This window comes from Ruegeria sp. BE9, assembly GCF_056538765.1.
The window spans coordinates 564,925-619,774 of record NZ_JBQFTS010000002.1; the positions used below are offsets into that span (position 1 = coordinate 564,925).

At 56.0% G+C, this 54,850-nt stretch carries 56 protein-coding genes and 3 tRNA genes (1 of these 59 cut by a window edge); 33 read left to right on the top strand and 26 right to left on the bottom strand.

The window, feature by feature from the left end:
- The first annotated feature begins 108 nt into the window (after positions 1-108).
- Together ACR0EO_RS09415 and ACR0EO_RS09420 are read left to right on the top strand one after the other, a co-directional pair.
- Positions 109-312 carry a hypothetical protein gene (locus tag ACR0EO_RS09415; RefSeq protein ID WP_480689214.1) on the top strand — a complete coding sequence of 68 codons (204 nt, stop codon included), beginning with the start codon at positions 109-111 and terminating at the stop codon, positions 310-312.
- A gap of 117 nt (positions 313-429) precedes the next feature.
- The gene (locus tag ACR0EO_RS09420; RefSeq protein ID WP_480689216.1) at positions 430-2,475 is read left to right on the top strand and encodes an acetyl-CoA carboxylase biotin carboxylase subunit; all 2,046 of its coding nucleotides are present in this window, start codon (positions 430-432) and stop codon (positions 2,473-2,475) included.
- A gap of 76 nt (positions 2,476-2,551) precedes the next feature.
- Here ACR0EO_RS09420 and ACR0EO_RS09425 read toward each other — a convergent pair whose 3' ends face one another.
- Positions 2,552-2,998 (bottom strand): DUF4174 domain-containing protein, encoded by a 447-nt coding sequence (locus tag ACR0EO_RS09425; RefSeq protein WP_480689217.1) that lies wholly within the window; start codon positions 2,996-2,998, stop codon positions 2,552-2,554.
- A 131-nt stretch (positions 2,999-3,129) separates the two neighbouring features.
- Here ACR0EO_RS09425 and ACR0EO_RS09430 point away from each other — a divergent pair, with 131 nt between their 5' ends.
- From ACR0EO_RS09430 to ACR0EO_RS09460, 7 genes are all read left to right on the top strand, one after another.
- Complete coding sequence (locus tag ACR0EO_RS09430; protein WP_480689218.1) at positions 3,130-3,915, top strand: hypothetical protein; 786 nt, start codon at positions 3,130-3,132, stop codon at positions 3,913-3,915.
- Positions 3,916-3,941: 26 nt separating this feature from the next.
- A complete protein-coding gene (gene scpA, locus ACR0EO_RS09435; RefSeq protein WP_480689220.1) occupies positions 3,942-6,068 on the top strand; it encodes a methylmalonyl-CoA mutase in 2,127 nt (708 codons plus the stop codon).
- Between the two features lie 100 nt (positions 6,069-6,168).
- On the top strand, positions 6,169-6,771 hold the full coding sequence (locus tag ACR0EO_RS09440; RefSeq protein WP_480689222.1) for a VOC family protein: 603 nt from the start codon (positions 6,169-6,171) through the stop codon (positions 6,769-6,771).
- Positions 6,768-7,292 (top strand): N-acetyltransferase family protein, encoded by a 525-nt coding sequence (locus tag ACR0EO_RS09445; protein WP_480689224.1) that lies wholly within the window; start codon positions 6,768-6,770, stop codon positions 7,290-7,292. The genes ACR0EO_RS09440 and ACR0EO_RS09445 overlap by 4 nt, the downstream gene beginning before the upstream one ends.
- 9 nt (positions 7,293-7,301) lie before the next feature.
- Positions 7,302-7,982 carry a TerB family tellurite resistance protein gene (locus ACR0EO_RS09450; RefSeq protein ID WP_480689226.1) on the top strand — a complete coding sequence of 227 codons (681 nt, stop codon included), beginning with the start codon at positions 7,302-7,304 and terminating at the stop codon, positions 7,980-7,982.
- Positions 7,983-7,986: 4 nt separating this feature from the next.
- The gene (locus ACR0EO_RS09455) at positions 7,987-8,979 is read left to right on the top strand and encodes an endonuclease/exonuclease/phosphatase family protein (protein ID WP_480689228.1); all 993 of its coding nucleotides are present in this window, start codon (positions 7,987-7,989) and stop codon (positions 8,977-8,979) included.
- A 37-nt stretch (positions 8,980-9,016) separates the two neighbouring features.
- On the top strand, positions 9,017-9,391 hold the full coding sequence (locus ACR0EO_RS09460; RefSeq protein WP_480689230.1) for a hypothetical protein: 375 nt from the start codon (positions 9,017-9,019) through the stop codon (positions 9,389-9,391).
- Here ACR0EO_RS09460 and ACR0EO_RS09465 read toward each other — a convergent pair.
- From ACR0EO_RS09465 to ACR0EO_RS09485, 5 genes are all read right to left on the bottom strand, one after another.
- Entirely contained in the window at positions 9,388-10,935 is a 1,548-nt protein-coding gene (locus ACR0EO_RS09465) for a Ppx/GppA family phosphatase (protein WP_480689232.1), read from the bottom strand. The two genes, ACR0EO_RS09460 and ACR0EO_RS09465, sit on opposite strands and share 4 nt — an antisense overlap.
- 49 nt (positions 10,936-10,984) lie before the next feature.
- Complete coding sequence (locus tag ACR0EO_RS09470; protein WP_480689234.1) at positions 10,985-11,674, bottom strand: P-loop NTPase family protein; 690 nt, start codon at positions 11,672-11,674, stop codon at positions 10,985-10,987.
- A complete protein-coding gene (locus ACR0EO_RS09475; RefSeq protein WP_480689236.1) occupies positions 11,675-12,748 on the bottom strand; it encodes an AI-2E family transporter in 1,074 nt (357 codons plus the stop codon).
- 90 nt (positions 12,749-12,838) lie between these two features.
- Positions 12,839-13,813 (bottom strand): isopenicillin N synthase family dioxygenase, encoded by a 975-nt coding sequence (locus ACR0EO_RS09480; RefSeq protein WP_480689238.1) that lies wholly within the window; start codon positions 13,811-13,813, stop codon positions 12,839-12,841.
- The gene (locus tag ACR0EO_RS09485) at positions 13,813-15,177 is read right to left on the bottom strand and encodes an FAD-dependent oxidoreductase (RefSeq protein WP_480689240.1); all 1,365 of its coding nucleotides are present in this window, start codon (positions 15,175-15,177) and stop codon (positions 13,813-13,815) included. The genes ACR0EO_RS09480 and ACR0EO_RS09485 overlap by 1 nt, the downstream gene beginning before the upstream one ends.
- A 169-nt stretch (positions 15,178-15,346) precedes the next feature.
- On the opposite strand from ACR0EO_RS09485, the gene proS reads away from it, so the two are divergent.
- Together proS and ACR0EO_RS09495 are read left to right on the top strand one after the other, a co-directional pair.
- Positions 15,347-16,687 carry a proline--tRNA ligase gene (gene proS, locus ACR0EO_RS09490; protein WP_480689242.1) on the top strand — a complete coding sequence of 447 codons (1,341 nt, stop codon included), beginning with the start codon at positions 15,347-15,349 and terminating at the stop codon, positions 16,685-16,687.
- Positions 16,671-17,564 (top strand): glycosyltransferase family 2 protein, encoded by an 894-nt coding sequence (locus ACR0EO_RS09495; protein ID WP_480689244.1) that lies wholly within the window; start codon positions 16,671-16,673, stop codon positions 17,562-17,564. The genes proS and ACR0EO_RS09495 overlap by 17 nt, the downstream gene beginning before the upstream one ends.
- On the opposite strand, the gene ACR0EO_RS09500 is transcribed toward ACR0EO_RS09495, so the two are convergent.
- The gene (locus ACR0EO_RS09500) at positions 17,561-17,920 is read right to left on the bottom strand and encodes a hypothetical protein (RefSeq protein ID WP_480689246.1); all 360 of its coding nucleotides are present in this window, start codon (positions 17,918-17,920) and stop codon (positions 17,561-17,563) included. The two genes, ACR0EO_RS09495 and ACR0EO_RS09500, sit on opposite strands and share 4 nt — an antisense overlap.
- Before the next feature lie 337 nt (positions 17,921-18,257).
- Here ACR0EO_RS09500 and ACR0EO_RS09505 point away from each other — a divergent pair, with 337 nt between their 5' ends.
- The 3 genes from ACR0EO_RS09505 (at position 18,258) to ACR0EO_RS09515 (ending at position 21,285) form a co-directional block, all read left to right on the top strand.
- On the top strand, positions 18,258-19,244 hold the full coding sequence (locus tag ACR0EO_RS09505) for a DUF6492 family protein (RefSeq protein WP_480689248.1): 987 nt from the start codon (positions 18,258-18,260) through the stop codon (positions 19,242-19,244).
- Positions 19,245-19,310: 66 nt separating this feature from the next.
- Positions 19,311-20,606, top strand: coding sequence for a lipoprotein-releasing ABC transporter permease subunit (locus tag ACR0EO_RS09510; RefSeq protein WP_480689250.1), 1,296 nt, complete (start codon positions 19,311-19,313; stop codon positions 20,604-20,606).
- Positions 20,599-21,285 (top strand): ABC transporter ATP-binding protein, encoded by a 687-nt coding sequence (locus ACR0EO_RS09515; protein ID WP_480689252.1) that lies wholly within the window; start codon positions 20,599-20,601, stop codon positions 21,283-21,285. Before ACR0EO_RS09510 ends, ACR0EO_RS09515 begins: the two co-directional genes overlap by 8 nt.
- On the opposite strand, the gene ACR0EO_RS09520 is transcribed toward ACR0EO_RS09515, so the two are convergent.
- Positions 21,269-21,706: a DMT family transporter gene (locus ACR0EO_RS09520; protein WP_480689254.1), complete on the bottom strand. Its 438-nt coding sequence runs from the start codon at positions 21,704-21,706 to the stop codon at positions 21,269-21,271. The two genes, ACR0EO_RS09515 and ACR0EO_RS09520, sit on opposite strands and share 17 nt — an antisense overlap.
- Before the next feature lie 92 nt (positions 21,707-21,798).
- Between ACR0EO_RS09520 and ACR0EO_RS09525 the strand changes: the two genes are divergently transcribed.
- The gene (locus ACR0EO_RS09525; RefSeq protein ID WP_480689256.1) at positions 21,799-22,203 is read left to right on the top strand and encodes a c-type cytochrome; all 405 of its coding nucleotides are present in this window, start codon (positions 21,799-21,801) and stop codon (positions 22,201-22,203) included.
- A gap of 3 nt (positions 22,204-22,206) precedes the next feature.
- On the opposite strand, the gene ACR0EO_RS09530 is transcribed toward ACR0EO_RS09525, so the two are convergent.
- Both ACR0EO_RS09530 and ACR0EO_RS09535 read right to left on the bottom strand, forming a co-directional pair.
- Positions 22,207-22,893 carry a hypothetical protein gene (locus ACR0EO_RS09530; protein ID WP_480689258.1) on the bottom strand — a complete coding sequence of 229 codons (687 nt, stop codon included), beginning with the start codon at positions 22,891-22,893 and terminating at the stop codon, positions 22,207-22,209.
- 41 nt (positions 22,894-22,934) lie between these two features.
- Positions 22,935-23,597 carry a DNA-3-methyladenine glycosylase I gene (locus tag ACR0EO_RS09535; RefSeq protein WP_480689260.1) on the bottom strand — a complete coding sequence of 221 codons (663 nt, stop codon included), beginning with the start codon at positions 23,595-23,597 and terminating at the stop codon, positions 22,935-22,937.
- 417 nt (positions 23,598-24,014) lie between these two features.
- Here ACR0EO_RS09535 and ACR0EO_RS09540 point away from each other — a divergent pair, with 417 nt between their 5' ends.
- The 7 genes from ACR0EO_RS09540 (at position 24,015) to ACR0EO_RS09570 (ending at position 31,899) form a co-directional block, all read left to right on the top strand.
- Entirely contained in the window at positions 24,015-24,965 is a 951-nt protein-coding gene (locus tag ACR0EO_RS09540) for an ABC transporter substrate-binding protein (protein ID WP_480689262.1), read from the top strand.
- Between the two features lie 10 nt (positions 24,966-24,975).
- Complete coding sequence (locus ACR0EO_RS09545) at positions 24,976-26,025, top strand: quaternary amine ABC transporter ATP-binding protein (protein ID WP_480689264.1); 1,050 nt, start codon at positions 24,976-24,978, stop codon at positions 26,023-26,025.
- A complete protein-coding gene (locus ACR0EO_RS09550; RefSeq protein ID WP_480689266.1) occupies positions 26,022-28,082 on the top strand; it encodes an ABC transporter permease in 2,061 nt (686 codons plus the stop codon). The genes ACR0EO_RS09545 and ACR0EO_RS09550 overlap by 4 nt, the downstream gene beginning before the upstream one ends.
- Positions 28,083-28,188: 106 nt before the next feature.
- Positions 28,189-28,854: an NnrU family protein gene (locus tag ACR0EO_RS09555; RefSeq protein WP_480689268.1), complete on the top strand. Its 666-nt coding sequence runs from the start codon at positions 28,189-28,191 to the stop codon at positions 28,852-28,854.
- A gap of 71 nt (positions 28,855-28,925) precedes the next feature.
- The gene (locus ACR0EO_RS09560) at positions 28,926-29,447 is read left to right on the top strand and encodes a DUF2478 domain-containing protein (protein ID WP_480689270.1); all 522 of its coding nucleotides are present in this window, start codon (positions 28,926-28,928) and stop codon (positions 29,445-29,447) included.
- A gap of 86 nt (positions 29,448-29,533) precedes the next feature.
- Positions 29,534-30,781: a D-arabinono-1,4-lactone oxidase gene (locus tag ACR0EO_RS09565; RefSeq protein WP_480689272.1), complete on the top strand. Its 1,248-nt coding sequence runs from the start codon at positions 29,534-29,536 to the stop codon at positions 30,779-30,781.
- Positions 30,778-31,899, top strand: a complete 1,122-nt coding sequence (locus ACR0EO_RS09570) for an alanine racemase (RefSeq protein WP_480689274.1) — start codon at positions 30,778-30,780, stop codon at positions 31,897-31,899. The genes ACR0EO_RS09565 and ACR0EO_RS09570 overlap by 4 nt, the downstream gene beginning before the upstream one ends.
- Positions 31,900-31,933: 34 nt before the next feature.
- Here the strand turns inward: ACR0EO_RS09570 and ACR0EO_RS09575 are convergent.
- Positions 31,934-32,017 (bottom strand) — tRNA-Tyr (locus ACR0EO_RS09575).
- Positions 32,018-32,133: 116 nt separating this feature from the next.
- On the opposite strand from ACR0EO_RS09575, the gene rlmB reads away from it, so the two are divergent.
- The 3 genes from rlmB (at position 32,134) to ACR0EO_RS09590 (ending at position 34,424) form a co-directional block, all read left to right on the top strand.
- The gene (gene rlmB, locus ACR0EO_RS09580) at positions 32,134-32,907 is read left to right on the top strand and encodes a 23S rRNA (guanosine(2251)-2'-O)-methyltransferase RlmB (protein WP_480689276.1); all 774 of its coding nucleotides are present in this window, start codon (positions 32,134-32,136) and stop codon (positions 32,905-32,907) included.
- 395 nt (positions 32,908-33,302) lie between these two features.
- Positions 33,303-33,755, top strand: a complete 453-nt coding sequence (locus ACR0EO_RS09585) for a YHS domain-containing (seleno)protein (protein WP_480689278.1) — start codon at positions 33,303-33,305, stop codon at positions 33,753-33,755.
- 198 nt (positions 33,756-33,953) lie between these two features.
- Positions 33,954-34,424: a CoA-binding protein gene (locus tag ACR0EO_RS09590; RefSeq protein ID WP_480689280.1), complete on the top strand. Its 471-nt coding sequence runs from the start codon at positions 33,954-33,956 to the stop codon at positions 34,422-34,424.
- Positions 34,425-34,428: 4 nt separating this feature from the next.
- Here ACR0EO_RS09590 and ACR0EO_RS09595 read toward each other — a convergent pair whose 3' ends face one another.
- The 4 genes from ACR0EO_RS09595 to ACR0EO_RS09610 form a co-directional block, all read right to left on the bottom strand.
- Entirely contained in the window at positions 34,429-34,995 is a 567-nt protein-coding gene (locus tag ACR0EO_RS09595; protein ID WP_480689282.1) for a hypothetical protein, read from the bottom strand.
- A gap of 72 nt (positions 34,996-35,067) precedes the next feature.
- A complete protein-coding gene (locus ACR0EO_RS09600; RefSeq protein WP_480689284.1) occupies positions 35,068-35,385 on the bottom strand; it encodes a phosphoribosyl-ATP diphosphatase in 318 nt (105 codons plus the stop codon).
- Positions 35,382-36,143 carry an imidazole glycerol phosphate synthase subunit HisF gene (gene hisF / locus ACR0EO_RS09605; protein ID WP_480689286.1) on the bottom strand — a complete coding sequence of 254 codons (762 nt, stop codon included), beginning with the start codon at positions 36,141-36,143 and terminating at the stop codon, positions 35,382-35,384. Before hisF ends, ACR0EO_RS09600 begins: the two co-directional genes overlap by 4 nt.
- A gap of 100 nt (positions 36,144-36,243) precedes the next feature.
- The gene (locus ACR0EO_RS09610) at positions 36,244-38,457 is read right to left on the bottom strand and encodes a fused MFS/spermidine synthase (RefSeq protein ID WP_480689288.1); all 2,214 of its coding nucleotides are present in this window, start codon (positions 38,455-38,457) and stop codon (positions 36,244-36,246) included.
- A 247-nt stretch (positions 38,458-38,704) separates the two neighbouring features.
- Here ACR0EO_RS09610 and ACR0EO_RS09615 point away from each other — a divergent pair, with 247 nt between their 5' ends.
- Positions 38,705-39,151, top strand: coding sequence for a DUF302 domain-containing protein (locus ACR0EO_RS09615; RefSeq protein ID WP_480689290.1), 447 nt, complete (start codon positions 38,705-38,707; stop codon positions 39,149-39,151).
- A gap of 116 nt (positions 39,152-39,267) precedes the next feature.
- A complete protein-coding gene (locus tag ACR0EO_RS09620; RefSeq protein WP_480689292.1) occupies positions 39,268-39,642 on the top strand; it encodes a hypothetical protein in 375 nt (124 codons plus the stop codon).
- Between the two features lie 7 nt (positions 39,643-39,649).
- Here ACR0EO_RS09620 and hisA read toward each other — a convergent pair whose 3' ends face one another.
- Positions 39,650-40,372 carry a 1-(5-phosphoribosyl)-5-[(5-phosphoribosylamino)methylideneamino]imidazole-4-carboxamide isomerase gene (hisA, locus tag ACR0EO_RS09625; RefSeq protein WP_480689294.1) on the bottom strand — a complete coding sequence of 241 codons (723 nt, stop codon included), beginning with the start codon at positions 40,370-40,372 and terminating at the stop codon, positions 39,650-39,652.
- A gap of 134 nt (positions 40,373-40,506) precedes the next feature.
- On the opposite strand from hisA, the gene ACR0EO_RS09630 reads away from it, so the two are divergent.
- Positions 40,507-40,905 carry a DUF2147 domain-containing protein gene (locus ACR0EO_RS09630; protein WP_475210675.1) on the top strand — a complete coding sequence of 133 codons (399 nt, stop codon included), beginning with the start codon at positions 40,507-40,509 and terminating at the stop codon, positions 40,903-40,905.
- A 3-nt stretch (positions 40,906-40,908) separates the two neighbouring features.
- Here the strand turns inward: ACR0EO_RS09630 and hisH are convergent, their stop codons facing one another.
- Both hisH and hisB read right to left on the bottom strand, forming a co-directional pair.
- Entirely contained in the window at positions 40,909-41,547 is a 639-nt protein-coding gene (hisH, locus tag ACR0EO_RS09635) for an imidazole glycerol phosphate synthase subunit HisH (protein ID WP_480689296.1), read from the bottom strand.
- Positions 41,548-42,135: an imidazoleglycerol-phosphate dehydratase HisB gene (hisB, locus tag ACR0EO_RS09640; RefSeq protein WP_480689298.1), complete on the bottom strand. Its 588-nt coding sequence runs from the start codon at positions 42,133-42,135 to the stop codon at positions 41,548-41,550. It abuts the gene before it with no gap.
- 154 nt (positions 42,136-42,289) lie between these two features.
- Here hisB and ACR0EO_RS09645 point away from each other — a divergent pair, with 154 nt between their 5' ends.
- Positions 42,290-42,529 carry an Lrp/AsnC family transcriptional regulator gene (locus ACR0EO_RS09645; protein ID WP_010442612.1) on the top strand — a complete coding sequence of 80 codons (240 nt, stop codon included), beginning with the start codon at positions 42,290-42,292 and terminating at the stop codon, positions 42,527-42,529.
- Positions 42,530-42,728: 199 nt separating this feature from the next.
- On the opposite strand, the gene ACR0EO_RS09650 is transcribed toward ACR0EO_RS09645, so the two are convergent.
- From ACR0EO_RS09650 to ACR0EO_RS09660, 3 genes are all read right to left on the bottom strand, one after another.
- Positions 42,729-43,595 carry a GNAT family N-acetyltransferase gene (locus tag ACR0EO_RS09650; RefSeq protein WP_480689300.1) on the bottom strand — a complete coding sequence of 289 codons (867 nt, stop codon included), beginning with the start codon at positions 43,593-43,595 and terminating at the stop codon, positions 42,729-42,731.
- Positions 43,596-43,680: 85 nt separating this feature from the next.
- Positions 43,681-43,755: transfer RNA gene (locus ACR0EO_RS09655), tRNA-Gly, on the bottom strand.
- Between the two features lie 34 nt (positions 43,756-43,789).
- Positions 43,790-43,864 (bottom strand) — tRNA-Gly (locus ACR0EO_RS09660).
- Between the two features lie 148 nt (positions 43,865-44,012).
- Here ACR0EO_RS09660 and ACR0EO_RS09665 point away from each other — a divergent pair.
- Positions 44,013-44,165, top strand: coding sequence for a hypothetical protein (locus ACR0EO_RS09665; protein ID WP_480689302.1), 153 nt, complete (start codon positions 44,013-44,015; stop codon positions 44,163-44,165).
- Positions 44,166-44,180: 15 nt separating this feature from the next.
- On the opposite strand, the gene ACR0EO_RS09670 is transcribed toward ACR0EO_RS09665, so the two are convergent.
- The 3 genes from ACR0EO_RS09670 to ACR0EO_RS09680 all read right to left on the bottom strand — a co-directional run bounded on the left by ACR0EO_RS09670 (position 44,181) and on the right by ACR0EO_RS09680 (position 49,370).
- Positions 44,181-44,564, bottom strand: a complete 384-nt coding sequence (locus ACR0EO_RS09670) for an MAPEG family protein (RefSeq protein ID WP_480689304.1) — start codon at positions 44,562-44,564, stop codon at positions 44,181-44,183.
- 87 nt (positions 44,565-44,651) lie between these two features.
- The gene (locus ACR0EO_RS09675; RefSeq protein WP_480689306.1) at positions 44,652-48,089 is read right to left on the bottom strand and encodes a pyruvate carboxylase; all 3,438 of its coding nucleotides are present in this window, start codon (positions 48,087-48,089) and stop codon (positions 44,652-44,654) included.
- Positions 48,090-48,212: 123 nt separating this feature from the next.
- Positions 48,213-49,370, bottom strand: a complete 1,158-nt coding sequence (locus ACR0EO_RS09680; protein WP_480689308.1) for an alpha-hydroxy acid oxidase — start codon at positions 49,368-49,370, stop codon at positions 48,213-48,215.
- 194 nt (positions 49,371-49,564) lie between these two features.
- On the opposite strand from ACR0EO_RS09680, the gene ACR0EO_RS09685 reads away from it, so the two are divergent.
- On the top strand, positions 49,565-51,961 hold the full coding sequence (locus tag ACR0EO_RS09685; RefSeq protein WP_480689310.1) for an ATP-dependent helicase: 2,397 nt from the start codon (positions 49,565-49,567) through the stop codon (positions 51,959-51,961).
- 4 nt (positions 51,962-51,965) lie between these two features.
- On the opposite strand, the gene ACR0EO_RS09690 is transcribed toward ACR0EO_RS09685, so the two are convergent.
- Both ACR0EO_RS09690 and ACR0EO_RS09695 read right to left on the bottom strand, forming a co-directional pair.
- Complete coding sequence (locus ACR0EO_RS09690; protein WP_480689312.1) at positions 51,966-52,256, bottom strand: DUF1330 domain-containing protein; 291 nt, start codon at positions 52,254-52,256, stop codon at positions 51,966-51,968.
- Between the two features lie 488 nt (positions 52,257-52,744).
- Positions 52,745-52,969: a DUF1127 domain-containing protein gene (locus ACR0EO_RS09695; protein ID WP_480689314.1), complete on the bottom strand. Its 225-nt coding sequence runs from the start codon at positions 52,967-52,969 to the stop codon at positions 52,745-52,747.
- A 910-nt stretch (positions 52,970-53,879) separates the two neighbouring features.
- Between ACR0EO_RS09695 and mraZ the strand changes: the two genes are divergently transcribed.
- Entirely contained in the window at positions 53,880-54,383 is a 504-nt protein-coding gene (gene mraZ, locus ACR0EO_RS09700) for a division/cell wall cluster transcriptional repressor MraZ (RefSeq protein ID WP_480689316.1), read from the top strand.
- A 4-nt stretch (positions 54,384-54,387) separates the two neighbouring features.
- Positions 54,388-54,850, top strand: the 5' portion of a protein-coding gene (rsmH, locus tag ACR0EO_RS09705; protein WP_480689750.1) for a 16S rRNA (cytosine(1402)-N(4))-methyltransferase RsmH. 530 nt of this gene lie beyond the right edge of the window; 463 of the gene's 993 nt are visible here — the first part of the coding sequence; it begins with the start codon at positions 54,388-54,390; its stop codon lies beyond the right edge, outside the window.

The window sequence follows — 54,850 nt, forward strand, 5'->3', positions numbered from 1 at the left end:
GCATAAACCTGCGCATTATGCCGATATTCGCAGTCTGTTATTGAATATCAGCGAGTGTTTTCGGCATCTGACCCCCAAGAGATCCATAAACTCAGAAGGGCAGAAAAAATGCAAATCTCACAACCTATACTTGCACTTGCAATGTGCGCGGGGCTTGCGGCCTGCGGTGACAGCACCGGCGAACAGGCGCTATTGGGCGGCGGAGCAGGCGCGGTGGGCGCGGCGGTCGTCAATGCGGACCCGTTGTTCGGAGCTGTGGTCGGTGCCGCGGGCAACGTGCTCTACTGCAAGACGCAGAACAACTGTAAGTAACACCGAAAATTTCGGGGTGCGTGTCGCCCCGACCGTCATCGCGCGAAACGCTGTCATGGGGGCCGTACCCTGTGGCAGCGTTTTGCGTTTCCAGAACACCAAGACAAAGGACGTTCCATGTTCAACAAGATCCTGATCGCCAACCGGGGTGAGATCGCCTGCCGGGTAATCAAGACCGCTCGCAAGATGGGCATTGGCACCGTGGCCATTTATTCGGACGCGGACCGCAACGCGTTGCATGTGTCTATGGCAGATGAGTCCGTGCACATTGGCCCACCGCCTGCGAACCAGTCGTATATCGTGATCGACAAGGTCATGGATGCTATCCGTCAAAGCGGTGCTCAGGCTGTTCACCCGGGCTATGGTTTCCTATCCGAGAACGCAAAATTCGCCGAGGCGCTGGACGCCGAAGGCGTGGCCTTTGTCGGCCCCCCGGTCGGCGCGATTGAAAGCATGGGTGACAAGATCACCTCGAAGAAAATCGCACAGGATGCGGGCGTATCGACGGTTCCCGGTTACATGGGACTGATCGAGGACGCCGATGAGGCGGTGAAAATCTCGAACGACATCGGCTATCCTGTAATGATCAAGGCCAGCGCCGGCGGCGGTGGTAAAGGCATGCGGATTGCATGGAACGACGAAGAAGCGCGTGAGGGTTTCCAGTCGTCCAAAAACGAGGCGGCGAACTCGTTCGGCGACGACCGGATCTTCATCGAGAAATTCGTCACCCAACCACGCCACATCGAAATTCAGGTTCTGTGCGACAGCCACGGCAACGGCATCTATCTGGGTGAACGTGAGTGCTCGATCCAGCGCCGAAACCAGAAAGTCGTTGAAGAGGCGCCGTCGCCGTTCCTTGACCCTGAAACCCGTAAAGCGATGGGGGAGCAGGCCGTAGCGTTGGCCAAGGCCGTGAACTATGCCAGCGCGGGTACGGTCGAGTTCATCGTTGATGGCGAGAAGAACTTCTACTTCCTCGAAATGAACACTCGCTTGCAGGTGGAGCACCCAGTGACCGAGTTGATCACTGGCGTCGACCTGGTCGAGCAGATGATCCGCGTTGCTGCTGGTGAGAAACTGTCGATCACTCAGGATGATGTGACATTGACCGGTTGGGCGATTGAAAACCGTCTGTACGCCGAAGACCCGTATCGGAACTTCCTGCCGTCGATCGGTCGTTTGACCCGCTATCGTCCGCCGCAAGAAACCGCTGCGGGCCCGATGCTGGTGAATGGTAAATGGCAGGGCGATGCGCCAGAAGGTGAAGCTGCGGTGCGTAACGATACCGGCGTCTATGAGGGCGGCGAGATCAGCATGTATTACGACCCGATGATCGCTAAGCTTTGCACCTGGGCTCCGACACGCGAAGCGGCAATTGAGGCGATGCGTGTGGCGCTGGACAGCTTTGAGGTCGAAGGTATTGGCCACAACCTGCCGTTTTTGTCCGCCGTTATGGACCACCCGAAATTTGTCAGCGGCGATATGACGACTGCGTTCATCGCCGAGGAATACCCGGAAGGGTTCGAAGGCGTGGAACTATCCGAAACGGATTTGCGTCGGATCGCGGCGTCCTGTGCTGCGATGCACCGTGTGGCTGAAATTCGCCGCACCCGTGTTTCGGGTCGCATGGACAACCACGAACGCAAGGTGGGCAAGCGTTGGAATGTAACCCTGCAAGGGCAAGAGTTCGACGTTAAGGTCAAGGCGGATAAAGAAGGTGCGACCGTCAAGTTTGCTGACGGGGAAACTTTGCGCGTTGCATCCGATTGGACCCCAGGTGATCAACTGGCCATGGTTGATGTGGATGGTAGCCCCCTTGTCATGAAGGTTGGCAAGATCTCGGGCGGTTTCCGTATCCGTAACCGGGGTGCCGATCTGAAGGTGCATGTACGTCGTCCGCATCAGGCCGCATTGGCCAAATTGATGCCCGAAAAGCTGCCGCCTGATACGTCGAAAATGCTGCTTTGCCCAATGCCCGGCCTGATCGTGAAGATCAACGTCGAAGTGGGGCAGGAGGTGCAAGAAGGTCAGGCATTGTGCACTGTAGAGGCAATGAAGATGGAGAACATCCTGCGCGCCGAGAAGAAAGGCGTGGTTGCCAAGATCAACGCAGGCCCCGGCGACAGCCTCGCCGTGGACGAAGTGATCATCGAGTTCGAGTGATCATGAATGCGCTTTTACCATATCTGCAAGTTTTCCCGGCGTTCTTCGCCGGGGCCTTGCCCAATGGTGAAAGCGTTCAGCCACCTTCGCGCCGTTCGCGGATCTCACGTTGGCGTAGGGGTGTCTTGTCGATAGAACGCCCTATTTCGCGAACGCTCCACGGGGACGGTTTGCGCAGTTTGACGACGCCGTCTTTGTCGACGAATACCATCTGGAACCCGCGTGGCCGTAATTGCGAACGGATCGGTGATCGTGCCGACGGATCGGTGTCTGTAATGACAATGACGTCCCGATCGCGCATAGCCTCTTCGCCTTCCATTAGCATGTCGATTTGCTGCTGGAACCGTGGATCAGCGGGCGTGTCGGCAAAGACGACAATGGGTCGATTGACCCAGAGGAATTCACTCAGATCGCCGTCACCGGCGGGGCGGACAAAGCTGTCATCAACGGGAGCAGCCCCATCGGCAGCAATTGCGGCCAGAGGGAATAGTGCCGAGAAAACAAGGGCAAGCGTGCGTGTCATAAGGCCTCCTGTTCCATCGAATATAGCCTCTCTGCATGGGAAAGCGACCATTGGAATGCAGGTTGGGTTCAAAAAAATGTTGAAATCGTCTGTGTGCCGCTTGGCGCAGGTCTGCACGGTGGGCTAGGCGAATGGATATCATCGTGCATTTTGGTGCGCATCGCTGTGCGACCACCAGTTTCCAGGAGTACCTGCGCCACAACGCCCGGGCGCTTGAACAGCAAGGCGTTGTTGTTTGGGGGCCGGACACCGTCCGCGAAACGAGTTTGCGCGCCCTTCGATCCATGACACCTGAATCTATTGCGGTGTTGCAAAGCGATTTGGACCAATGTCAGGAAAAGGGCATCCGACAGCTTCTGATCAGCGAAGAGAACTTTTTGGGGATGATGCCGCAGAACTTCAGCACTGGAGAGCTTTATCCGGATGTTGCACTGCGCGCGCAGCTTGTGTCAGAGGCCTTTGCCGGTCGTGTTACCAAAGTGGTGATCAATATCCGGTCGTTGCCCGCGTATTGGTCCTCTCTGGCGGGATATGCCCTCAGGAACAAAAAGAAATTCGGGTCAACTATGCGTTGGACCAAGATCGCTCAACACCCTCGCAGCTGGCAGGATGTAATCGCGGACCTTGCCCAAGCCTTTCCGCAAGTGCCGCTAATGGTTCTGCCCTTCGAGGAATTCGCCGGCCGCCCCGATCAGCAACTTGCAACTTTGATTGGTATTTCTGCACCGACTGAGGCGACGGATTTGTGGTTCAACAAAGACCAAGATGACGACCTGCAAGCACCGAGCGGAGCTCAGGAACTGAGCCTGATGACAAAGTTTGCAGGAGATTTGTCGTGGCTGGCATCAGGAGCCGACGGTTTGGCCCAGTTGTGCCTGCTACAGGAAAAAGAACGCGGCGACTTTTCGCCTGCTTAAGAACGAATGGACGAGAGGAAATCGAAATGACCGATACAAAGGATTGGAATGCGCTGGCTGAGAAAGAGCTGCGCGGTCGTCCGTTAGACGATCTGACCAAGGAAACGTTGGAAGGCATCGACGTCAAACCGCTCTACACGCAGGAAGACACGGCCGATTTGGAGCATATGGGGTCTCTGCCGGGATTTGGCCCTTTCACGCGTGGCGTTAAGGCGACCATGTATGCGGGGCGTCCGTGGACAATCCGTCAGTACGCAGGCTTTTCAACGGCCGAAGAGTCGAACGCATTCTACCGCCGCAATCTGGCCGCAGGTCAGCAAGGCGTATCCGTTGCGTTCGATTTGGCGACGCACCGCGGCTATGACAGTGACCACCCGCGCGTGGTCGGCGATGTCGGCAAGGCGGGTGTCGCCATCGACAGCGTCGAAGATATGAAGATCCTGTTCGATGGTATTCCGTTGGACAAAGTCTCTGTTTCTATGACTATGAACGGCGCGGTTATCCCGATTTTGGCGAACTTCATTGTCGCTGGCGAAGAACAGGGTCACGACAAATCGGTTCTGTCGGGCACCATTCAGAATGACATTCTGAAAGAATTCATGGTGCGCAACACCTACATCTACCCGCCTGAGCCTTCGATGAAGATTATCTCGGACATCATCGAATTCACGTCGAACGAGATGCCCAAGTTCAACTCGATCTCGATCTCGGGCTACCACATGCAAGAAGCCGGGGCGAACCTGGTACAAGAACTTGCCTACACGTTGGCCGACGGCCGCGAATACGTGCGCGCCGCGACCGAGGCGGGGATGGACGTTGACAAGTTCGCGGGCCGTCTTTCCTTCTTCTTTGCAATTGGCATGAACTTCTTCATGGAGATCGCCAAACTGCGCGCGGCCCGTACCCTGTGGCACCGGGTGATGACTGAATTTGGTGCAAAATCCGAACGTTCGAAAATGTTGCGAACTCACTGCCAGACTTCGGGCGTTTCTCTGCAAGAGCAGGACCCCTATAACAACGTAATCCGCACCGCCTATGAGGCGATGAGCGCGGTTTTGGGCGGGACACAGTCGCTGCACACTAACGCGTTGGATGAGGCGATTGCGCTGCCTACCGATTTCTCGGCCCGCATCGCAAGAAACACTCAGCTGGTGTTGCAGGAAGAGACAGGAGTCACCGATGTAGTCGATCCGCTGGCGGGTTCTTACTACGTCGAAAGCCTGACCAACGAGCTGATTGAAAAGGCCTGGGCCCTCATGGAAGAGGTCGAGGAGATGGGCGGTATGACAAAGGCCGTGGCCTCCGGCATGCCAAAGCTGCGGATCGAGGAAAGCGCGGCCCGTCGTCAGGCCATGATCGACCGAGGCGATGAGGTGATCGTCGGGGTCAACAAGTACCGCAAACAACAGGAAGACCCGATCGACATTCTGGACGTCGACAACGTCGCTGTGCGTGAGGCTCAGGTCGCACGTCTGGAACGCATCCGCGCAACCCGCGATGAGGCTGCTTGCCAACAAGCGCTGGAAGCTTTGACCAAGACCGCCCAAGAGGGTGGAAACCTGCTGGCCGCTGCCGTCGAGGCCGCCCGCGCCCGCGCATCCGTAGGAGAGATCAGCATGGCAATGGAAAAGGAATTCGGGCGTCACCGCGCCGAGGTTAAAACGCTGGCTGGTGTCTACGGTGCCGCCTATGAAGGCGACGAAGGATTTGCCGCAATTCAGAAGTCCATCGAGGATTTCGCCGAAGCCGAAGGCCGCCGTCCGCGTCTGCTGGTCGTCAAAATGGGGCAGGACGGTCACGACCGAGGCGCCAAGGTGATTGCCACCGCGTTTGCCGATATCGGATTTGACGTGGACGTCGGCCCTCTGTTCCAGACCCCAGCCGAAGCCGCTCAGGATGCTGTGGACAATGACGTGCATGTGGTCGGAATTTCTTCGCAGGCGGCAGGGCACAAGACACTGGCGCCGCAGCTTGTGGAGGAGCTGAAGAAAGCCGGTGCTGAGGACATCATCGTGATTTGTGGCGGCGTAATCCCGCAGCAGGATTATCAGTTCCTCTACGACCACGGTGTCAAAGCCATCTTTGGCCCGGGCACCAACATCCCTGAGGCCGCGCAGGATATCCTGCGTTTGATCGGCGAAGCCAAAAGCTGATCTCAGGTTTTTCGACGAAAAATCTTGTGATCCTGAGCCTTTGGCTGAAACATGCGACCAGACCCGAACAGGTCTGGTCGTTTTTTTTGAGGAGGCGCATGTGTTACTGGATCATCTGGCTGTCGCAGGCGAGACGTTAGAGGAGGCATCTGCTCACATCGAGGAAGCCTTGGGTGTACCACTTCAGGCCGGCGGCAAGCACGACACCTTTGGGACGTATAATAAATTGTTGGGTCTGAGAGATGGGTTGTACCTTGAAGCGATTGCAATCGATCCTCAGGCTCCGACTCTGGAGCGTACCCGATGGTTTGATCTTGATCGTTTCGAAGGGCCACCTCGCCTGAACAACTGGATTTGCAAGGTTTCAGATATCGAGGCTTCTTTGAGCGTTTTCCCCGATGGTGTCGGAACGCCGATCGACTTGGCTCGAGGTGCGTTGAGATGGCAAATGGCAGTTCCGCCGAATGGTAGGCTCCCATTCGACAATCTGTTCCCAGCGCTTATCCAGTGGCATGGTGATCTACATCCAGCCCAGATGTTGCAGGACAGTGGATGCCGTTTGAGGCGGTTGGTCGTGTTCCACCCGGATGCCTTGGATCTTGCAAAGCTGTTGGGTGACTTAGAGCAGGTGGTCTTCGATACCGGGCCCGCGGCCTTGCGCGCCGAGTTTGAAACACCGCATGGCAACCGTGTGTTGGAATGAAAATCCGGGTCGCTGAACTTGGGGATGCCGCGGCAATTGCCGAGATCGCAAATCAAACCATCCGCGATACGCTGATCACGTTCACAACCAAAGAGCGTAGTACGGACAGCATCAAGGAAGATATCGCTGCGCGTCGTCCTGCTTACCTTGTCGCTGACAGCGGCGGGGAGATAGTGGGCTTTGCAACCTATGGCCCATTTCGGGCTGGCCCAGGGTATGATCAGACCCGTGAGCACACCATTCAGCTTTCATCCAAGGCACGAGGGCAGGGGCTTGGGCGATCGCTTATGTCGGCGCTCGAAAACGCCGCCCGGGCAGAGGGGGTGCACGCGCTGGTGGCTGGGATTTCAGCGGTCAATCTGGGGGCTCTGGCCTTTCATTCAGCCTTGGACTTTGTCGAAGTTGGACGGATGCCCGAAGTCGGTTTCAAATGGGGCAAGCGACTGGATCTTGTGCTGATGCAGAAAATTCTTGCTGACGAGCGATCTATCGCACCTGACAGTCCTGAAATGGGACGCTAGGGTACGTCCATGTCGATTTGGACCCGAATATCCGACGCACTGAGTGCGCTTGCCCAAGGCGAAAGCCTAACGGCTGTTTTTGAGAAGCTGCGCACGCCGCCTGAACGGTCTGTCGCGTTTGCGATTGCAGTTATTGCTTTGGGCGCAAAAATGGCAAAGGCCGATGGGCAGGTGACACGGGATGAGGTTACAGCCTTTCGCGATGTGTTTCAGATTGCGCGCGATGACGAAGCTGGTGCGGCCCGCGTTTTCGACATGGCCCGAACCGACGTCGCCGGGTACCAGGATTACGCGCGCAAGATCGCTCGGATGTTCTCTGATGACAGCACCACTCTTTGCGATTTGATGGAAGGCTTGTTCCACATCGCGATGGCTGATGGGTTCTATCACCCGAATGAAAACGAGTTTTTGGAAGAGGTTAGCCGGATATTCGGCCAATCCGAGGCTCAGTTCATGGCTCTGCGCGCCCGGTTCGTGCCTGATGCCCCTAATGATCCTTATACGGTTCTCGGTGTCTCACGCGATATGCCATTGCCGGATATTCGCAAAGTCTGGCGGCAACTCGTACGCGACACGCATCCGGATGCAATGATGGCGCGCGGGGTGCCCGAAGAGGCCATTCGATTGGCCGAAAAGAAGATGATCGACATCAACCGCGCTTGGGATGAGATCAACGGCGCGAGGGCCTAACGCAATGCGGCTGGCGACCTACAATATCGAATGGTTCGCCAATCTGTTTAACCGCCGCGATGAATTGGTTGTGGACGATAGTTGGTCAGGGCGTCACGGCGTTACCAAAGCACAGCAAGTCGAAGCGATCGCCAAAGTTTTGACAGCAGTCGATGCGGATGCGTTCCTCATCGTTGAAGCGCCTAATACCGGTAAAAAGCAGAACACCGTACGCGCCCTCCAGAATTTTGCCGAGGCGTTTGATTTGCGCACCTCAAATGCCGTCATGGGGTTTGCCAACGACACCCATCAGGAACTTGCCCTGCTTTACGATCCGCAGGTGCTGACAGTGCGTCATGACCCTAAAGACGGTGATGTCAAAGCTCCGCGTTTCGATGGTGTGTTTCGGATTGATCTGGATATCGACGCAACCGAGGACCGTGTTCAGTTCTCTAAGCCCCCGATGGAGTTGGCTGTTGAAACCCAAAGCGGTTCGCAGTTCCGAATGATTGGCGCACATCTTAAATCCAAGGCGCCACACGGAGCCGAGTCTCGTGATGAGGCGATACGTATTTCGATTGCAAACCGGCGCAAACAACTGGCTCAGGCAATTTGGTTAGCCCGACGGATCGAGGCGCATGATGCGGCCGATGAGCAGGTTATTCTGTTGGGGGATTTGAATGACGGCCCCGGTTTGGACGAGTTCGAAAACCTGTTTGGCCGGTCATCGGTCGAGATCCTTTTGGAAGCCGGTTTATATGATCCCCATCCTATCACTGCTGAAGGGGTTGCATCAGGCTCAATCCCGTCGACGGCCCGGTTCGTGCGTGCTGATGGACAACATCTTGAGGCGTTGTTGGATTACATAATGATCAGCGCTGGCTTGCGGTCGCTTCGTCCAGAGTGGCGCATCTGGCACCCTTTCCGCGACGAAGCCTGCCTATCCGCCCCTGACCTGCATGAGGCGTTGTTGGTGGCATCCGACCATTTTCCAGTTTCTTTGGACATCGACCTCTAGCCTTCCACAACCAAGGCGCACCACCTATATTTGACGTATGAAACATCTTATTCCGATCTGTGCGATAACGGTTGCTTTGGCTTTGCCCGCCAGAGCCGAGGAAGACACCGGGAAGTCTCTGATAGAGCAGGGTGCTGAGCTGTTCCTCGAGGGGTTGCGACAAGAAATGGAACCTGCGCTAGAGGATTTGCAGGATATGGTCAGCCAGTTCGGTCCGGCCATGCAATCTTTCATCGAAGAGATGGGGCCAGCCTTGGCTGAACTCGCCGCAGAGATTCAGGATTGGAGCGCGTATGAGGCGCCCGAAATGCTGCCCAATGGCGATATCATTATCCGCAAGAAACCACCGCAAGAGGCCCCGGAATTACCGGAGCAAACCGAGCAAGACTCAGATGGCGCGACAGAGATCTAAGGTCTGCCGATAATAACGCGCACCTCAGATCGCAATGCATTGGCCAGCGATGTCAGCCGCGCCTCGGCAACCTCATTGTACAACGGACCGGCAGCCTTGGGTAACCTAAGCTCAAGCTGACGTTTTTTGGGGTAAAACCGCAAAGTGCCCATCGCGGCGTCGTTTTGCATCCACAACATCGCACCGAACCGCATAGCTTTGCCCAAAATTTCAGCCTGTTTCTGGTCTTTTTCATCCAGCAATTTGTATAGCGGCTCGAACCGGTTGCCTTCTCGCTTATTACGATACCGATGCTGAAGAGCGAGGCCGATAAAGATCCGTTCAGAGTGCTTAAGACCACCAAGATTGGCGCGGGTGACGTAGTCAAAGCAAACCTCGGCCCGGTAGTCGGGGTGCGCCCGCCAACTGACGTCATGCAACAGGCATGCCGCTTTGATCAGACGAATTCGCGCGGGCGGGGCCGATTTGAACAGCGGCATCACAAAGTCATAAAGGTGCTTTCCGAACCCTGGCAGACGGGCATCTTTGGCTTCGGAAAACCGGCTAGCCTCAATCAGAGGATCGCGGTCGCGCAGTATTTGCGGCATCTGCTCGTACAGCAGGCCTTCGCGGATGCCGTAGCTTGAGATCGCTATATCCTTGGGTTTGAACGTGCGGATAAGTCGGGCCAGTACGTCCATTGCATAGGGAATGAGCGCCATACGCGAGCTAGAAACGCCGGCGAGGCTACGCAGCTTATCCGGATCACCCTTTTCGATGAACTTAATGGTCTGGTGAACCTGTTTCGTGGTCATGCGGTATTCATGCAGCACGTTCAAAGGATAACCACGGCGCAGCATGTCCAGACGTGCAAAGGCGCGCCAGCTACCACCAACAAGGAACAGACGGTCACGTTGCGGCCCCATCTGGTCGCGCAGTTCTTCCATAGTAGCCTTGATATGGGCCTTGCGTGCACGCCGACCGCCCTTGATGTCGCGTAGCTTCAGCGGTCCCAGAGCAGACGTCACCCGACGTCCTACATCACCGTCACCGATCTCGGCCAATTCCATAGATGACCCACCGATGTCGCAGATCAGGCCATAAGCACCCGGCCATCCCAAAAGAACGCCTTGAGCAGACAGGCGTGCTTCTTCCTCGCCGTCGATGACCGCAACGTTTAACCCGGTTTCTGATTTTACCTGGTTGCAGAACTCCGGTCCGTCCTTTGCTTCGCGTACAGCCGCTGTGGCGACGACGTGAAGCCCGGGCAGGCCCAGATCTTCGGCCAGTTGCTGAAATCGGCGCAGTGCGGCCAGCGCGCGCTCGCGCCCGCGCGGGTTCAGGCGACCGGTCTCGGAAAGACCTGCGCCAAGTTCGCACATGACCTTTTCGTTGTAAAAATAGGCCGGGGACCGAGCGGCCCCATCAAATATCACCATCCGAACCGAGTTGGACCCGACGTCGACAACGCCAACACGCGACAGCGCGCGGGCTTCGGGGTTGTCGAACAATGGCTTTCCGAAAGAACCCCAGTCTGGGATGTTGGTTTCGACGGTCTGATCCATGTCTCTTCCAGATTTTCCGGTCTTAGTTTGCGAAATCAACGGGTTTCGGTCAATTGTCTGGTTCGCTTTCAATAGCGTCCGAATTCAGAACTCTGACAGCCAGGGCACGAGTGATTTCGCGCTTTTCCGAAAGACCGATTCTGTCCAACCTTTCCACCACTTCTGCAGCGGTTTCAAAGCGTCGATCCATGTGTTTCACGAGATAGGCGATAACCTCGGGGCCTGGGTTCAACTGACGGTCGATGAACAGTTTGGCCAAGACAGCCCCCAGCAGGGCATCGTCAGGTGGATCGAGCGCCACGTGATGCGCGCCTTCGATCCGGCTTTGCAGGTCCGGCAGCGGTAATTGCCACAAATTGGGCGTCAATCGACCGGTGATCAATAGTGCTCGACCTTCGGCCAGAACCAGATTGTGAAGGTGAAAGAGTGTTTTTTGCTGTTCAAGATCACCCGCAACCATCGGCACGTCTTCGATTGCAACCGGAGTGCGAGCCAAGTTCGGTACGTCGTCATAACGAACGTCCCGGGCCTGAATGATCCGGCCTCCGGTTTCCGCTGCCCAGACGTGGGCCAGATGGGTTTTGCCCGCTCCCGCAGGACCGCTGAGCACAAGCTTGTTGCCCGGCCATGACGTGGCCGAGATCATTGCTACGGCAAGTGCGTTTGCAGGTGAGACAAAGAAATCCTCTCGGCCCAATGCAGTTTTGGCCGGTAGATCAAAGCTCAGTTGTCGGGACATTTATTCGTTATCCTGGTTCGGCCCTTCAAGGCCGGTATACAAGCGACTATCCAGATAAACCGATGTCAGGAACCGCGCCACTACGCCCAATGCCGCAGCAACAGGCACAGCCACCAACATGCCGACAAAGCCAAAGAGCGCGCCGAAGACTGACAGTGCTAACAACAGCCAAACAGGATGTAGACCCACCGAGTTGCCGACCAGCTTGGGTGTCAGAAAGTTGCCCTCAGTCACCTGACCCAGCGCAAAGATTCCGGCTACTAGCCCAATCTGGGCCCAGTCGCCCCAGAATTGAAAGAGGGCAAGACCAATGGCCAATGTGCCGCCGATCAGCGCGCCGAGATAGGGGATGAAGGTTACCAGACCGGCAATGAAGCCCACAATCAGGCCAAATTGCAATCCAACGGCCATAAGGGCCACGGCGTAATATGTGCCAAGGATAAGGCACACCGTCCCCATGCCGCGAACGAACGAGGCCAGCACTGCATCGATTTCACCAGCTAGGCGTTTGATCGTTGGGGCGTGGTCGCGGGGCAAAAGCTCGCCAATGCGAGCAATCATGCGGTCCCAGTCCAGTAGCAAGTAGACGGCAACGACCGGGGCAATGACGAGCAAAACGACGACGTTTATTGCGGAACCCAGAGACGCCACTACCGATTGCAGGACATCACCGGTTTTGGACTGCAATGTCTCACCAATCGAAACCAACGCTTGGTGTGAGTTGGACTCCCTATCCAGAAGGGACGGGAATTGTTTTTCGATAAAGCCACGCAGCTCTTTGAACAGGCTGGGCAGTACCTCTACCAGGTCAATGAGCTGAGTGATCAAGGCCGGAACGACCATCAACACCATCAAGACGAACCCAAGAATGCCGACAATGGTGATGATACCGGTAGCCGCCATGCGTGAAAGGCCAAGGTTTTCCAGCCGGTCCGCGAGCGGGTCGAGGAAATAGGCAATCGCCCCGCCGATGACAAAAGGCAGTAAAACATCGCCAAGTGCCCACATCAGCAGCACAAAAAATGCAGCCGCAACCCCCCAGTACCTGAGCTGATCCTTCACCGGCAAAGCCATGGCTGTCCCCTTGTTTTCGGCTCTTGCTGGTGTTCTTCGCTTATGCAGCGCCGTGATGCAAGCGCTTCATGTAACGATGAATTCGGTGTCTTAATCGCTAAGCGTGCCCAATTCCGGGGTTGCTGCGTGGGCTTCCTCGTCTGGCCAATTGGTCCGCCAGATTTCGGCCGACCAGTGGCCGCAGTGAACGGACGGGCGATCATAGCCGGGTAGGGGTGTTAGAAGGGGGGCGACGACCACATCGTGGCGGGGCACGGCGAAATAGGGGAAAGAATAGCGTTCTTTGCCCGAACGGTTAACTACGCGATGTGGAGTCGATTTCAGGCGACCACCTGACCATAGCTCCAACATGTCTCCGATGTTAACGATGAACCCGCCCTTGGGGCAATCAGGAGTGATCCAGCCTCCATCGCGGGTTTGCACCTCAAGTCCTCCCACGGGGTCAGGTGCGATGATCGTCAGCGCGTCAGTGTCCTTGTGGGGGTGGATGCCATATCCACCTTCGTCCGGTGCCTGGGGCGGGTAGTGCAGCAGGGTCATGTTGGTCATCGGATCGCGGAACGCATCGCGCAACTGGTGCTCCGGCAATTCAAGTCCGGTCTCGAGTGCTGCGAGCAGAACGTCCGCCACACCATCCAGCATCGTCCAGTAGTTCAGGATAACATCGCGCGCGTCCTGCACTTCGGTCGGCCAAAGATTTGGGCCGTAGAGTGGGCAGTCTTTGCGGATAGGGGCGTCTTGGCTGACCTCGTGGTGTAGTTTGTAACCTTCGTACTTGTCTGCCTTGCCCGAGCCGTCGTTGGGCGTGAAGAACCCCATTGGGATAAACCCACGATAGTTCTCGCGGGTGATGGCTTGCTGCCATTTGGAGTCTTCTTCGATGGCAAAGATAGTGCGTGAGGTGTTCCGCACTTCATCCACGGTTGCCTCGGGAATACCGGTGCCCGTGATCGACAAGAAGCCGATCTGAGTACAGGCCTCCATGATCTGCTGAACCGTTTTCTCGCGATCAGGGTGTCCAGCCTCTCTCAGAGGAGTGATATCGATTGTCGGGATATAATCCATCAGTGAATCCTGACGCCTTGACGGTCGAGTTCAGCATGAACGGGTGCAAGGTTCATGCTGTGAAGATCCTGATTGCTTTTCAACGACAGGGCTGCGGCAATACCCGCACCTTGCCCCATAACCGCGCAGCAAGCCATGTTGCGGGTCGCAGCGTGGGCCACTTTGTCCGCGCCGTGCGAGCGCCCGGCGACCAGCAGGCCCTTGATGCCTTTGGGCAGCATCGAGCGATAGGGCACCTGCATATACCGCCCAGTGGTCGGTAGGATCAGAATGCCATAACCGTCGATGAACTCGGGATAGATGCCGATCGTGTCCTCGAACCGGCCCTGATGGCGCGCGTCGTTTTCGGTCATGTTGTAGATCGCGTCTATCTTGCGTGTGTCACGGATGCCGATGGTCATGCCAAAATTCCGAAGACGTGCGTTTTCGCAACCGGGCATGTAGCGACGCAATGCTTCGATGGCCAACATGGACTGACGGCGGCCTTCGATCTCGCCGTGCGTCAGGCTGTCAGGGTCAGTGCCATCGATCTCGGCCAGATGGATGAGATTCATGTAAGTCAGCTCACCCGTGTCGTGCATCGCACCCCATGTGCCTGCGATGGTGTTCAGATGTGGCGGGATTAAACCCTCATCGATGGCCTGCTGGAACGGTTTCTTGACGAAAGGCGAGAACATGTCGTCCTCTTTCCCACTGGTCTCGATGTTCCATTCGCCACCGCCACCCCAATCTTTATAGGTCTGCGGGTCTGCTTTGACGCCCTCCATAAAGGCGCGTTTGTCGACACCTGCCAGGTGGAACATGACCGAAGCGGCCATCATATCTTCTTTTGCGGTTTTGTATGTGGGCGCACCTGCCCGGTGGGCCACATCGGCGTCGCCAGTAGCGTCGATTACGACCTTGGCCAGAATCGCCTCACGCCCGGCTTTGGATTCGGTGATGATGCCGGTGATCCGGTCACCATCCATAATCGGGGCGACGAATTGGCGGTGCAGCATCGGATGCACGCCGGCCTCTTCGACCAACTTGTCGGCGACCAGCTTGAAACCTTCGCTGTCCAACTCATAGCTGAGAGACTGGCTTTCGGGTACGGCTGCGCCCATGTCGTTGGCACGGGTTTCAAATTCCATACCGATGCCGCCCGCTTCAACCGTTTGTTCATGACGATACCAAGCGAACCCTTCGACGCCCACAGCAGTGATGTTACCACCCATGCAGCCGAAGCGATCGACCAGAGATACTTCGGCCCCTGCGCGCGCAGCCGCAAGTGCCGCAGCAAGTCCAGCAGGGCCGGACCCTACAACAAGAATGTCAGTTTGATGAACAACGGGGATTTGGCGGGCGGGTTCCTGAATAGTGTGCACTGGGACCTCCAGAGTATTTTGTTTCCGCTACCATCATGAAAGCTAACTGGCGGGTCAATCAAAAAACCGACTGACCAAGGGTCGCAAAATCACCAATGGCCGATTGCCCCCGGCGGGGCTTTGGAATAAGCAGCTTTTCAGTCGAATTCTCACCTTTGAAGGTCATACAATGCGCCTTAGCCGTTACTTTCTGCCCGTTCTCAAGGAAAACCCCTCCGAGGCCCAGATCGTCAGCCACCGGCTGATGCTGCGCGCCGGTATGATCAAGCAGGCCTCTGCCGGGATTTATTCGTGGCTGCCGCTTGGTTTTAAAGTCCTGCGTAAGCTGGAAAACATCGTGCATGAAGAGCAGGCCAAAGCAGGTCATATCGCGATCCAGATGCCGATCCTGCAATCGGCGGACCTGTGGCGCGAGTCCGGTCGCTACGACGACTATGGCCAAGAGATGCTGAGGATGCAGGACCGCCACGGTCGCGACATGCTCTATACGCCTACGGCCGAGGAACTGGTCACTGATATCTTCCGTGGTCATGTCAGCAGCTACAAAGACCTGCCGCTGACCCTGTACCAGATTCAGTGGAAATTCCGGGATGAGATCCGCCCCCGTTTCGGCGTGATGCGGGGCCGCGAGTTCTATATGAAGGACGGCTACAATTTCGACCTGACCAAAGAGGACGCACTGCATGCGTATAACCGTCACCTGGTCAGCTACCTGCGTACCTATGAGCGTATGGGCCTGCAGGCTATCCCGATGCGTGCGGATTCTGGGCCGATTGGTGGAGATGACACTCACGAGTTCCTGGTGCTTGCTGAAACTGGCGAATCCGAAGTTTTTTACGACAGTGCAGTCACCGATTTGACCTTTGGTGATCGTCAGATTGACTACGACGACCGGGCGCAATGTCAGGCCATTCTGGAAGAGTTCACTTCTAAATACGCCCGCACTGACGAAACTCATGACGAGGCTCTGTTCAACCAAGTGCCCGAGGAACGCCGCCGCGTGGCGCGTGGTATCGAAGTTGGTCAGATTTTCTACTTCGGAACCAAGTACTCCGAGGCGATGGGAGCAACGGTGCAAGGTCCCGATGGAAAGCCGGTTCCTGTCCACATGGGTAGCCATGGTATCGGTGTCAGTCGCCTGATTGGCGCAATCATCGAGGCCAGCCACGACGACAAAGGTATTATCTGGCCCGAAGGGGTAACTCCGTTCCATTGCGGCATCGTAAACCTCAAGCAGGGTGACGAAGAAGCCGACGCGGCCTGCGAAAAGCTCTACGGTGCTTTGACTGCCTTGGGACTTGAGCCTCTGTATGATGATCGTAACGAGCGCGCGGGCGGCAAATTCGCAACAATGGACCTGATTGGCTTGCCATGGCGCATCACCGTTGGTCCACGCGGCCTGAAAAACGGCGTCGTCGAGTTGACTTGCCGCCGAACCGGCGAAAGCGAAGAGCTGAGCCCCGAGGCCGCTGTTACCAAGATCGCTGAGATCTATGAGAACATCGCCTGATCAGGCCGACGCGCCATTAATTTCGGTCATCACTGCGACCCACAACCTGCTGTCCCAAGGGCGGCAGGATAGCTTTCGCGAAGTGATCGAGTGTATGGCGCGTCAAGGGTGCGATCAGGCTGAACATATTATTCAGGATGGCGCATCGACCGATGGCACGGTGGAATTCCTGAATGAGCTGACGGCCAATGTCGCGCGTACACGGGTTGTGAGCGAACCGGACGCGAACCTCTATGACGCGATGAACAAGGGCGCGCAGGTTGCACGTGGACAGTACCTGTTGTTCCTGAACTCGGATGATTCACTGGCATCGGACGATATTCTGAATGTTGCAGCTAAGCAGTTGACCACGAACAAGCCCGATTTCTTGTACGGTTCTACGCTACGCCGTTACGAGGACGGATCGGAAACACGCGAAAAGCGGATGTCACTTACAGCGATACTGCAACGGATGCCGTTCTGTCATAACTCTGTCTTTCTGAAGCGAGAGATGTTTCTGGCGCTGGGCTGTCACGATACACAGTTTCGTGTTGCCGCCGACTATGACCTGATGCTGCGGATGTTGTCCGAAGGATACCGTGGCGAACGCATCGATGCACCGATTTCACTGTTTTGGGGCAGGGGGGCATCAGAGGACGATACCAAGACCGGTCAGGATTACGCTCGGGTCTGGGAAAAGCACTACGCCGATTTCAGGTCTGCCCAATCTCTGACACATGAAGATTTTTTGGGATTTTATCGACGCGGCCACATGCCGACCAAACTTATCCTGGAACAGTTATTCCGGTCCGGAACATCCGATGCAATTAATGCCGCTGCACGGCACAGCCTTTGGAAAAGCGTACGTCGGTCCGTTCAGTTCTGGCGCAGTTTCTAAGCGCTACCTACCGAAGGGCGTGCTGTCAGGATATCTCCATCCGCTTCATTGCCTCGGGCTACGACGATCGGTCGACCTAGGCGGCGGACGAGTTCTTTGAACTCAAACCCCAGGAACTTTAGCCCGCAAACCCGGTTGCCGGTCGCGCGGTCTGTGACACAAAGCCGTCCTTTGCGGAAGGCAAGGCGATACCCTTTTTCCCTTAGGACTTCGGCAAGACTGCTCCAGCTTGCGGCGCTGGAAAACACCGGCCTTATCGCGGCGCGCAGCAAGGCTGCGGATTCGCAATCTAATTCTGAAGAAGCAGTACGGGCCGAAATTGTGCGCCCTATATTATTTTCAAATTGAATACTCATGAGCGACCCCCGCTCTAAAATGTATTCCCCCTCATGTAGAGTGACAAAATTTCGCAGAATATGCAAAACACGAAATAATCTTGCGTGCAGAAGTGTTGTAATTTGAGTTCAGTACACCAAATCTAACCCACATTGATTTCATAAATGAAACAATAGCCGGTTGTCTGTGAATGGGGTCACAACCAAGGGTTCAGGTCGCTTATTCGTGATCTCCCTAAATGAGAAGGCGACCAATTTGTAACGATGCACACCGTTTCGTCATTGCAAGTGATTCGCGGTTAAATTGACATTAACCAATTTGATGATACATCGACGCAAACATCGAGAGGACGGCGCTTTGCTAAGTTTCACAACGGTTGTGTACTCCAAGGATTACCCCTTGTTGGAACTACAGGCGATGTCTTTCGCCCGCTTTGTTGATCCCGCTAGTGTTGCTTCGATTCATGTGATCATGAACGACATTGATGAACCGGGACTGCGCGCGAAAATCGAGCCTCTTATGGATGCCTACGGTCCATTGAAATCGAAGGTCGAACTGATCAGCGGCGATGATGTTCTGTTGGGCGCTGACCATTGTGCGCGTCGAACTGTGATGGACCAACTGCTTATCGAAAACCGCTATCGCATTCCTGGAATCCGAAAAGGCGGCTGGCGCGGAAACAACGGCTACCGGATGCAGCAGGTGCTGAAGATGGGCGCAGCCCGTGTCGCAGCCTCTGAGCACATGGTCATACTCGACGCTAAAAACGTGTTTCTGCGTACTTTCGAAGAGTCAGAGTTCTTTTCGCCATCAGGCGCAGCGCGCATTCCGTTTATCGGGATTCAAACCGACTTTCACAAACGCTGGCTGTGCGAAAGCCTAGATGCGCTGAATGTGCCCCACCCAAACCTGAGCCAATTGCAAACAACGACGTTTTCAACTCCGTTCCCGGTTTGCCGTTCGCTTGTTCTTGCGCTGCTGGATGAAATCAACGAGCGCTATGGCTCGGTTCAGTCGCTCTATGGATCGCGTCGACGCCCGTCTGAGTTCATGCTGATGAATGCCTTTTGTCTGAAGTCCCCGGAAGGGTACGGCCCGTGGTTTGAGCGTGCGACCAACTGGAACGTAGGATTGTGGCCTTCATATTCTGCGGAAAAGCTGGCGTCGCAAGTGGCGCAGCTGGACCATCCGAGCTCGCTGTCTTTGGGGCTTCATAACCGCGCTTTGTCTATCCTGCCCGGTGATCTGCGTGACCGTCTGTTCCAAGAGCTGGAGACACGCGGTGTTTGCGAACGATCCCACGCCGAGGATGTTCTGATCAGAACGGCGACTTTGACAGGCTGACAACCGGGTTGACCATCCGGCGAAATGCCGAAAAGGTCGCGTCGAATTTAGACATCCGGAGCAGGCATGGCAAAAACTCCCTCGCCCTTTGCCCTTTTTGAATGGAAGATCGCTTGGCGATACCTGCGAGCGCGCCGCGCCGAAGGTGGTGTAAGCGTGATGACATGGATTTCACTGATAGGCATCACGCTGGCCGTATTTGCGCTGATCGCCACTTTGGCTGTTCGGTCTGGCTTTCGGTCCGAGTTTGTTGGGACCATTCTTGGGGCCAATGCGCATGTCACGGTTTATTCTGCCGGAAACTTCGACGCTCAGGGTCGATTGGACCGGACGATCGCGGATTATGACGGGGTCGCGGACCGCATCGCACAGGTGCCCGGAGTAGAGCGCGCCGCGCCTTTAGTAAAAGGGCAAGTTCTGATCACCAATCGGGAACGCAGCAGCGGGGTGGAAGTCTTTGGCATTCAGCCGGACGATTTGATGGATCTGCCGGGCGTAGCCCAAAGCGAGCAGGCTGCGGGCGATCTGTCCCTGTTTCAGAACGGCGAAGACGTGGTTGCGATAGGCTCGGGCGTAGCTCGCAGCATCGGTGCGACGGTGGGCGATGTGGTCAAGCTTACCTCGCCCAATGGGGTCAAAACACCCATGGGCGTCTCACCACGGGTGAATGCATATCGAGTGGTCTACGTGTTTTCGGCTGGTCGTTACGATATTGACCGGACACGCGTTTATATGCCGTTCGAACAAGCGCAGAGCTTTTTCAATCGCGAAGGCGTTGCCGACGAAATCGAGGTGATGGTGGAAAACCCCGAGGACCTAACCCCTATCCTTATTCCGATACTCGAGGCCGCGGGTGAGCGTAGCCAGATCTGGACCTGGCAGGATGCTTCCGGAGGGTTCCTGCGCGCTCTTGAAGTCGAAGACAACGTTATGTTCATAATCCTGTCGATCCTCGTTCTGATCGCTGCGATGAACATCGTGTCAGGTCTGATCATGCTGGTTAAGAACAAGGGGCGGGATATCGGCATTCTGCGCACCATTGGACTAAGTGAAGGCTCGGTCCTTCGGGTGTTCTTCATCTGCGGCGCGTTTACGGGCATCCTTGGTACTGTGATGGGCGTCGTTCTGGGTTGCCTGTTCGCAATCTACATAGACCCGATTTTCTCATTCGTGAACTTCGTCATGGGCGGCGGAGTTTGGGACCCGTCAATCCGCGGCATCTACGCTCTACCGGCAGAGTTACACCTGTCCGATGTTCTAAAGGCGGTAGGGTTGTCTCTGGGCTTGTCCTTCTTTGTCACCTATTTCCCAGCTCGTCGCGCGGCGCGGCTGAATCCCGTTGAGGCACTACGCTATGAATGAAGTGACAATGCGGCTGAGTGGTTTGGCCAAAACCTATCTCAAAGGCACGCCGGGTGAGGTGCAGGTGCTGCGTGGTGTGGACCTGGAGTTGCGCGCAGGGGAGGCCGTGGCCTTGGTTGCGCCGTCAGGGGCGGGTAAATCGACCCTTCTGCATATTGCTGGCCTTCTCGATACGCCCGATGTTGGTACGGTTGAAATTGCGGGCCAAAGTGTTTCTGGCAAAGGCGATCGCACCAGGACCGCCCTGCGGAGACAGGACGTCGGCTTTGTCTACCAGTTCCATCACTTGTTGCCTGAATTCACGGCACTAGAGAATATAACACTTCCTCAATTGGCAAACGGCGTATCCGAAAAAGCCGCTCAAGAGCGGGCGATGCAATTACTGGATCGTGTCGGAGTCGCAGCGCGCGCCAAACACCGTCCGGCAGCTTTGTCCGGGGGTGAACAACAGCGTGTCGCCTTCTGCCGTGCACTGGCAAACAAGCCCCGGGTTCTTTTGGCTGATGAGCCGACAGGTAACCTGGATCCGGAAACGTCGGATCAGGTGTTCGACGCGCTGATGGCTCTGGTGCGGGATGAAGGCCTTTCGGCCCTTATCGCCACGCATAACATGGACCTGGCCTCAAGGATGGATCGCAAGCTTCGACTGGACGGCGGAATGCTCAAGCCAGTTGAGTAATTGCAACCCCAGCGGCCATTACAGCGATCCCTCCAGCGCGAATCCATGTGAGCGGTGTAACCTGAGCGCCAAACAGGCCAAAGTGGTCAATGGCTGCGGTGCTGATCAACTGACCCAGTAGAACAAAGAACACAGCGTTGCCGACGCCGAAATGGGGGGCGACATGGGTGATCGACAATACATAAAACGCGATCAGGACCCCCGCCAACAATAGGTGTTTCGGGGCTTGTGCGACTTTTGACAAAGCCCCGAGGCCGGGAAAGAACAACATGACCAGCGCCGACGCTCCGAATGCGATGGCAAACAAAACGACTGCCGCCGTCGTTGGTGAGCCGATCATTCTGCCCAGTGCGGCGTTTAGGGCCGCGAGGATCGGAACTCCAATTCCAGCGGCCAGCATTATTGCTGCGTATTGGGTCATTGCCTGCGTCCTCCAACTTCGTTGATCTGGATCATTGCGCCATGCTGTTCGTCCGGCAACCCTGCAATTGTCAATCGTGACAGGAGGATGCGATGATCAAACCGCTGCTAAGTGCTGTTTCAATCGGAATTGTGGCTATGGGTTCTCAGGTTGCCGCGCAGGACGTCGAGACCGGGGCCGAGTTGTACCAGCACTATTGCGCAACATGTCATGGGATCGATGCTACAGGGCAAGGCCCGATGGCGGGGGTGCTAGTTATCCAGCCGGTGGATTTGACCAAGTTGGCGGACGATGACGGCGTATTTCCAACTGCACGGGTCGTCGCGCGGATCGATGGGCGTGATCCCCTGGTAAGCCATGGCAGCCCAATGCCGGTGTACGGGCCGTACTTCGATGGTCAGGACACCTCCATGAAAACGCCCGATGGCCAACCTATCCTGACAAGTCAGCCAATTGTCGACTTGGTTGCTTATTTAGAAACGCTGCAGGGAACCTAGCCCTTAACGGCAGATACCGTCGATTTCGGCTTCGGCCCATGGTATCACGATATCCCTTTCGCGCCGGTTTTGCGGTAGTGGCGAGAGGTCGAAATGTTCCCCGAGCATAGTGTGCAGACGTTGAGTCCGAGGGGCGGCCGGATCCAGCGCGCGGCAGCACACATATTCCTCTACGATCGCACCTTGTTGTTCGTATCCGTAAGATAGGAAATCAGATGAGGTTTCGATGTCGAACAAATAGGGGTCTTTGTTGCCACCGTGTTCGGCCGCGGCGCGCAAGGGGTGGTACCCGGTGGTTTTCCGATTCTGCCATTGCCAAACGTGAGTCAATTCATGGGCCAACAGCATTGCTGCGAGCAGGTTCATCTGTTCCGGGAAGTCGGACATGTAGTCTTCGAGATACCAGTCTTCGGTGAAATACACTTTGTTGAACAACGCGACGGCGGCGGGTGTCGCGGTGACTATGCCTTCTTCGGATGGTGGTAGAATGCGTTCGCGGCAGGCCAGGCGCGGGCGGGACTTGCGATAAAAGGTGATCGGCGCAACAGGAGCACCCTCGACCAAGCGAACCCGATCCAGGTTCAAGGTGTCGCCCTGAACATCGCTTGCGAAAAAGCGCTCTTGCTCCGTCAGCGGACGACCGCAAGAGGCGAGTAGAAAAAGAGACATCATCAAAATGCGGAGCGTCATAGGCAAAGCCTAATACGAAGCAACCAACCTGCAACCTGTTTTCACAGGCTCATTGCTAAAACCCGGCTGATTTCAGTTAGGGACCGGCCAGATTGATCCATCCAAGTGTTGAATGCGTTCTGTACAGCCAGCATCGCTTTTTTAGAAGTCGGAGCCTTATCGATCACACCTTCTGCGATCAACCGGGCGGTGACATCTTGCGAAAGGATGAAACTGTCCCGCCCTGCGAATCTCATGGCGTACTGGGCCGAGGCTCCGCCAAGTCTTGAACCACGCTTGGCCAGCATTGCCAGCAAGCCGATATAGTCGGTCGAAGGCCAGCCTCCAAGAACGTGACCTGCGCCACCTTCGTCCCGGAGCTCTAGAAGAAAGGCAGCATTATCTCGAACCGCCGCAATTTTCGTGCCGTTTCTCACAATCCGAGTATCCTGCAACAAGGCGTCGAATTTTTCATCGTCCATGAAGGCACAACGCCCGACGTCGAAGCCGTCAAAGGCGGTTTCGAAACCGTCCCATTTGGATTCTATGACCTTCCAATTAAAACCAGCCTGAAAAATACACTTGGTTATGATGGAGAGCCAACGGTCATCTGAAATTGCCTCCAGCTCCGTTATGCTTTTGGGTTTGCTTAGCTTTTTGTCTAGCGCTTCCGGACCTCCGTGTCGGTTGGCTGCCATTGTGAAAATTTCATCGAAATGATGCATGTGTTGCGTCCTCCGTCCGCAGATTTGCCGCAAGCGAGTGGCGTTGCAAGGACTGGTTCCAATAGAAATCACGCCTTTCTAGCCCCGTAGAAACGAGGGTGACGCTGAAAAACTGACAAAAACCACAAAGAAATGCTCGACAAATCAAGGGAATTTGATGGATGATTGACTCGTCAATCAAGATTCCGCTTGAGAACAACATGACAAACATGGTCGGCGGAAAATTTGTACGGCGTAGCGGGGGGGAGACGTAGGTTTCGCGATATGGTGGTGGATCCCACCTTTTCTCGAACTGTTCACTTTCCTTTTCCGGCTAACTTTGTGCATGTTGCGACATGGTATTGTCATCCGACATGCCCTCCGGGGTGTTTACAGCCCTCGGGGTGGCAAAAACAAAACAAGACAGGGAGAATGTCGATGAAAAAACTCAGTGTAAGCCTGTTGGCTATGGCTGTCGCCAGCTCCGCCTATGCAGCCGACATGGGCGCGGTGGACGAACCGATCAAGCTTGCGATCAATGAATGGACCGGCCAGCATGTAACCACGCATGTCGCGGGCGAAATGCTGAAGGCTGCGGGTTACAACGTCGAGTACGTGACCGCGGGTATGATGAACCAGTTCCAGGCGCTGGCTGATGGTGACATCGATGCGACGCTGGAAATCTGGTCGTCGAACGTTTCGGACGAATACGCCAAGAAAATCGACGAGGGCACCGTTGTCGAGATCGGCGATCTGGGTCTGGATGCCAAAGAAGGTATCGCTTACCCGGCGCACGTCGCTGATCTGTGCCCGGGCCTGCCCGCATGGGAAGCGCTAAAGGACTGTGCTCAGGTATTCGCAACAGCGGAAACACTGCCCGGTGGCCGTCTGGTCGACTATCCGGCTGACTGGGGTACGCCTGGTGCCGACCGTATGACCGGTCTTGAGCTTCCCTTCAAAGCGGTTCCTGCAGGTTCCGAAGGTGCCCTGATCGCCGAACTGCGTGCTTCGACCGAGCGTAAATCGCCGCTGCTGATCACCTTCTGGCAACCTCATTGGGCGATGTCGGCTTATGACGTTCAGTTCGTTGAGCTGCCCGCAGGCGAAGAGGCGTGCTTTACCGATCCGGCATGGGGCCCGAACCCGAACGCTGTGAACGATTGCGACTTCTCGCCCTCGCGCATCTTCAAAGCCAGCTGGAGTGGCATGGAAGACAAGTGGCCGGCTGCTTACGAGATCCTGACCAACTATCAGCTGGCGGTCGAAGACCAGCAGCCGATGATGGGCGCTATCGACGTCGATGGCGGTTCGGTTGAAGAGGTCGTCGCGGCATGGATGGCCGAGAACGAAGGCAAGTGGCGTCCGGTCGTTGACGCGGCAACTCAGTGAGCCCTCTTAAGTGACTGACGCAAATACGCCAGCCATCGCCTGTCAGAGTCTCTGGCAGGTGTTTGGCCCCGGCGCTGAGAAAGCCCTGACCGACGCGTTGGCTCGGTCAGGGAATGACGCCGACAAAGCCGCCACCGATCTGCGCGAAAACGGGTTTATCCCGGCTGTTCAGGACGCCAATTTCGAAGTCAAAGAAGGCGAGCTTTTCGTCATCATGGGCCTTTCGGGATCGGGAAAATCCACGCTAATCCGCTGTATCTCGCAACTGCTGCCCGGCACGGGTGGCGAGATTCGTGTGGATGGTGAGAACGTAATTGGCGCATCAAAGAAAACTCTGACCGAACTGCGGCGCAAAAAGCTGGGCATGGTGTTCCAGCACTTTGGTCTGTTTCCCCACATGACCGTTGCTGAAAACGTAGCTTATCCGCTGCGTGTGCAAGGCGTGGGTAAAAAAGAACGTCTGGCTCGCGCGCAGGAAGTGATCTCTCTGGTCGGTCTGGAAGGGCGCGAGGATAGCTTCCCTCGTCAGCTCTCGGGCGGTCAACGCCAGCGTGTGGGGATCGCCCGCAGTCTGGCTGTGAACCCCGATATCTGGTTTCTGGACGAGCCGTTCTCGGCGCTCGATCCACTGATCCGTCGCCAGTTGCAGGATGAGTTCCTACGCATTCAAGCGACGTTGAAGAAATCCATCGTATTCATCACGCACGATATTCAAGAAGCGTTGAAGCTGGCGGACCGTATCGCAATCATGCGTGACGGAAAGATCGTTCAGATCGGGACGCCGACGGATATCGTTCTGCGCCCGGTCGATGACTATGTGCGCGAGTTCTCGAAGGACGTCGCCAAGGGGCAGCATGCCAAGGTTGCCTCGGTCATGCGCGATGACTCTGAACGTGGTCCCGATGATCCGGGGCTGACCACTTCGATGACGCTGGACGCGGCTCTGGCCCATTGCATGGAACTGTATGAACCAGTGCCAGTTCGCGATGAGGCAGGGAACATCGTGGGCACCGTTCATCCGTCTGACCTGGCCGCAGCGTTGCAGGTGGAAGAGACATGACTGCCGTCACAGACATTCCTGCGCAGACTCGGCTGACGGTAGGGGCCAAAGCGGCGCTGATCACAGTTGTAGTTGGCGCGCTTTGTTTGGCGCTTGAGGGCGTGGCCCCGTGGCTGGTCAAATGGCCAACCGGGTGGGAGCTGCCTGCCACGCAATGGGTTGGAGCATTCCTCGATTGGTTTTTGAACGGCATCAAACCAGCGATGCGACTGTTTTCCGATCTGATGACCTACCCGATGGATGCGGCTAATTTTGTTCTAGCAAACACGCCGTGGCCCATTCTGATTGGTCTGGTAACGGCGCTGGGGTGGTACTTGGGCGGCCTTCCAATGGCGGCGCTTGGGTTCTTTGGGCTTAGCTTCGTTCTGGCCTCGGGCTATTGGGCCGAGAGTATGAACACGCTGGCGCTGGTTGCCGTTTCCGTGCCGGTCGCGTTGATAGTCGGCGGCGGCATTGGCATCCTCGCCAACGAAGTGCCGCGCGTGAAGTCATTTGTGCAGGCTGTTTTGGATGTCATGCAGACTGTACCGACCTTCGCCTATCTGACGCCTTTGTTGCTACTATTCGGATTTGGTCCCGTCGTGGGTCTGATCGCCTCGGCCATTTACGCGGCGCCGCCAATGGCGCGCAACGTAATGTTGGGGCTTGAGCGCGTTGAATCCGAGATCAAAGAAGCGGCCATCATGTCTGGTGGCACTCGGTTCCAACAGCTGTTTCAGGTCGAAATCCCCGCCGCGGCCACGCAGATCATGGTTGGTGTAAACCAATGTCTGATGGCAGCACTGTCGATGGTCATCATTGCCGCCGTTATCGGCGGGTTCAACGATATCGGCTGGGAAGTGCTGCTGACTATGCGCAAGGCGCAGTTTGGTGAGTCACTGATGGCTGGTTTGGTCATCGTTGTTTTCGCCGTCGTCATCGACCGGATGAGCGGCACTCTGGCCACCGAACGCAAGCGCTATGACCAACGCGTTGTCTGGGCGGTTCTGGGCTTTACTGTCCTGTTCACCGCTGCCTTCTGGGCTTGGCTGCCGAACCCTTCGGAATTGACCCTGCTGGACCCCTTCGCTGAGGCGGTCGACAGTGGCCTGACCGCATTCACGCAAAACAACGGTCCTTGGCTGGATGCGCTTAAGAACAACTCTCTGTTCTATGTGCTCTTGCCTTTGCGGATCGGTTTGGATCAGGCCGTTCTGCCTTTCACATGGGGTTTCCAGTGGACGCCCGGCATGAGCTATGGCCTCTTTGCCGCAGCTGCCGTGATCGCTGCGCTGATGGCGTGGCGTGGTCACCTGACCGGTGGGCTGGTCGTTCTGATCCTGATCGGAATGCTTGAAACCGGTATAGCGAACCTGCCATGGCCTTTCGTCCTGACCGGGGCCGCTGCGCTCAGCTACGTGGCAGGAGGCTGGCGTCTGGCTGCCCTGTCGGTTGGGTTGCTCTGTACGATCCTCGTGTCCGGTCTGTGGGAACGTGCCTTGCTGTCGCTTTATCTTAGTGGCGCGGCCGTATTCTCTTGTGCAGTGGTTGGCGGCTTGATCGGTCTGGCTAGTGCAGTTTGGGAGCCGGTTTGGAAAGTTGTACGCCCGATCTGTGACATGCTGCAGACGATCCCTCTGTTCGTGTTCCTGATCCCGGTTCTGATGGTGTTCCAGATTGGTGAGTTCTCGGCCTTTCTGGCGATTTGCGCCTATGCGATCGTTCCGATGATCCGCTACACGCGGCACGGGCTGGTGAATACGCCGGAAGAGATGATGGAGGCCGCCATTTCCAGCGGCGCGACCGAGTGGCAAATCATGCGCGACGTTCGTGCGCCTTATGCGGCTCCGACCATCCTGCTGGGGCTGAACCAAACCATCCTTTATGCCTTTGCGATGCTGGTGATCGCTGCGCTCATCGGGACCACCGGTCTGGGCCAGTCGATTTATCTGGCACTGGGGCAGGCAGATGTTGGTCTGGGCATCTCGGCCGGGGCAGCGATGGCCATACTTGCACTGATCGCCGACCGAATGGTGCAAGGGTTTGCTGAAGAGCGCCGTAAGGCGCTGGGCTTGTAAAACGGGGTAGGGGCGGTTCATCCGCCCCTTTTACCCAACTTGACTTCGGACAAAGACCGCACCCCATCCGAGGTTTAAACCGGGCGCAACACGTTCGGAGAGGACCATGACCGGTTGGGGCTTTTTCTTTTTAGCACTGTTTATCTTCATGCTAACGCACGTCATTCCCGCACGGCCGACCGTGCGCGGTCGATTGATCGAAACGCTGGGACGACGCGGTTACTTTGCGACCTATTCTGCGTTGTCGCTGCTGGTTCTAGGCTGGCTGGTGATCGCCGCCGCAAAGGCGCCCTACGTCGAAGTTATCCCGCCCTTTACAATTTTACGCTGGGTGCCCTTGCTTGTGATGCCAATCGTATGCTGGCTTGCGATTGCGGGGCTAACGATCCAGAACCCGTTTTCGTTCGGCGGGTTGGGTCAACGCGCTTTTGATCCTGAAAACCCGGGTATCCTGCGGACCACACGCCACCCGATTCTGGCCGCACTGATGCTGTGGGCCGGAGCGCACTTGCTGGCCAACGGCAGTCTATCTCATGTCATACTTTTTGGTCTTTTTGCCGGATTTGCCGCGATGGGCATGGCGTTGATCGACCGTCGTAAAGCCCGTGATATGGGTGCTGAATGGACGCGCTTATCCCGTAACACTGCGCGGTTTTCGATGCGCGCACCTCAACCATGGCCACCTCTTTGGATTTGGCTGGCATCTCTTGCCGCTTACGCGATTCTGCTTCACCTGCACACACCTGTGATTGGTCTTTCTCCTCTGCCTTAAAGCCGGGGAGTGGCCGGACGGGGCTTTGCGTGCTATCTCATCTGTCACAGTTTCAATACGAGGGTCTCTGAATGTACCTGGCCTATGTTACAACTACCGACCGCGGCGCCACCGACCGACTGCTGAGCGCGGCTGCCGAGAACCTGTTGAGCGCGGGTGCGCGATTGGCGGGAGTGGTGCAAACAAACACCGAATGCGCTGACAGCAGCAAATGCGATATGGATGTGCGTGTACTGCCAGAAGGTGAGACGATCCGTATTTCACAGTCTCTTGGCACGCAGTCGCGTGGCTGCCGACTTGACCCAGCTGCGCTGGAGCAGGCTGTGGGTTACGTAACCTCGTCGTTGGCCGATATGCCAGAGCTTCTGATCATAAACAAATTTGGCAAACACGAAGCAGACGGTCGCGGCTTTCGCCCGGTTATCGCTGAGGCGTTGGCTCAAGGTATTCCCGTGCTTGTCGGGGTGAATGGATTGAACAAAGAAAAGTTCGATGCGTTCACGGACGGCGCGGCCGAAGAGATCACCCCAGAGGTTAAGGCCATCACGGATTGGTTCGAGCGCGTGTCCGCACAGCGTTCAGCTGCCGCCTGAGGCAAATTTCGTTAGGTAACTCTCTGTAATCCTGACTTGTTACGGTTTCCACGTGCTGCAATCCTCTGTTCCAGAGGAGAGAGCACATGTGGACAAACTGGGCAGGGAACCAGATTACGAGCACGGCAATCACGCGCCCTAAGACGATTGCCGAGTTGCAGGATGCCGTGGCGCAACCGCAAAGCCTGCGTGTTGTAGGGGCCGGGCATTCCTTTACGCCGATCGTTGCCGGCGGGGATCGAATTCTTGACCTGACGGATCTGGACCTGCCGACATTGGGACACGCCGACGAAGGCAGGATCTGGGTTAACGCGAACGCGCGTCTTCGAGACCTGTCTCCGGCGCTGGCTGAGAAGGACTTGGCCTTCCGAAACCTTGGGGACATCAACGCCCAGTCACTTGCTGGTGCGGCTTCGACTGCGACGCATGGTACAGGGCAAGAGATGCCTTGTCTGTCGGCTGAAATTACTGCGGCCCGAATAGTCGGAGCAGACGGGGACGTCCTTTCCACCGACGACATCCCACTTGAAATGGCCCAAGTCACATTGGGACTGCTCGGCGTTTTGACCGAAGCTCAGATTAATGTAGTGCCGAAATACAATTTGCGTCGTCAGGTTCGGCTAAGCCCATTGGCCGATACTCTCTCGAATATGCATCTGAACTGGGCTGAAAGCCGAAACTTTGAGTTCTTTTACATTCCATTCACTGGCAAGGCAGTCGAGATTCGGCACGCACTGACGGACGCACCCGAGACCAAAGCGCCGCGTGATCTGGACATGATTGCCGTCAAAGTGCTCAAGTTGGCTAGGAATGTTGGTCGGCTGAATGGCGGGTTACGCAGCATGCTGTTGAAACTCCTGACCCTTGCCCAGTCTGACGAAGACTATGTTGGCGAAAGCTGGAAGGTATTGTGCAGTGATCGCCATATCCGGTTCAATGAGATGGAGTACCATCTACCACCCGACGTGGCTGGCGATGTTCTGCAGGAGGTCTTGAGCCGTTTGCACCGCGATCACAAAGACATCTATTTTCCGATCGAAGTTCGTCAGACGGCGGGGGATGCGGCCTGTTTGTCACCGTTCCAGGGGGGGCGCAGGATTTCTATCGCGATCCACACCGACGCCGCCGAAGATCATGCACGATACTTTTCATCCATCGAACCGTTGTTTGTCGAAGCCGGAGGTCGGCCGCATTGGGGCAAGATGCACAACCTGACCTTCAAAGACCTTTCAAACCTGTACCCGGACTTTGACCGTTTCTGCGCGTTACGCGAACAACTGGACCCCAAAGGAAAGTTCCTGACGCCTGCGCTTGCAAAGATGTTCCGGCCATGACGGACGACTATCTCCGTAACTTGTCAGTGGCATTGCGCGCCTACGGCGTCGATAGTCCGGTTGCTGTGGTTGATTTGGACCGGTTGGATGGCAATTGCGACCAAGTTTCACAAAATACAGAGGCCGTACTAAAACGCCGCTTGGTCGCCAAATCTTTGCCCTGCCTGCCCCTTTTGGATCACATCAGAGAACGAATACCGACCTCGGGTTTGATGACGTTCTCAGAGACGATGTTGCAAAGGCTTTTGCAGGATGAACCCAATACAGACCACCTGATCGGAAAACCGCTACCTGTCAGTTCAGCGGCGCGGGTTCTGAGTACATGCCCCGACGCAGGGGCAAGGGTTCAATGGCTGATCGATACGCGCGATCGGTTGCAGGAGTATCATAAGCTCGCAAATGCAAGACAGGCGCCGCTGCGCCTTTCGCTGGAGGTCGATATTGGCCTGCATCGCGGCGGGTTCCAGTCGGATCAAGTGGGAGAGATTGCTAAGGAAATCGACGCGAATCCTTTACTACAACTGTCCGGAGTGATGGGGTATGAGGCCCATCTGGCCAAGTTGCCGGCCTTCTTGAAAAAAAGGGCAGTTCGATATTGTGGAGAAGCTTTCAAGAGAGCAGTCGCAGATCTGCCAAAAACCTCGGACGAGCTTTGTTTGAACACGGGTGGCAGCCTGACCTTTCAATCATACGATTCGAGTAGTCCAGCTAACGAAGTGGCTTTTGGCTCCGTATTGGTCAAACCTACTGACTTCGACCACGCTACGACAAAGGGCTTCCAACCCGCCGCTTTCATAGCGACTCCGATTCTCAAAGCCATGCCCGGAAATTTGCTGCCGGGCTTGGACTTTCTGCGCCGAAGAAAGACAGACCTTGCGATTTTCGGCGGGTACTTTCGGGCTAAGCCTGTTTTCCCTGAAGGTTTTGAATATTCGTCGATATTTGGCCGCTCAACCAATCAGGAGGTTTGGACTGGTCCGCAGTCTGCCGCGATCACGCCCGGTGACATTGCGCTTTTGCGACCGACCCAAAGCGAGGCAGTTCTCAACCAATTCGGGCCGCTGTTGGCTTTTAGGGGAGGGGAAGTGATTGCAGAATGGGAATGCCTGCCGAACTAACGGCTTGTTGCACTTTGTCACCATCTGAAGAAGATGGTGGGCGACCCTGGAATCGAACCAGGCGTGCGTCTCCGCGAGGGAGTTACAGTCCCCTGCCACACCTTGCGGCCTGTCGCCCACTGTCAGGCGTTGCACCTGACGTGGAGGCGTGATTACTAGCGCTCTAAAGGAGCGTCAACAGGAAAATACTGCTTTGGCGCAGGAAACCGAATTCCCGGCCCGGAGGCCCAAGAAATGAAGAAACCCAAGTGGGTCGTTGAAAAGGAACAGGCGCGAAAAGCGGCTGCTGCGGAAACCGTCTGGCTGTTTGGGCTGCATGCGGTTCGAGACGCGTTGATGAACCCTGATCGGCAAAAGTTGCGCCTAATCGTTACGCGAAACGCGCGCGATAAACTGGCCGAAGCTATCGCTTTTGCTGGCATCGAGGCTGAAATCGTTGATCCTCGCAAATTTTCAGCCCCTATTGATCCAGGTTCCGTGCATCAGGGGGCCGCGCTTGAGGTCAAGCCGTTGGATTGGGGTGGGCTGGCCGAGAACTGCATCGGCCGAGAGCATCCCCGGGTGATTCTGTTGGATCGGGTTACTGACCCGCACAATGTCGGCGCGATTTTGCGTTCTGCCGAGGTTCTGGGCGCAAGTGCCGTGATCGGTACGCGACACCACTCGGCACCTGAAACCGGCGCATTGGCAAAGACGGCCAGCGGCGCACTAGAGCGCCAACCCTATCTCAGAGTACGCAATCTGGCCGACGCGATTGTTGAGTTGCAGGATATGGGTTTTCTGGTGCTGGGCTTGGACGGTGAGGCCGAAGCCACAATCGAATCGGCCTTGGATGGCAAGTTCGATCAGCCAGTGGCTCTGGTTTTGGGGGCCGAAGGTCCCGGGCTGCGGCAAAAAACGAAAGAAACCGTAAATCAACTGGTTAAAATCGACGCAGCGGGTGGGTTTGGGTCCCTGAACGTCTCAAATGCTGCCGCAATTGCCCTATATGCATCAAGGCACAGATAGACAGGAGAGACCCATTTCCGGCCCGTCAAAAATCGCTACTTGCTGCTACTGCGGAACACGCGCTGCGTTGGTTCTGAGGGGGCAGCAACGTCATGAGCTCAGCTGTTCCAGTTGTGGTGCCCCGCTGCATGATCTCAAAAATGTTCCAAAGCGGAAAATGTCCGAGACTAAGACGAAGCGGACTTACTCCAAGGATGAAGGCCCACGAAAGAAGAAAAAAAGGAAAAAGGGCATATTCTCTCGTGTGTTGGATGAGGCCTGGGATGTGATCGAGGACGTCTTTGACTAAGGTGGGCTGTCTGCGACACACGTGATCACAACCGCGTTAAGCAGGGTTCCACTGCGCCTCAAAAATTGCATCTTGATACCCTAGTGTTCTTGACCCTGATTCACCGATGCTGACCAGACGAGTTTTCTTCGGCCTAGTTGCCGCTGCCGCTTTTTCCAATGCTGCGCACGCGCAGGACGTACCCGTATATTTTGAAACCGAAGGGGCCGCGATGGCGGGCTATGATGTGGTTTCCTACTATGGTGGAGAAACTCCTGTTCGTGGTCAGGCGGAATATGCGGTCGTCTGGAAGGGTGCTGAATGGCATTTCGCGACCGCCGAGAACCGTGATGCGTTCGAACGCAATCCTCGGGCCTTTGCCCCACAGTTCGGCGGATATTGTGCCTATGCAATGGCGCAGGGTCGGTTGGTCAGTACGGACCCGACGGCTTGGCAGGTGATTGATGGTCGCCTGTACCTGACGCACTCTCAGGCGATCGAGAAAATGTGGCGTGATGCGCCGACCGAATACATCCGCATGGCCGAGGCGCATTGGCCGGTTATTCTGTACGAGCAATAGGCAGATTTCCGCCTTTTATGGCGTGTCATCATAAAAAAGTGTGCGCCCCCTTTTTTTCTCTCAACTTATGCCTAAATGTCACAGTGACCGCGGAACGGAACTGCCGCGGGTCATTTCACTGTCCCTCGTTCCAACAACTGGCGCTCAGGTAAGACCTGGGCGCTTTTTTCTTTTGCGCACTCGGCCTAGGGTGAGCGCATGACCGAGTATTCAGACCAGTTTCTCAAAGAAATCCTGCACCGCACAAAAGTCGTTGCCGTTGTTGGGGTGTCAATGAATCCCGTAAGGCCCAGCTACTATGTGGCGCGATATCTTTCTCTCAAAGGGTACAAAGTCATCCCTGTAAATCCGGGGCATGCTGGGACGCAGCTTTTTGGGCAAACGGTCAGAGCTTCTCTTACAGATATCTCAGAACCGGTTGATATGGTCGATATTTTTCGCCGGTCTGAGGCAGTGCCTCCGATCGTAGACGAAGCGCTGGCGGCCTTTCCAAATCTGCAAACGATCTGGATGCAAATCGGGGTCGAGCATGCAGATGCTGCCGCAAAGGCGCAGGCACGTGGCGTTGATGTTGTTATGAACCGCTGCCCAAAGATCGAATATCAGCGGTTGTTTGGAGAGCTCCGTATGGGTGGGTTTGCCACCGGTGTGATCTCTTCCAAGCTGTGAAGTTTTAGCTGGCGGGCAGGGGATTCAATCGCGCTACCGCTTCCAAGCGGCGCTTTTCCAGCACCACGTTGCGCGGAACCCACTCATACCGGGTATCTTCCACGAGTGGCGACCAGAACAGCACTCCTCCATAACGCCAGGGGTCAAGAACCACGCCATCATACATTGTCTCGCCCTTGCGGCTTATGATGGCAGTGCTGTGGTCGATTCTGAACGCGTTATCCGCATTGGCAATGGCGCGGTGCAGCTCAAGGGTCTGGAAATTCTCCTGCTTCAATCGGCGCTCGATATCCTCAGCCCAATGCCAGCAAAGACCTCGGGGCCGCAGTCCCTTGTTGACCTTGGCGTTGTGAATTAGCGGTGGGTCTGTGATCTCGTATTCCTGCACTAATTGCGCAGTGTAGGAGTAAGCGATGCGTGCGGCGCGATCAGCCTCTTCTGGGTCGATATCCGGGCCTAGGCTGCGGATTTCGCTGGCGAGCCGCTGGACCTCGTCTCCGGTGGATGGCGGAGGTGCAGAACACGCCGCAAGTGTCACAAGGGCCAGTACAAAAGCCAATGCTCTGATCATTCCTGTGCCCTTTGATTTGTGAACCACAAGCCCGATCTTAGACAGTCACTCAGGCTGAAGAAACCCGGCTGTTTATCCCTGGGGTCGAGAGGCCTTTTCGGCAATTCCGCTGGTGCCTTGTCGCCGTGCCAATTCGGCCAGCACATCATCCAATGCCACGTCTCTGGCTGCGAGCATGACCAATAGGTGGTAGAGCACGTCCGCGGCCTCGGAAGTCAGTCCTGACTTATCCCCTTTTACCGCTTCGATGATGGCCTCGACGGATTCTTCTCCGAACTTCTCGGCACATTTCTCAGGACCTTTTGCCAGCAATTTCGCGGTCCAGCTCGAGTCGGGAGCGGCGGATTTGCGATCTTCGATCGTTGCGGCGAGTTCGTGCAGAATGCTCATGTCAGCCTCATCGGGATGCCAGCGGCAGCCATGTGTTCTTTGGCCTCGCGAATGGTGTATTCGCCGAAGTGAAAAATAGAAGCAGCCAGAACGGCGCTGGCACCGCCTTCGGTAACGCCTTCGACAAGGTGGTCCAAGTTACCAACCCCGCCCGAAGCAATGACAGGGACGTCCACAGCGTCTGAAATCGCGCGGGTCAGGGGCAGGTTGAACCCAGCCTTGGTTCCGTCGCGGTCCATCGACGTCAGCAGGATTTCTCCGGCCCCTTTGGCGACGACGGTTTCTGCGAATTCGACAGCGTCAATGCCAGTCGGCTTGCGGCCGCCATGGGTAAAGATCTCCCACTTACCCGGGCTGACGGTTTTGGCGTCAATAGCGCAGACGATGCACTGGCTGCCGAACTGATCTGCCGACTCGGCTATTACGTCCGGGTTGGCCACGGCGGCCGAGTTGAAGCTGACCTTGTCGGCGCCCGCCAACAACAGGGCGCGCACGTCGTCTTTGGTTCGTACACCCCCACCCACTGTAAGAGGTACAAAGCACTGTTCTGCCGTGCGCTGAACCACGTCAAACATTGTTCCCCGGTTTTCATGCGTGGCATGGATATCAAGAAAACAGATTTCGTCTGCTCCGGCAGCGTCATAAGCTTTGGCTGACTCAACCGGATCGCCTGCGTCACGCAGGCCAACAAAGTTGACGCCTTTGACCACTCGGCCATCAGCTACGTCCAGGCAGGGAATGATGCGGGTTTTAAGCATGTCGGCGTCCTTTGTTGCCGTACCTCTAGCGACAAAGGCCTGCCGATGCCAGATGTGTAATGGATGCCAGATCGTTTGGATGTTTCCGGGTGGGTTTAGCTTAATTCTGCAGCATTTTGAGTGCAGACAGCAGATTAGCCCTATCATCCGTCCAAGGGCGGGCGCCGTCTGACACCAATGGTTGCCATCTTCCGTCTGCCACAAAGCTATCGATGCGTGATTTGTCAGGCCCCATAATCACAGCGTGGGTGGACAAAGCGCCAGTTTGGTCATCGTCTACAGCAGCTTTCAAAAACTGCGACGCAATGTGCAGGTTCAAACTGTCTGCGATCCGGGCGAGCGGGGCTGTCAGGTCGTAGTACCTGTTCGAGATGTGAAAGACCAAAACCCCATCGGGCGAAAGTCGGTCGATGTACATTTGGACGGCTTCTTGCGTGACCAGATGTAGGGGAATGGCGTCCGAACTGTAGGCGTCCAAGACTAGAATATCGAATTCAAACTCGTTCTGATCCAGAACGATGCGGGCATCACCGAGGTGAGTCTGAGAGTCAGGTGCGCATTCAGAGAGATAGGTGAATAGGGACGGATCGCGCGCGACGCTTTCGACCATGGCGTCGATCTCGAAGAAGGACCAAGTTTGATGAGGCTTTTTGTAGCAGGCCAGCGCTCCTACACCCAAACCGACGATTCCGATGTGATCAGCTTGATCTCCAAACTCGGACGTAATGACCTGCGCCAGTGGTCCGTTAGGGTGATAGTACGACATCGGAGTAGGCTTTGTTCCAAAGTCTTCCTCTCGTTGCAGGCCGTGTGTGGTGGTGCCGTTGTTGTAGATCCGGAAGTCATTTTCGGAAACAACCAGATGGGTGCCGAAAAAGCTGCGATCCTGGAACAGTGCGGCGTCAGTGGTTATGAAGGTCGGCAGCATCGCAACCATGACCACAGTCATGATGCGCAAAGCGTCGTTTCGAAACAGCACAAGAATGGTGGCCAATGCCAAGAAGGCTATTGAGGCGCGAAGCAGACCTTGGCCAAGGAATTCTATACCGCCAACCGCTCCGAAGGTCATGAGAACGGCAAGACCGGCCACAATACCAATCGTGATTTGACGGGCCGCAAACGTCCAAGGTTGCAGCAGGAACAAGCCAGCCACCAGTACCAAAGTCAGTTGGGCCTCGATCTCATGGCTAAATGCAGTAGGGGCAATGATCGAGTTAAACAGCCCACCAAGCGCGCCACCAACAGAAAGGGCGATATAGAAGACCGTCAGGTGTTCGGCAGGGGGGCGGCGCTCGAACAATAGTCGATGTGCAAACAGGGCGATGATGAACAGTACTGGAGCATAGGCCAGTACGACGAGGGGGGCAGTTTCCTGCGACACGACATTGGACAACAACACCGCACCAAGGGCCAATGCCACAAGCGTAGGAATTTGAAGGCTGACCGTTGTAAGCCGTTCCCATTTGGCAAAGGCCAGAATGAACGACAGGATATAGATCGCCAAAGGCACCACCCAGATCAATGGAATAGACCCGAGATCGGTGCTGACCTTCGTTGTGATTGAAAGCATCAGGGACGAGGGCACAAATGCGATACCAATCCAGATAGCGATCTGTTTTTTATCCAGCTTCTTCGCTGGGACATCGGGTTTTGCCGCAGTTTCTTCGGTTTTCGGCCCCTGCAGAGCAATCAAACCGCTGAAGACAAGAAGGAAGCCAAAGAGAACAAAACCCCCGAACCAAATATTACTTATTTGGCGCGCGCCCAAAAGCGGATCTGCCACCAGCGGAAAGGCCAAGAGGGCGAGCAGCGATCCGACGTTGCTGGCGCTATACAGAAAGTAAGGATCATCGGCTGACGGCCCGCCCGAGCGTGCGTACCAAGCCTGCAGCAGCGGGGCGTTTGCCGACAGAACAGCAAAAGGAATGCCGACTCCTACAGCGAAAAGCTCAAGCGTCTTCAGCGCAGTGGAACTCGATGCGTCATATGTCCAGCTTTCGCTTGTAGACAGAGGCAGAAAGGTCAAAGCCGTCAGCCAGAACACTACGTGTGTTATCAACTGCCAACGTAGCGAAAGCCATTTCGTCAAAAGATGCGCGTAGATATACCCAACGATGAGGACGACTTGAAAGAACAGCATTGCTGTGGTCCACACAGCTGGGGCACCGCCGATTTTGGGCAGAACAAGCTTTGCGTACAATGGCTGTACAAAGAAAAGCAGGCTGGCGCTTAGAAAAATAGTTGCGCAGAACACAAGGACTGCGACCAAGCGCAGACGAAACCCTGTCGAAAACCCTGTTGTTGAAATGCTCACTTCTGAAACCTCTGCCCGCATCTAACGTCGCGTTTGAATAATTCCCGATTGCGGCCAATTTTGGTCAATATGAGTACAGTAAGTAGTAAATTTCAGCTTTGTCTTCAAAATAGCGCTTTAGGCAACATATCTATTTGCGGTGCCTTTGGGTGGCAGGACCGGCAGCACGCGGCCGATGCCGAACTTGTGAATACCGAAAGGACCAAAGCTGTGAAAATTAGGTCGCAGTTCACAAGAGGATTCCAAAATGCGCAATCTGATATTGGCTACATTTTTAACTTTCGGAGGGGCTATGTCCGCCACGGCTGACGACATCATCAAAGTACAAACAGATAAATCGGTGTCCGAAGCCTTGGACGCACTCGAGGCTGCTGTGGGCAATGCGGGCGCAACAGTCTTTGCACGCATCGATCATGCGGCAGGCGCCGAAAAGGTTGGGATGACTATTCCGGCAAATCAGGTGCTGATTTTCGGAAATCCGGCATTGGGTACACCTGCTATGCAGATCGATCCGCGCGCGGGCCTTTTTCTTCCCCTGAAAGTGCAAGCTTACGAGGATGAGAACGGGCAGGTCTGGCTGACCTACGAAGACCCAAAAGAAACAATGGATGAGCTTGATGCTGTCGAAAAATCACCCGTTATCGAAAAGATGCGCGGTGCCCTGGCCAAGCTGACTTCGGTCGCGGCACAGTAGGTTGATGTTAGCGCCGGCAGCGGGATTGCCGGCGCGCTCCTTCCTCTGAAATTTGTTTGATTACCAGTATTATGGTAAATTTCCGCATTTCAGACAGTTTTTAGGAGGAACCATCCATGACACCTTCATTGAAAACGATGTGGATTGCAGGCGCTGTTTTTCTGGCCGTATCTGGTACAGCGCACGCACAGGATTTCATGACTCAAAAGGAACTGCTGGCAACCATTCCGGGTTCGACTATTTATGCCATTTCGAACCAGGACAACAAAACGCAATGGGCTCAGGCCTATGGTACGGGCCGCAAAAAGGGCAAGCTGGCTGGCAACTTTGGTGGCAACAAATATGAAGGCAAATGGTACGTAGACGGCGACAAATGGTGTGAAGAGACCGGCGATTGGACCGGGTGCTTTCAGTTCGTTCGCATAAATGAAAAGGAGCTGCAGCCGTACAAAAACGGGCAGCCCCAAAAGAACAACTGGACGCTAAAATAGTCCGGTTTTACTTGCCCAAAGTGGCCAGAGCTTCTTTTAGATCAAGGGCGCCATCGTAAAGTGCACGCCCGGAAATTGCGCCGTTCAATTCGACGCCGCAGTCGCGCAGGGCGATCAGGTCTTCCAGCGAACTGACGCCGCCTGATGCGATAACCGGGATCGAAACGGCACGAGCCAGCGCAGCAGTGGATTCGATGTTCGGCCCCTGCATCGCTCCGTCTCTATTGATGTCCGTGTAGATGATGGCGGCAACACCGGCGTCTTCAAAACTGCGGGCCAGATCGGTCACCTGAACGTTGGTCTCTTCGGCCCAACCTTTTGTGGCGACCATACCGTTACGGGCGTCGATGCCCACGGCGACCTTGCCGGGAAACTCTCGCGCGGCTTCGCGTACCAGGTCAGGGTTTTCTACGGCTACTGTACCTAGAATTACACGGGCGAGGCCTTTTTCGATCCATGTTTCGATTGTGGCCATGTCTCGGATGCCGCCGCCCAACTGTGCGGGGACATCACAAGCTTTCAGAATTGCTTCGACCGGGGCGGCATTAACCGGCTCACCGGCAAAGGCGCCGTTCAGGTCCACAAGGTGCAGCCATTCACAGCCGACCTCGACAAAAGCCAAGGCCTGAGCGGCAGGGTCGTCATTGAATACGGTGGCCTTGTCCATTTCTCCGCGCAGCAGGCGCACGGCCTGGCCGTCTTTGAGGTCGATGGCGGGGTAAAGGATCATGACTGGCGGCCCTATATCAGTGTTACACGCGCGGGATATCGCACAGGCAGGGCAGGGGATGCAACGCGACGCTAAGTCATTCTTGCCCGGACGCGTCCTGCCCGGCAGAGTGACGACAAATCAGGGAGGATATCATGAAGAAAATTACCCTTGCGGCAGGCTTTGCAGTTCTGGCAACCGCTTCCTTGGCCGATCCAGCCGATGGTCTGTGGAAAACACAGCCAGGCGACGAAGGTGGCTACTTGCACGTCACGATCGCTCCGTGCGGAAGCGCCATTTGCGGCACGATTGACAGCGCTTTTGATAAATCCGGCAATCAACAGTTGGCTTACGAGAATCTTGGTAAGCAGATCATCTGGGACATGGAGCCCGAGGGTGACGGCACCTATGCCAACGGCAAGATCTGGGCGCCGGATCGGGACAAGACCTATAACTCGAAAATGACCCTCGACAGCCAGAACCAGCTGACTGTCAAAGGTTGCGTTGCGGGTGGTCTGGTCTGCCGTGGGCAGACCTGGACGCGCATTCAGTAAGCTTTACGGAGCCCAGGTCAGGAAGTTCCCGATCATGCGCAGGCCCACGTCCTGGCTTTTTTCCGGGTGGAATTGCATCCCAACCATCGTGTCGCGGCCGATCACGGCCGTGACCTCTTGCCCATAGTCCACATAGGCCAGCCGTTGCGCCGGATCACTGACCCGGAAATGGTAGGAATGGACGAAATAGGTGTGGTCACCCGATTTCACCCCGTCAAACACGGGATGCTCGCTTTCCAGAACCAGATCGTTCCAGCCCATATGCGGGACTTTCAGCGCCCGGTCCGAAGGTTCGATCCGCACCACGTCACCGGCAACCCAGCCCAGACCGTCCGTGTCGGTGTATTCGTGCCCCTTTGAGGCCATCAACTGCATCCCGACGCAGATGCCCAGAAACGGGCGGCCTTTCTGTTCGACCGCCTCAACCATCGCGTCATATATGCCCTTGTGGCCGCGCAGCTCAGCCGCGCAGGCGGGAAAAGCTCCGTCACCGGGCAGTACCAATCGATCAGCCCGCGAGACGACATCCGCGTCCGAAGTCACAACGACTTCGCCAGCACCCATCTCGCGCGCCATGCGTTGAAACGCCTTTTCGGCCGAGTGCAGGTTGCCGCTCTCGTAATCAATGATGGCGGTCAACATTTACAGCGCGCCTTTGGTGGACGGAATCGCATCCGCTTTGCGCGGGTCGGTTTCAACCGCCAGTCGCAGGGCACGGGCGACGGCCTTGAAAGCGGCCTCGGCAATGTGGTGGCTGTTGAACCCGTGCAACTGATCGATGTGCAGCGTGATACCGCCATGGGTGCTGAGCGCCTGAAAGAACTCGCGCACCAATTCGGTGTCGAATGTGCCGATTTTTTGCGTCGGCAAGTCAACGTTCCAGATAAGGAAAGGGCGCGCTGACAGGTCCAATGCGCAGCGTACCTGCGCATCGTCCATGGGCAAGTGGCACTCGCCATAACGGCGGATGCCCTTTTTGTCGCCCAGAGCTTGCGTCAGAGCCTGACCCAGCGCAATGCCGGTGTCCTCGACGGTGTGGTGGTCGTCGATGTGGTAATCGCCCTTGGCACGGATTGTCATGTCGATCAGCGAGTGGCGCGCCAACTGGTCCAGCATGTGGTCAAAGAACCCAACACCAGTCTGGTTGTCATATGTGCCGGTGCCATCAAGGTTAACCTCGACGGTAATCTCGGTCTCGGCGGTCTGACGGCTGATCTTTGCGCTGCGCATGGGCGAATTCCTTTTGCTACAGGCGCGCTTATAGACGGGGATCGGTCCGCTTATCCAGACCGCGCGTGCCATTCGCTGCAAACTGTTGCAGGGGATTGCGCCCGGGCGCGGCCCGTGTCAGCCTGCGCCCAAGTCAACCAACAAGGCCCCGCCCATGTCCACTTGCGTATTCATCCAGATCCGCTGCAAACCCGGCACCACTTACAAGGTCGCCGAAGAGATCGCTTTGCGCGAAATTCACTCTGAGCTGTATTCGACAAGCGGGGAGTATGACTTGTTGCTGAAGCTCTACATCCCAGAAACCGACGATGTGGGCCATTACATCAACGAAAACTTGCTGGTCATACCAAATATCGAACGATCCCTAACGACGATGACGTTCAAAGCATTTTGAACTAAGCGGCTGTACCGGGAATAGTTGCATTAGGCGCGGTGGTGGCTAGGAAGGCGATCGAATTGATTTCGATTCATCGAACTTATTCGCAATACCAGAAGCAACCTAGTGAAAAGCCAACGCCGGCGAGGGTTTTTGACCGTTCTAAACTGGTCAACTTACACCCGGGGTCTGTATAGGGCGACGACGCTGACGCGCCTTAGCCCAGCTCAAAGGTTGTAACGCCGTAAATGCGATTAAGGTCGATATCCGGCTCGTGATCCGAATACATGCGTGCCGTTTCAAAGACTTTCTCTAACCCGAGCTGTGCTGCCAGAGCAAAAGCGGCGGCATTGGGTTGGGGCATATCAACGTACACATCCTGCCCGTGGTGATCTTCGGGTACAGATGCCAACAGACTGGCAAGCAACGTCTGTGCGATCCCGGCCTCATCTGCGAATAGCGGGCCTACTTTGTATCCCGCCTTACACGGTCGCAGAGTTGCATAACCTCTGATTTGTCCATCTTCGGTATAGACCCGTGAAGAATGGCTGGGTGCGGTGAGCCAGCTTTGTAAGAAGGCATCCCTAGGGGCAGGGAACAGTCTTCTATCATAAGCCTTTAATGCCCCTGACAGGCCGTCAGGGGACGTAACACCGCTGCCCAAGACCTGCCCAAGCTTCGGCAGTATCTCACCCACTTTCGCACCAAAGCGGTAGTTGTTGTAAGCGAAGGTGAAACCAGACTTTCGGTAGTTGTCCTGTTGTTCGACCACCCCATCCAAGCCCATGTTGCGGCCCTTGCAGCGTTCGAAGGCGTGTTGAGCGATCTCAAGTCCATGACCTGAACCTCGAAATTCAGGCCGGACAATGTAGAAGCCGAGGAAAGAAAAAGCGTCATCGTAATTTACCGCCGAAACAGAAGAGATCATCTCTCCTTCTAGAAACCCACCCAGATACCCTTCGGGGTCGGTTGTGTGGAAACATGCGGCATCATGGTGGCCCGGGTTCCACCCCTCGCGTCCTGCCCAGTCCACTGCGTGCTGTAGCTCGCCAGCGGTCAATGGGCGAATTGTGTAATTCGACATGGTTAAAATCCTGAAATCTGTAACGGCACTAGCATGACGCAACAGTTTTCAAGAAACCAGCAATGATTCGGAAACAGACCGTATCTGGAGCGGGCGAGGCGATTCGAACGCCCGACCCTAACCTTGGCAAGGTTATGCTCTACCCCTGAGCTACGCCCGCATCAGATACAAATGTTGGTCCGAAGACCTCTCAATGGAGCGGGCGAGGCGATTCGAACGCCCGACCCTAACCTTGGCAAGGTTATGCTCTACCCCTGAGCTACGCCCGCGCCGTTGAGTGAGGAGGGATGTATAAATTCCCACGCTGGGCTGCAAGCGGAAAAATACAATTTGGCAGAAAAATCTTTCGACGGAATTCGGTTCGTCGCGCGTTTAAGTCTCGGAGCATAGCAGAATAACAAGAAACGAGGGTTTTAAATGGCGCGCTATACAGATGTGAAAATGGTGATGCTGGCGACAATGATTATTCTTGCCACCGCAATCTGTGATCAGAGCGAGGACAGGCTGAGCCAAGCAGAGCCAGTCCTGATGCAGGCTCCGCAGGTCGACGTTCAGATTCTGGCTGGATAGGGTCCTGCGGGCGAGTCACAACGCCATGACAAGGCTGGAAATTGCCGCGATCAGGATGACTGAGAAGGTCAGCAGCATGCCGATCTGGCGCAGAATCACGATCTGAGGTTTTCGACCAAAGCCATAGGCGTGGAGGATACGTCCCGCGACAAGTCCCATGCCAAGAATGTTAATAAGCCATCCACCAGCGCCCTGAAGCTCGACCATAGCGATGAGCAGTAGTGCGAATGGCGCGTATTCAGCAAAGTTGGAATGGGTCCGAATGACCTTAAGCATGTCCGAGTTGCCGCCGTCGCCATAGGAGATTTTGTCGCTGCGACGTTGGCTGATGACCATAAAGCTGAGCGTAACGTACAAGAATGCCAAAATCGCGGCATAGACCGGTGTTATCGATAGCATAGGTTTAACTCCTCTTCGTCGGCCTCAAATAAAAACAGGCCGCCCGGTTGCCCGAGCGGCCCGTCTAAGTCTCAGACATTATGCCGGTTATTCCAGTTCGACCAGCAGGTCCTTAGCGTCAATCTGACCGCCCGGCTGAACATGGACGGCTTTAACGGTTGCGTCGCGTTCTGCGTGGATACCGGTTTCCATCTTCATCGCTTCGATGGTGAGTAGCATGTCACCTTCTTTGACCTCTTGGCCCGCGGTTACGGCAACGGTTGCCACGACGCCCGGCATTGGGGCACCAACGTGGTTGGTGTTGCCCACCTCAGCCTTGGGTCGGACTTGCGTGGAAGACGTCACCAGGCGGTTCGGCACTCGGATTACCCGAGGCTGGCCGTTAAGCTCAAAGAACACTTTGACTTCGCCTTTTTCATCGGTTTCCCCGATGGCCTGGCAGCGGATTTCCAATGTCTTCCCGGGGTCAATTTCGGCGGTGATCTCTTCGCCCGGATCCATGCCGTAGAAGAAAGTACGTGTCGGCAGGGTGCGGACCGGACCGTAGGTGCGGTGGCGGCCCATGTAATCGAGGAACACCTTGGGATACATCAGGTAGCCGTTCAGGTCCTCGTCATCCACCTCTTTGCCTTCGAGCTGTTGGGACAGCTCGGCACGAGTGGCTTCCAGATCGACCGGGGGGACGTCTTTCCCGGGGCGCTCTGTATTCGGGGCCTCATCCTTGAGCACCTTCTGGATGATGGTGTTGGGGAACCCTCCGGGAGGCTGACCCAGGTTGCCACGCATCATATCCACGACTGAGTCAGGGAATGCCACATCGGTATCGGGGCTTTCTACTTCCTCACGGGTCAGGCCTTGGCTGACCATCATCAGCGCCATGTCGCCAACCACTTTGGAAGACGGTGTGACCTTCACGATATCACCGAACATCTGGTTCACGTCGGCATACATCTGAGCGACCTCGTGCCAACGCTCTTCCAGACCCAGGCTGCGCGCCTGTGCCTTGAGGTTGGTGAATTGACCGCCAGGCATCTCGTGCAGGTACACTTCCGAAGCCGGGGCCTGCAGGCTGGATTCGAACGCCGCGTATTGCCCGCGTACCGCCTCGAAGTAATCGCTGATCTCGCGGATCGCCTTAATGTCCAGACCAGTGTCACGCTCAGTGTGACGCAGAGCCTCAACCACGGTGCCCAATGTTGCTTGCGACGTGTTGCCCGAGAAGCTGTCCATCGCGCAATCCACCGCATCCACGCCCGCCTCAGAGGCGGCCAGAATGGTCGCGCTGGCGATGCCGGCGGTGTCATGCGTGTGGAAGTGGATCGGCAGGCCGACCTCTTCTTTCAGTGCACGAATCAGGATCTTGGCCGAGGCCGGCTTCAGCAGACCCGCCATGTCTTTCAGGCCCAGTACGTGCGCACCTGCGTCGCGCAGTTCTTTCGCCATGCCGACATAGTACTTCAGGTCGTACTTGGAGCGATCCGGGTCCAGAATGTCACCGGTATAGCAGACGGTGCCTTCACAGATCTTTCCGTTTTCGATGACCGCATCCATCGCGACGCGCATGTTTTCAACCCAGTTCAGCGAGTCAAACACTCGGAACACGTCGATGCCCTTCGCGGCCTGACGCACAAATTCCTGCACCACGTTGTCGGGGTAATTGGTGTAGCCCACACCGTTTGCCCCACGCAGCAGCATCTGTGTCATCAGGTTTGGCATCGCCTCACGCAGGTCGCGCAGACGTTGCCAGGGGCATTCCTGCAGGAAGCGATAGGCCACGTCGAATGTCGCGCCGCCCCAGCATTCGACGGAGAACAGCTGCGGCAGGTTTGCAGCGTAGGTCGGAGCCACTTTGATCATGTCGATCGAGCGCATCCGGGTTGCCAGCAGCGATTGGTGGCCGTCCCGCATGGTTGTGTCGGTGATCAACAGCTGCCGCTGCGCTTTCATCCAGTCAGCAACAGCCTGCGGTCCCTTTTGTTCCAGCAGGTTGCGGGTGCCCATTTTGGGTTCACCCTTCGACGCGGGTGCCTTGGCTTCCTTTAGGTCTGCGCGCGGCTCGGGGCGGTCTTTGGTCTCGGGGTGACCATTGACGGTGATGTCGGCAATGTAAGTCAGAACCTTAGTGCCCCGGTCACGGCGGCGCTTAAAGGTGAACAGATCCGGCGTCGTGTCGATGAACTTGGTTGTGTATTCGTTCGACAGGAAAGTCGGATGTTTCAGCAGGTTGATGACGAAGTCGATATTGGTGCTGACACCGCGAATTCGGAACTCACGCAGCGCGCGGTCCATCCGGGCAATTGCAGCTTCGGGCGTCGGAGCCTTGGCTGTGACCTTGGTCAAAAGCGAGTCGTAATACCGGGTGATCACGCCGCCAGCATATGCCGTGCCGCCATCCAGCCGGATACCCATACCTGTTGCCGAACGATACGCAGTGATTCGACCGTAATCAGGGATGAAGTTGTTTTGCGGGTCCTCGGTAGTGATCCGGGTCTGCAAGGCATGTCCGTTCAGGTGCACGTCAGCCTGGCTGGCGGCACCGGTCGCTTCGGCAAGTGTCTTGCCTTCGGCGATTAGAATCTGGGCCTGAACGATGTCGATGCCGGTAACTTCTTCGGTAACGGTGTGTTCCACCTGTACGCGCGGGTTCACTTCGATGAAGTAGAACTTGCCGGTTTCCATATCCATCAGGAACTCAACCGTGCCGGCGCATTCATAGTTCACATGGGCGCAGATCTTACGGCCCAGCTCACAGATCTCGGCGCGCTGCTCTTCGCTCAGGTACGGAGCAGGCGCTCGCTCTACGACTTTTTGGTTCCGGCGCTGGACCGAGCAGTCGCGTTCATAAAGGTGGTAAATTTCACCATGCTTGTCGCCGAGGATCTGAACCTCAACGTGACGCGCACGGGTGATCATTTTTTCCAGATAGCCTTCACCGTTGCCGAAAGCGGCCTCGGCTTCGCGACGGCCTTCCAGAACCTTTTCTTCCAGCTCATCTTCCGAATGGATCGGGCGCATACCGCGACCGCCGCCACCCCAGCTGGCCTTTAGCATCAGCGGATAGCCGATCTCTTTGGCTTCGGCCCGGATCGCGTCCATGTCGTCGCCCAGAACCTCGGTCGCTGGAATAACTGGTACGCCCGCGGCGATGGCCACCCGGCGCGCGCTGGCTTTGTCGCCCAATGCGCGCATGGTTTCGGCCTTGGGACCGATGAAGGTGATGCCGTTCTGTACGCAGGCATCCACAAAGTCGGGGTTCTCCGACAGCAAGCCATAGCCTGGGTGGATCGCATCTGCGCCGCATTCCTTTGCAACGCGGATGATTTCGTCGATGCTTAGATAAGCGGCGACCGGGCCCATCCCCTCACCGATGCGATATGCCTCATCCGCTTTGAAGCGATGCAGGCCAAGCTTGTCCTCTTCGGCAAAGACGGCAACGGTTCGTTTACCCATCTCGTTGGCAGCGCGCATCACGCGAATGGCAATCTCGCCTCGGTTGGCGATCAGGATCTTATTGAAGTCAGTCATGTCGGGTCCCGGTCCTACTTGTTTGGCCGTGTTCATAGGCGGACAATACGCGCTCGTATATCAGTCGTTCTGGGTAGAACCGGCATGTTAACGCTCGCAAACGCCCATTTTAGCGCAGTCTTATTACACTTGCTGCGCTGCAGCATCAATCAGGGGCGTAATTTTGGGAAGATGATTCAGCGTTTCGGCCCCAAATTGACCCATGTTCGACTTCAAATCCTGGCGTAAAATGTCGATGACATGCGTCGGTCCGGGCGCGCCTAAAGCGGCAAGACCATAAAGAAAGCCCCGTCCTAGCATGACAAAATCCGCGCCCAATGCTTTGGCGCGGAGAATATCCAGGCCACTTTCGACGCCGCCGTCAAAGATAATAGGAAGATTCGTCGCTGCGCGAATTGCTGGAAGAGAATCGATGCTGGCCGGGGCTCCGTCGAACTGACGGCCCCCGTGATTCGACACCCAGATGGCGTCAACGCCGGCCTGCTGCAGGCGACTGGCATCTTCAGGTCGCATCACACCTTTTACGATAAAGGGGCCGTCCCAGGCGTCTCTTAGCCATTTGACGTATTCCATATCCGGAGAGGTGCGCAGCAGGTACCCGACATGCGCGGTCGGGGGGAGGGCGCTGTCACCGTCGATATATTTGTCCAAAGAGCGCATCCGCGGCATCCCGCTTTGCGCCATTCCGATTGCCCAATGGGGCCTTAACGCGATCTGTGCCAACAAACGCGGCGTCAGTCGCGGAGGATTGGTCAGCCCCGAACGTGTCTGCCGTTCGCGCCGAGAAGCCACTGGGACATCCGCTGTCAGAACCAGAGCCGAGAAACCGGCAGACTTTGCGCGGTCCAGCATATCTTGGCGAATGCCGGGATCTTTTGGCGGATACAGCTGAAACCATGCGTCTTCGCCAATATGAGGGGCCAAGTCTTCGGGGCTCTGACTGGCGACAGTAGATAATGTATACGGAATTCCGTCCTGGGCAGCAGCCTGCGCCAATAGCCGCTCGGCCTGTGGCCAGATCAAACCGGACATACCAATAGGGGCTATTCCGAAGGGCAGGGTGTACTCACGATCGAAAAGCTTCGTGCTGGTGTCACATTCTATCGGTCCGTGCAGGATAGAAGGCATAAAGCCTAGGCGATCCAGTGCCTGACGATTGCGGTTCATGGTGGCTTCGACACCTGTTCCGCTGGCCAGATATTCCCAGACAAAGTACGGGATCCTTTGACGCGCGCGCTGTTTCAGATCGGCAAGGCCGGGGAATGTGCTGTGTAGGTCCATATGAATTGATCCGACCTGCCGGGCGATTCTGCAAGGTTTTCAGACGGCTGGTGCAAGTTGCCTTTTAGTGCTTGCGCAATTCTGGTCGTTGGTTGATGCAGCGCATAATCAGGTAGAGGCCAAAGATAACATCTGTGCGAACAAGGGGTGAACAAACTCTTCCCCTCGGCACGCATCCAGCGTAGTTTGAGAATATGAGCAGTTTCGACGAAATGGACGCCTTTGAGGGCGCATCACTATCCGCGCGGGCGATGGCTGCACGGCCTATGCCTTACTTGGATGAGCTGAATCCGGCGCAACGCGACGCGGTCGAGCGTTTGGATGGGCCGGTTTTGATGCTCGCTGGGGCAGGGACGGGCAAAACAAAAGCTCTGACAGCGCGGATCGCGCATCTGCTAAGTACTGCGCGCGCGCGTCCGAATGAAATTCTGTCAGTCACGTTCACAAATAAAGCCGCGCGCGAGATGAAAGAGCGTGTCGGCCGTCTATTGGGGCAGCCTGCAGAGGGCATGCCCTGGCTCGGCACCTTCCATTCTATCTGTGTCAAACTGCTGAGGCGCCATGCCGAATTGGTCGATCTGAAATCAAATTTCACCATATTGGATACCGATGACCAGTTGCGTCTGCTTAAGCAATTGATTCAGGCCGCCAATATTGATGACAAACGCTGGCCCGCCCGGATGCTGTCTGGAATAATCGATGACTGGAAGAACCGCGCCTTAACGCCAGACAAAGTGCCCGCAGCGGATGCGGGAGCATATAACAACAAAGGTATTGAGCTTTACGCCCAGTATCAGACCCGACTGCGCGAGCTAAATGCGGTTGATTTCGGTGACCTGCTTTTGCACATGGTCACGATCTTTCAAACGCAGCAGGACGTTCTCGAGCAGTATCAACGCTGGTTCCGATACATCCTTGTGGACGAGTATCAAGATACCAACGTCGCTCAGTATTTGTGGCTGCGGCTGCTGGCTGGCGGGCACAAGAATATCTGCTGCGTTGGTGATGATGACCAGTCGATCTATGGCTGGCGTGGCGCCGAAGTGGGTAACATTCTGCGTTTCGAAAAGGACTTTCCCGGCGCCTACGTTGTGCGGCTTGAGCAAAATTATCGCTCGACCCCGCACATTCTTGCTGCGGCGTCGAATGTCATTCGTGGCAATGAAGGACGTCTGGGTAAAGAGCTTTGGACTGACGCGGAAGAGGGCGAAAAGGTTCGCTTGATCGGTCACTGGGATGGCGAGGAAGAAGCACGCTGGATCGGCGAAGAAATCGACGCGATGCAGGGCGGGACACGGGGCGTACGCCCTATTGGGTTGGATGAGATCGCCATTCTTGTTCGCGCTTCGCACCAGATGCGCGCATTTGAGGACCGCTTTCTTACCATCGGCCTACCTTACAAGGTGATCGGCGGGCCTCGATTCTATGAGCGGATGGAGATCCGTGACGCTATGGCCTATTTCCGGCTGGTGGTCAGCCCGGGCGACGATCTGGCCTTTGAGCGGATCGTCAATACGCCGAAACGTGGTTTGGGCGACAAAGCACAGCAGACGATCCAGATGACCGCGCGTGAGAACGGGGTGTCTTTGGTCGATGGTGCTCGGATCGCCGTCGACAAGGGGTTGATCAAGGGCAAGGGCGGTAAGGCTCTGCGCGAGTTGATCGACGGGTTAGCGCGTTGGAACGCGATGACACGCGGGCCGCGGATTGAGGTCGACGATGACTCGGTCATCGATGATGGCACCGCGCCGTTGCGTTTCGGTGAACCAGAGGTCTCACATATTGAGTTGGCACAGATCATACTCGATGAGTCCGGCTACACGGCTCATTGGCAGAATGAAAAGACACCTGAGGCACCGGGGCGGCTGGAAAATCTCAAGGAACTCGTCAACCAATTGGACAATTTCGAGAACCTGCAAGGGTTTCTAGAGCATGTCAGCCTTGTCATGGATAATGAGCAAGAGGGCGACGGGGCTAAGGTTTCCATAATGACGCTGCACGCCGCTAAGGGGTTGGAGTTCCCTGCTGTGTTCTTGCCAGGATGGGAAGATGGTTTGTTTCCCTCCCAGCGCTCGATGGACGAGTCCGGTTTAAAAGGGTTGGAGGAGGAGCGTCGACTAGCCTATGTCGGCATCACGCGAGCAGAAGAGGTCTGCACGATTTCCTTTGCGGCCAATCGCCGGGTTTTCGGGCAGTGGCAGAATGCCATGCCGTCCCGTTTCATCGATGAGTTGCCTGAGGAGCATGTCGAGGTTCTGACGCCTCCGGGTCTCTATGGCGGAGGCCAGCCAACAGCTGGCATTGAAACTCGTGCGGCAGAGGCAAATGTCTACAACTCTCCGGGTTGGAAGCGGATGCAGGCTCGGCAGGGGCAGTACGGGACATCGCAACCACGGGAAAGCCGAAATACAGTGATCGACGCGACGGCGCTGGCCAGTTTCACACTGGGAGAACGCGTGTTCCATCAGAAGTTCGGCTACGGCGCAGTGATCGGTATCGAGGGCGACAAGGTCGAAGTTGATTTTGACAAAGCCGGCACCAAAAAGGTTGTCTCGCGTTTCCTGTCGTCCAAAGATGATGTGCCCTTCTAAAAGCTTACAGCCCTTCGACCAGAACCATATTAACCGAAGCCGTCCGATGCCGGATTTTGGCTAGCTCCACATAGTCTGGATCATTTTTCCAAGCCTCTGCGGCCTCCATTGATGGGAACTCCATCAAAACGATGCCGTCTTCCGCCCAACTCCCCTCAATTACCTCTACTGGCTTGGATGAAACCGTCAGCAACCGGCCACCATGACGGTCAAAGATCGGCATGAAACCTTCAAGGTACCCTTGATACCCGTCGGGGTCGTGAATCGTGATCTGGGCGATGAAATAGGCGGGCATTCGATGCTCCTAAGTCAGTTCCGGGTCTTCACTCTACATCCTGTTTGCGAAAACGAAAAACGGCGGTTCCCAGGGAGGAGGAGAGGAAACCGCCGTTCTTTTCAACATCAAGGCAGGGAGGAGGAGAGCCTCGATGTATCCGAACCCGAGTTTGACCCCGGTATGTGTTGGACGCGGCGACACCAGGGAGGAGGAGAGGTGTCGCCGCGCGCTTTCAACATCAGGACAGGGAGGAGGAGAGTCCCGATGTATCCGAACCCGGGTGCAATCCCGGTATGTGTTAGACGCGGCGACGTCAGGGAGGAGAAGAGACGTCGCCGCGTGCTTGCAACACCAGGAAAAGGGAGGAGGATCCCGGTGTGTCTGCGTCCGGCGTTCAGGGCCGGTATAAGACGCGGCGACATCAGGGAGGAGGAGAGATGTCGCCGCTGAAATACAGGTCCTAAAGGGAGGAGGAAGGACCTGATCTCGGTTATGTCGTTACGCGTTTACCGCGTGAATTGATCTTCGGCCGCTTGCATGGCCAGACGACGGATCATCGAGCGGTGCAGGCCCAGGTCAGCCAGTTCCCGATCTGACAAGCCGGACATTTCGTTCACTGTCTGGCGATAGATGCGGTAGCGGGCAAAACGGGTTTTCACAGCGTCAAGCATCGACACCAAGCCATTTTCTGGCGCGCTTTTGAGCGCAGTTTGTTGAGTTGCTACAGCCATGATGTAACCCGATAGTTTTCGTTGTGGCCGATGTTGCTCGGCGCTTGCTTGAGATTGAAAATACGGAAATGCTGCAATTGCACAATGGCCGGTCTCGTCAATGCCGCTATGCAGCAATTGCATAGATATCAATGTGTTGTAAGTGTGACGGTAAAAATGCCTTTAGAATAAGGGTTTAGAAATTCACGTTGGGAAGTGCGGCTATATTAAGGCATTCAGGGTGCGTTCGCTTGCTCCTTCTTTGGGCGCGGTATTCTGAAATTTGTGCGAACTGCGAACGCTGATGCTAAGGCCAGAGGTTTGCCGGGGTCGGGTGAAAGGCGCATGGGAAATCATGGGCGCCTGGGCGGACTGAGGTGGTTGTGACTAAATCTGGCGGATTCCGTATTGAGTGATTCGTGGAAAAACACGCGGTTTTGGGCCCTTTTTAGGGCGCGTGCGTGGAATCTGGAAAAAATCTGGGAAATTATGGGACAGCTTGGGCGAGTCTCTAATTTGTCTATATGTAGGATATTATAAAACCTCGCCCTCTAATTGTGGTATGTATTTGCGCATTCCCTTTTCTTGTTGCGTCGGTTATCTTGCGATTCCCGTGCTGTGGCGTGAAATTTCTTATTGATTTCCATGAATTCCCATGGCATCCCTAATACATCCGATGAGGACGAGGCACATGGGGCACCAAACGACCCCGAACCAATAAAAACAGGTTTCATACAGGCATCTCGCTTTTCATCACTCAAGAGATCCGGCGCGCGAGCGAGCAGACATCCCCCCAGGTGGCGCGCGCAGCTGGACATCCCGCAAAGCGGGTCAATGCGGCGGGTTGATCAGTGGCAGCAGATCAACCCGCCGTTTTTCATCCGGGGGGAAGTGAAATTTTGGTGGGGCGCAAGCGAAAGGGACAGTCGTCTTGGCGCGCAGGTTTAGAGGTGAAAGCCACCACAAGGTGGATACGAAGGGCAGGGTATCAATCCCGGCCTCTTTTCGCCGTGTGCTTGAAGCCTCTGATCCAAACTGGCAGCCCGGTGATACTCCTGAACTGGTAATCGTCTACGGTGACCACCGCCGCAAGTTCCTTGAATGCTATACAATGCAGGCGATCGACGAGGTCGACGAAAAAATTGATGCGCTGCCGCGCGGCTCGATGCAGCGTAAGATGTTGCAGCGCATGTTCCACGGCCAGTCCTTCCCCACAACTGTTGATGAAACCGGCCGCCTGGTATTGCCAGCCAAGCTGCGCACCAAAATTGGGCTTGAGGGTGAAGCATTCTTTATCGCCGCTGGTGACACGTTCCAGATCTGGAAACCCGAGACCTATGAGTCCGAAGAATTGGCCGCTGCTGAGGAATGGCTGGACGAACAGCCCGAGGACTTTGATCCTCTGGAGTTCCTAGATGGCGTCGGGGACGCGTAACGGCATGGCCGGCGCTGAGACTCCTTCCGACAAACCACATATCCCCGTTCTGTTGCGCCCATTGCTGGCCGCCGTGGCGCCAGTGTCTGGTGTCTGGCTGGATGGCACCTTTGGGGCGGGTGGATATACGCGCGGCCTTCTCGAGGCTGGGGCCGACAAAGTCATCGGCGTGGACCGCGATCCGCTGGCTTTTGAAATGGCAGCTGATTGGGCGGGTGATTATGGCGACCGGTTGGTCATGCAACCCGGTGTTTTCTCGCGCATGGATGAATACGCGCAGGATCTGGACGGTGTGGTGCTGGACCTCGGTGTCTCATCGATGCAGTTGGATCAGGCCGAGCGCGGGTTTTCCTTCATGAAAGATGGTCCGCTGGATATGCGTATGAGCCAGGAAGGTGAAAGCGCAGCTGACCTGGTTAATACGGCAACTGAAGCGCAACTGGCCGATATCATATTCCACTATGGTG

What these genes read in the sequence shown, in the direction of transcription:
- ACR0EO_RS09415 (WP_480689214.1), top strand. Translation starts at nt 109, where the DNA reads ATGCAAATCTCACAACCTATACTTGCACTTGCAATGTGCGCGGGGCTT.
- ACR0EO_RS09420 (WP_480689216.1), top strand. Translation starts at nt 430, where the DNA reads ATGTTCAACAAGATCCTGATCGCCAACCGGGGTGAGATCGCCTGCCGG.
- ACR0EO_RS09425 (WP_480689217.1), bottom strand. Translation starts at nt 2,998, where the DNA reads ATGACACGCACGCTTGCCCTTGTTTTCTCGGCACTATTCCCTCTGGCC.
- ACR0EO_RS09430 (WP_480689218.1), top strand. Translation starts at nt 3,130, where the DNA reads ATGGATATCATCGTGCATTTTGGTGCGCATCGCTGTGCGACCACCAGT.
- scpA (WP_480689220.1), top strand. Translation starts at nt 3,942, where the DNA reads ATGACCGATACAAAGGATTGGAATGCGCTGGCTGAGAAAGAGCTGCGC.
- ACR0EO_RS09445 (WP_480689224.1), top strand. Translation starts at nt 6,768, where the DNA reads ATGAAAATCCGGGTCGCTGAACTTGGGGATGCCGCGGCAATTGCCGAG.
- ACR0EO_RS09450 (WP_480689226.1), top strand. Translation starts at nt 7,302, where the DNA reads ATGTCGATTTGGACCCGAATATCCGACGCACTGAGTGCGCTTGCCCAA.
- ACR0EO_RS09455 (WP_480689228.1), top strand. Translation starts at nt 7,987, where the DNA reads ATGCGGCTGGCGACCTACAATATCGAATGGTTCGCCAATCTGTTTAAC.
- ACR0EO_RS09460 (WP_480689230.1), top strand. Translation starts at nt 9,017, where the DNA reads ATGAAACATCTTATTCCGATCTGTGCGATAACGGTTGCTTTGGCTTTG.
- ACR0EO_RS09465 (WP_480689232.1), bottom strand. Translation starts at nt 10,935, where the DNA reads ATGGATCAGACCGTCGAAACCAACATCCCAGACTGGGGTTCTTTCGGA.
- ACR0EO_RS09470 (WP_480689234.1), bottom strand. Translation starts at nt 11,674, where the DNA reads ATGTCCCGACAACTGAGCTTTGATCTACCGGCCAAAACTGCATTGGGC.
- ACR0EO_RS09475 (WP_480689236.1), bottom strand. Translation starts at nt 12,748, where the DNA reads ATGGCTTTGCCGGTGAAGGATCAGCTCAGGTACTGGGGGGTTGCGGCT.
- ACR0EO_RS09480 (WP_480689238.1), bottom strand. Translation starts at nt 13,813, where the DNA reads ATGGATTATATCCCGACAATCGATATCACTCCTCTGAGAGAGGCTGGA.
- proS (WP_480689242.1), top strand. Translation starts at nt 15,347, where the DNA reads ATGCGCCTTAGCCGTTACTTTCTGCCCGTTCTCAAGGAAAACCCCTCC.
- ACR0EO_RS09495 (WP_480689244.1), top strand. Translation starts at nt 16,671, where the DNA reads ATGAGAACATCGCCTGATCAGGCCGACGCGCCATTAATTTCGGTCATC.
- ACR0EO_RS09500 (WP_480689246.1), bottom strand. Translation starts at nt 17,920, where the DNA reads ATGAGTATTCAATTTGAAAATAATATAGGGCGCACAATTTCGGCCCGT.
- ACR0EO_RS09510 (WP_480689250.1), top strand. Translation starts at nt 19,311, where the DNA reads ATGGCAAAAACTCCCTCGCCCTTTGCCCTTTTTGAATGGAAGATCGCT.
- ACR0EO_RS09515 (WP_480689252.1), top strand. Translation starts at nt 20,599, where the DNA reads ATGAATGAAGTGACAATGCGGCTGAGTGGTTTGGCCAAAACCTATCTC.
- ACR0EO_RS09520 (WP_480689254.1), bottom strand. Translation starts at nt 21,706, where the DNA reads ATGACCCAATACGCAGCAATAATGCTGGCCGCTGGAATTGGAGTTCCG.
- ACR0EO_RS09525 (WP_480689256.1), top strand. Translation starts at nt 21,799, where the DNA reads ATGATCAAACCGCTGCTAAGTGCTGTTTCAATCGGAATTGTGGCTATG.
- ACR0EO_RS09530 (WP_480689258.1), bottom strand. Translation starts at nt 22,893, where the DNA reads ATGACGCTCCGCATTTTGATGATGTCTCTTTTTCTACTCGCCTCTTGC.
- ACR0EO_RS09535 (WP_480689260.1), bottom strand. Translation starts at nt 23,597, where the DNA reads ATGCATCATTTCGATGAAATTTTCACAATGGCAGCCAACCGACACGGA.
- ACR0EO_RS09540 (WP_480689262.1), top strand. Translation starts at nt 24,015, where the DNA reads ATGAAAAAACTCAGTGTAAGCCTGTTGGCTATGGCTGTCGCCAGCTCC.
- ACR0EO_RS09550 (WP_480689266.1), top strand. Translation starts at nt 26,022, where the DNA reads ATGACTGCCGTCACAGACATTCCTGCGCAGACTCGGCTGACGGTAGGG.
- ACR0EO_RS09555 (WP_480689268.1), top strand. Translation starts at nt 28,189, where the DNA reads ATGACCGGTTGGGGCTTTTTCTTTTTAGCACTGTTTATCTTCATGCTA.
- ACR0EO_RS09560 (WP_480689270.1), top strand. Translation starts at nt 28,926, where the DNA reads ATGTACCTGGCCTATGTTACAACTACCGACCGCGGCGCCACCGACCGA.
- ACR0EO_RS09565 (WP_480689272.1), top strand. Translation starts at nt 29,534, where the DNA reads ATGTGGACAAACTGGGCAGGGAACCAGATTACGAGCACGGCAATCACG.
- ACR0EO_RS09570 (WP_480689274.1), top strand. Translation starts at nt 30,778, where the DNA reads ATGACGGACGACTATCTCCGTAACTTGTCAGTGGCATTGCGCGCCTAC.
- rlmB (WP_480689276.1), top strand. Translation starts at nt 32,134, where the DNA reads ATGAAGAAACCCAAGTGGGTCGTTGAAAAGGAACAGGCGCGAAAAGCG.
- ACR0EO_RS09585 (WP_480689278.1), top strand. Translation starts at nt 33,303, where the DNA reads ATGCTGACCAGACGAGTTTTCTTCGGCCTAGTTGCCGCTGCCGCTTTT.
- ACR0EO_RS09590 (WP_480689280.1), top strand. Translation starts at nt 33,954, where the DNA reads ATGACCGAGTATTCAGACCAGTTTCTCAAAGAAATCCTGCACCGCACA.
- ACR0EO_RS09595 (WP_480689282.1), bottom strand. Translation starts at nt 34,995, where the DNA reads ATGATCAGAGCATTGGCTTTTGTACTGGCCCTTGTGACACTTGCGGCG.
- ACR0EO_RS09600 (WP_480689284.1), bottom strand. Translation starts at nt 35,385, where the DNA reads ATGAGCATTCTGCACGAACTCGCCGCAACGATCGAAGATCGCAAATCC.
- hisF (WP_480689286.1), bottom strand. Translation starts at nt 36,143, where the DNA reads ATGCTTAAAACCCGCATCATTCCCTGCCTGGACGTAGCTGATGGCCGA.
- ACR0EO_RS09615 (WP_480689290.1), top strand. Translation starts at nt 38,705, where the DNA reads ATGCGCAATCTGATATTGGCTACATTTTTAACTTTCGGAGGGGCTATG.
- ACR0EO_RS09620 (WP_480689292.1), top strand. Translation starts at nt 39,268, where the DNA reads ATGACACCTTCATTGAAAACGATGTGGATTGCAGGCGCTGTTTTTCTG.
- hisA (WP_480689294.1), bottom strand. Translation starts at nt 40,372, where the DNA reads ATGATCCTTTACCCCGCCATCGACCTCAAAGACGGCCAGGCCGTGCGC.
- ACR0EO_RS09630 (WP_475210675.1), top strand. Translation starts at nt 40,507, where the DNA reads ATGAAGAAAATTACCCTTGCGGCAGGCTTTGCAGTTCTGGCAACCGCT.
- hisH (WP_480689296.1), bottom strand. Translation starts at nt 41,547, where the DNA reads ATGTTGACCGCCATCATTGATTACGAGAGCGGCAACCTGCACTCGGCC.
- hisB (WP_480689298.1), bottom strand. Translation starts at nt 42,135, where the DNA reads ATGCGCAGCGCAAAGATCAGCCGTCAGACCGCCGAGACCGAGATTACC.
- ACR0EO_RS09645 (WP_010442612.1), top strand. Translation starts at nt 42,290, where the DNA reads ATGTCCACTTGCGTATTCATCCAGATCCGCTGCAAACCCGGCACCACT.
- ACR0EO_RS09650 (WP_480689300.1), bottom strand. Translation starts at nt 43,595, where the DNA reads ATGTCGAATTACACAATTCGCCCATTGACCGCTGGCGAGCTACAGCAC.
- ACR0EO_RS09665 (WP_480689302.1), top strand. Translation starts at nt 44,013, where the DNA reads ATGGCGCGCTATACAGATGTGAAAATGGTGATGCTGGCGACAATGATT.
- ACR0EO_RS09670 (WP_480689304.1), bottom strand. Translation starts at nt 44,564, where the DNA reads ATGCTATCGATAACACCGGTCTATGCCGCGATTTTGGCATTCTTGTAC.
- ACR0EO_RS09675 (WP_480689306.1), bottom strand. Translation starts at nt 48,089, where the DNA reads ATGACTGACTTCAATAAGATCCTGATCGCCAACCGAGGCGAGATTGCC.
- ACR0EO_RS09680 (WP_480689308.1), bottom strand. Translation starts at nt 49,370, where the DNA reads ATGGACCTACACAGCACATTCCCCGGCCTTGCCGATCTGAAACAGCGC.
- ACR0EO_RS09685 (WP_480689310.1), top strand. Translation starts at nt 49,565, where the DNA reads ATGAGCAGTTTCGACGAAATGGACGCCTTTGAGGGCGCATCACTATCC.
- ACR0EO_RS09690 (WP_480689312.1), bottom strand. Translation starts at nt 52,256, where the DNA reads ATGCCCGCCTATTTCATCGCCCAGATCACGATTCACGACCCCGACGGG.
- ACR0EO_RS09695 (WP_480689314.1), bottom strand. Translation starts at nt 52,969, where the DNA reads ATGGCTGTAGCAACTCAACAAACTGCGCTCAAAAGCGCGCCAGAAAAT.